General features: G+C 65.4%; 55 protein-coding genes (1 of these 55 only partly in view). 36 read left to right on the forward strand and 19 right to left on the reverse strand.

Annotated features, from left to right (window positions below):
* The 11 genes from catA to BM341_RS09405 form a co-directional block, all read left to right on the forward strand.
* Positions 1-909 (forward strand): catechol 1,2-dioxygenase (catA, locus tag BM341_RS09355; RefSeq protein WP_089795253.1); only part of this gene is annotated, 909 nt, incomplete at its 5' end.
* Between the two features lie 80 nt (positions 910-989).
* The gene (locus tag BM341_RS09360) at positions 990-2,357 is read left to right on the forward strand and encodes a Rieske 2Fe-2S domain-containing protein (protein WP_089795255.1); all 1,368 of its coding nucleotides are present in this window, start codon (positions 990-992) and stop codon (positions 2,355-2,357) included.
* Positions 2,358-2,389: 32 nt separating this feature from the next.
* Entirely contained in the window at positions 2,390-2,878 is a 489-nt protein-coding gene (gene benB / locus BM341_RS09365; RefSeq protein ID WP_089795257.1) for a benzoate 1,2-dioxygenase small subunit, read from the forward strand.
* Between the two features lie 122 nt (positions 2,879-3,000).
* On the forward strand, positions 3,001-4,170 hold the full coding sequence (locus tag BM341_RS09370) for an ABC transporter substrate-binding protein (protein ID WP_089795259.1): 1,170 nt from the start codon (positions 3,001-3,003) through the stop codon (positions 4,168-4,170).
* 65 nt (positions 4,171-4,235) lie between these two features.
* Complete coding sequence (locus tag BM341_RS09375; RefSeq protein WP_089795261.1) at positions 4,236-5,096, forward strand: branched-chain amino acid ABC transporter permease; 861 nt, start codon at positions 4,236-4,238, stop codon at positions 5,094-5,096.
* A gap of 12 nt (positions 5,097-5,108) precedes the next feature.
* On the forward strand, positions 5,109-6,179 hold the full coding sequence (locus tag BM341_RS09380; protein WP_089795263.1) for a branched-chain amino acid ABC transporter permease: 1,071 nt from the start codon (positions 5,109-5,111) through the stop codon (positions 6,177-6,179).
* Positions 6,180-6,182: 3 nt separating this feature from the next.
* Positions 6,183-6,950, forward strand: a complete 768-nt coding sequence (locus tag BM341_RS09385; protein WP_089795265.1) for an ABC transporter ATP-binding protein — start codon at positions 6,183-6,185, stop codon at positions 6,948-6,950.
* Positions 6,947-7,678, forward strand: coding sequence for an ABC transporter ATP-binding protein (locus BM341_RS09390; protein WP_089795267.1), 732 nt, complete (start codon positions 6,947-6,949; stop codon positions 7,676-7,678). The genes BM341_RS09385 and BM341_RS09390 overlap by 4 nt, the downstream gene beginning before the upstream one ends.
* A gap of 21 nt (positions 7,679-7,699) precedes the next feature.
* Positions 7,700-8,911, forward strand: a complete 1,212-nt coding sequence (locus tag BM341_RS09395) for a benzoate/H(+) symporter BenE family transporter (RefSeq protein WP_089795269.1) — start codon at positions 7,700-7,702, stop codon at positions 8,909-8,911.
* Between the two features lie 43 nt (positions 8,912-8,954).
* Positions 8,955-9,773 (forward strand): universal stress protein, encoded by an 819-nt coding sequence (locus tag BM341_RS09400; RefSeq protein WP_175507840.1) that lies wholly within the window; start codon positions 8,955-8,957, stop codon positions 9,771-9,773.
* A gap of 97 nt (positions 9,774-9,870) precedes the next feature.
* Positions 9,871-10,275 (forward strand): DUF6455 family protein, encoded by a 405-nt coding sequence (locus tag BM341_RS09405; RefSeq protein WP_089795273.1) that lies wholly within the window; start codon positions 9,871-9,873, stop codon positions 10,273-10,275.
* A gap of 75 nt (positions 10,276-10,350) precedes the next feature.
* On the opposite strand, the gene BM341_RS09410 is transcribed toward BM341_RS09405, so the two are convergent.
* From BM341_RS09410 to BM341_RS09425, 4 genes are all read right to left on the reverse strand, one after another.
* The gene (locus tag BM341_RS09410) at positions 10,351-10,806 is read right to left on the reverse strand and encodes a hypothetical protein (RefSeq protein ID WP_089795275.1); all 456 of its coding nucleotides are present in this window, start codon (positions 10,804-10,806) and stop codon (positions 10,351-10,353) included.
* A 112-nt stretch (positions 10,807-10,918) separates the two neighbouring features.
* Complete coding sequence (locus BM341_RS09415) at positions 10,919-11,227, reverse strand: AzlD family protein (protein ID WP_089795277.1); 309 nt, start codon at positions 11,225-11,227, stop codon at positions 10,919-10,921.
* Entirely contained in the window at positions 11,224-11,934 is a 711-nt protein-coding gene (locus BM341_RS09420) for an AzlC family ABC transporter permease (RefSeq protein WP_245784233.1), read from the reverse strand. Before BM341_RS09420 ends, BM341_RS09415 begins: the two co-directional genes overlap by 4 nt.
* Positions 11,931-12,926, reverse strand: coding sequence for an LLM class flavin-dependent oxidoreductase (locus BM341_RS09425; RefSeq protein WP_089795279.1), 996 nt, complete (start codon positions 12,924-12,926; stop codon positions 11,931-11,933). Before BM341_RS09425 ends, BM341_RS09420 begins: the two co-directional genes overlap by 4 nt.
* A 170-nt stretch (positions 12,927-13,096) precedes the next feature.
* Between BM341_RS09425 and BM341_RS09430 the strand changes: the two genes are divergently transcribed.
* From BM341_RS09430 to BM341_RS09450, 6 genes are all read left to right on the forward strand, one after another.
* Positions 13,097-14,719 (forward strand): BCCT family transporter, encoded by a 1,623-nt coding sequence (locus BM341_RS09430; protein WP_089795281.1) that lies wholly within the window; start codon positions 13,097-13,099, stop codon positions 14,717-14,719.
* 103 nt (positions 14,720-14,822) lie between these two features.
* Entirely contained in the window at positions 14,823-14,999 is a 177-nt protein-coding gene (locus BM341_RS19245) for a hypothetical protein (RefSeq protein WP_175507841.1), read from the forward strand.
* Positions 15,000-15,221: 222 nt separating this feature from the next.
* Positions 15,222-16,166: a cobyrinic acid a,c-diamide synthase gene (locus BM341_RS09435; RefSeq protein ID WP_089795283.1), complete on the forward strand. Its 945-nt coding sequence runs from the start codon at positions 15,222-15,224 to the stop codon at positions 16,164-16,166.
* 124 nt (positions 16,167-16,290) lie between these two features.
* Positions 16,291-17,505, forward strand: a complete 1,215-nt coding sequence (locus BM341_RS09440; RefSeq protein WP_089795609.1) for a toxic anion resistance protein — start codon at positions 16,291-16,293, stop codon at positions 17,503-17,505.
* Between the two features lie 164 nt (positions 17,506-17,669).
* Positions 17,670-18,974, forward strand: a complete 1,305-nt coding sequence (locus BM341_RS09445) for an ATP-grasp domain-containing protein (protein WP_089795285.1) — start codon at positions 17,670-17,672, stop codon at positions 18,972-18,974.
* An 11-nt stretch (positions 18,975-18,985) separates the two neighbouring features.
* Complete coding sequence (locus tag BM341_RS09450) at positions 18,986-21,022, forward strand: CocE/NonD family hydrolase (RefSeq protein ID WP_089795287.1); 2,037 nt, start codon at positions 18,986-18,988, stop codon at positions 21,020-21,022.
* A gap of 85 nt (positions 21,023-21,107) precedes the next feature.
* Here the strand turns inward: BM341_RS09450 and BM341_RS09455 are convergent, their stop codons facing one another.
* Positions 21,108-22,262: a PQQ-dependent sugar dehydrogenase gene (locus BM341_RS09455; protein ID WP_089795289.1), complete on the reverse strand. Its 1,155-nt coding sequence runs from the start codon at positions 22,260-22,262 to the stop codon at positions 21,108-21,110.
* Between the two features lie 94 nt (positions 22,263-22,356).
* On the opposite strand from BM341_RS09455, the gene BM341_RS09460 reads away from it, so the two are divergent.
* Together BM341_RS09460 and BM341_RS09465 are read left to right on the forward strand one after the other, a co-directional pair.
* Complete coding sequence (locus BM341_RS09460) at positions 22,357-23,760, forward strand: MFS transporter (RefSeq protein WP_245784234.1); 1,404 nt, start codon at positions 22,357-22,359, stop codon at positions 23,758-23,760.
* A complete protein-coding gene (locus BM341_RS09465) occupies positions 23,757-24,503 on the forward strand; it encodes a sulfite exporter TauE/SafE family protein (RefSeq protein ID WP_089795291.1) in 747 nt (248 codons plus the stop codon). The genes BM341_RS09460 and BM341_RS09465 overlap by 4 nt, the downstream gene beginning before the upstream one ends.
* A 60-nt stretch (positions 24,504-24,563) precedes the next feature.
* On the opposite strand, the gene BM341_RS09470 is transcribed toward BM341_RS09465, so the two are convergent.
* Entirely contained in the window at positions 24,564-25,778 is a 1,215-nt protein-coding gene (locus BM341_RS09470; protein WP_089795293.1) for an E22 family MetX-like putative esterase, read from the reverse strand.
* A gap of 119 nt (positions 25,779-25,897) precedes the next feature.
* On the opposite strand from BM341_RS09470, the gene BM341_RS09475 reads away from it, so the two are divergent.
* From BM341_RS09475 to BM341_RS09495, 5 genes are read left to right on the forward strand one after another with little or no spacing between them, the layout of a single operon-like run.
* The gene (locus tag BM341_RS09475; RefSeq protein WP_089795613.1) at positions 25,898-26,422 is read left to right on the forward strand and encodes a retropepsin-like aspartic protease family protein; all 525 of its coding nucleotides are present in this window, start codon (positions 25,898-25,900) and stop codon (positions 26,420-26,422) included.
* A 7-nt stretch (positions 26,423-26,429) separates the two neighbouring features.
* Positions 26,430-27,479 (forward strand): YihY/virulence factor BrkB family protein, encoded by a 1,050-nt coding sequence (locus BM341_RS09480; RefSeq protein ID WP_089795295.1) that lies wholly within the window; start codon positions 26,430-26,432, stop codon positions 27,477-27,479.
* Positions 27,476-28,525, forward strand: coding sequence for an NAD(P)H-dependent flavin oxidoreductase (locus BM341_RS09485; protein ID WP_089795297.1), 1,050 nt, complete (start codon positions 27,476-27,478; stop codon positions 28,523-28,525). The genes BM341_RS09480 and BM341_RS09485 overlap by 4 nt, the downstream gene beginning before the upstream one ends.
* Before the next feature lie 46 nt (positions 28,526-28,571).
* Complete coding sequence (locus tag BM341_RS09490; RefSeq protein WP_089795299.1) at positions 28,572-30,320, forward strand: VRR-NUC domain-containing protein; 1,749 nt, start codon at positions 28,572-28,574, stop codon at positions 30,318-30,320.
* A complete protein-coding gene (locus tag BM341_RS09495; protein ID WP_089795301.1) occupies positions 30,317-32,638 on the forward strand; it encodes an ATP-dependent DNA helicase in 2,322 nt (773 codons plus the stop codon). The genes BM341_RS09490 and BM341_RS09495 overlap by 4 nt, the downstream gene beginning before the upstream one ends.
* 10 nt (positions 32,639-32,648) lie before the next feature.
* Here the strand turns inward: BM341_RS09495 and BM341_RS09500 are convergent, their stop codons facing one another.
* Positions 32,649-34,463 carry a monovalent cation:proton antiporter-2 (CPA2) family protein gene (locus BM341_RS09500; protein WP_089795303.1) on the reverse strand — a complete coding sequence of 605 codons (1,815 nt, stop codon included), beginning with the start codon at positions 34,461-34,463 and terminating at the stop codon, positions 32,649-32,651.
* A gap of 127 nt (positions 34,464-34,590) precedes the next feature.
* On the opposite strand from BM341_RS09500, the gene BM341_RS09505 reads away from it, so the two are divergent.
* Positions 34,591-35,256, forward strand: a complete 666-nt coding sequence (locus tag BM341_RS09505; RefSeq protein ID WP_089795305.1) for a cupin domain-containing protein — start codon at positions 34,591-34,593, stop codon at positions 35,254-35,256.
* A 119-nt stretch (positions 35,257-35,375) separates the two neighbouring features.
* Complete coding sequence (locus BM341_RS09510) at positions 35,376-35,555, forward strand: PLDc N-terminal domain-containing protein (protein WP_089795307.1); 180 nt, start codon at positions 35,376-35,378, stop codon at positions 35,553-35,555.
* A gap of 91 nt (positions 35,556-35,646) precedes the next feature.
* Here the strand turns inward: BM341_RS09510 and BM341_RS09515 are convergent, their stop codons facing one another.
* A complete protein-coding gene (locus tag BM341_RS09515; RefSeq protein WP_089795309.1) occupies positions 35,647-35,853 on the reverse strand; it encodes a DUF3565 domain-containing protein in 207 nt (68 codons plus the stop codon).
* A 362-nt stretch (positions 35,854-36,215) separates the two neighbouring features.
* Here BM341_RS09515 and BM341_RS09520 point away from each other — a divergent pair, with 362 nt between their 5' ends.
* Both BM341_RS09520 and BM341_RS09525 read left to right on the forward strand, forming a co-directional pair.
* The gene (locus BM341_RS09520; protein WP_089795311.1) at positions 36,216-36,929 is read left to right on the forward strand and encodes a winged helix-turn-helix domain-containing protein; all 714 of its coding nucleotides are present in this window, start codon (positions 36,216-36,218) and stop codon (positions 36,927-36,929) included.
* A 20-nt stretch (positions 36,930-36,949) separates the two neighbouring features.
* Positions 36,950-38,551, forward strand: a complete 1,602-nt coding sequence (locus tag BM341_RS09525) for an ATP-binding protein (protein WP_342713883.1) — start codon at positions 36,950-36,952, stop codon at positions 38,549-38,551.
* Here the strand turns inward: BM341_RS09525 and BM341_RS09530 are convergent.
* Positions 38,538-39,452, reverse strand: a complete 915-nt coding sequence (locus BM341_RS09530; RefSeq protein ID WP_089795314.1) for a LysR family transcriptional regulator — start codon at positions 39,450-39,452, stop codon at positions 38,538-38,540. The genes BM341_RS09525 and BM341_RS09530 overlap by 14 nt on opposite strands.
* A 102-nt stretch (positions 39,453-39,554) precedes the next feature.
* On the opposite strand from BM341_RS09530, the gene metE reads away from it, so the two are divergent.
* On the forward strand, positions 39,555-41,867 hold the full coding sequence (gene metE, locus BM341_RS09535) for a 5-methyltetrahydropteroyltriglutamate--homocysteine S-methyltransferase (RefSeq protein WP_089795316.1): 2,313 nt from the start codon (positions 39,555-39,557) through the stop codon (positions 41,865-41,867).
* 106 nt (positions 41,868-41,973) lie between these two features.
* Positions 41,974-42,744, forward strand: a complete 771-nt coding sequence (locus BM341_RS09540; protein ID WP_175507842.1) for an MliC family protein — start codon at positions 41,974-41,976, stop codon at positions 42,742-42,744.
* A 24-nt stretch (positions 42,745-42,768) separates the two neighbouring features.
* On the opposite strand, the gene BM341_RS09545 is transcribed toward BM341_RS09540, so the two are convergent.
* Positions 42,769-43,839 (reverse strand): metal-dependent hydrolase, encoded by a 1,071-nt coding sequence (locus BM341_RS09545; RefSeq protein WP_089795318.1) that lies wholly within the window; start codon positions 43,837-43,839, stop codon positions 42,769-42,771.
* Positions 43,840-44,023: 184 nt separating this feature from the next.
* Here BM341_RS09545 and BM341_RS09550 point away from each other — a divergent pair, with 184 nt between their 5' ends.
* Together BM341_RS09550 and BM341_RS09555 are read left to right on the forward strand one after the other, a co-directional pair.
* The gene (locus tag BM341_RS09550) at positions 44,024-44,464 is read left to right on the forward strand and encodes a VOC family protein (protein ID WP_089795320.1); all 441 of its coding nucleotides are present in this window, start codon (positions 44,024-44,026) and stop codon (positions 44,462-44,464) included.
* A 41-nt stretch (positions 44,465-44,505) separates the two neighbouring features.
* Entirely contained in the window at positions 44,506-45,192 is a 687-nt protein-coding gene (locus tag BM341_RS09555; RefSeq protein WP_089795322.1) for a uracil-DNA glycosylase family protein, read from the forward strand.
* A 186-nt stretch (positions 45,193-45,378) separates the two neighbouring features.
* On the opposite strand, the gene BM341_RS09560 is transcribed toward BM341_RS09555, so the two are convergent.
* Positions 45,379-45,783 (reverse strand): DoxX family protein, encoded by a 405-nt coding sequence (locus tag BM341_RS09560; RefSeq protein WP_089795324.1) that lies wholly within the window; start codon positions 45,781-45,783, stop codon positions 45,379-45,381.
* A gap of 93 nt (positions 45,784-45,876) precedes the next feature.
* On the opposite strand from BM341_RS09560, the gene BM341_RS09565 reads away from it, so the two are divergent.
* Positions 45,877-46,326: an META domain-containing protein gene (locus tag BM341_RS09565; RefSeq protein WP_089795326.1), complete on the forward strand. Its 450-nt coding sequence runs from the start codon at positions 45,877-45,879 to the stop codon at positions 46,324-46,326.
* 358 nt (positions 46,327-46,684) lie between these two features.
* Complete coding sequence (locus BM341_RS09570; RefSeq protein WP_089795328.1) at positions 46,685-47,737, forward strand: GGDEF domain-containing protein; 1,053 nt, start codon at positions 46,685-46,687, stop codon at positions 47,735-47,737.
* Positions 47,738-47,915: 178 nt separating this feature from the next.
* Here BM341_RS09570 and BM341_RS19380 read toward each other — a convergent pair whose 3' ends face one another.
* The 3 genes from BM341_RS19380 to BM341_RS09585 form a co-directional block, all read right to left on the reverse strand.
* Entirely contained in the window at positions 47,916-48,494 is a 579-nt protein-coding gene (locus BM341_RS19380) for a hypothetical protein (RefSeq protein WP_217646204.1), read from the reverse strand.
* Positions 48,495-48,509: 15 nt separating this feature from the next.
* Entirely contained in the window at positions 48,510-49,244 is a 735-nt protein-coding gene (locus BM341_RS09580; protein ID WP_089795330.1) for a HupE/UreJ family protein, read from the reverse strand.
* A gap of 115 nt (positions 49,245-49,359) precedes the next feature.
* Positions 49,360-49,677, reverse strand: a complete 318-nt coding sequence (locus tag BM341_RS09585) for a hypothetical protein (protein ID WP_139232992.1) — start codon at positions 49,675-49,677, stop codon at positions 49,360-49,362.
* A 130-nt stretch (positions 49,678-49,807) separates the two neighbouring features.
* Between BM341_RS09585 and BM341_RS09590 the strand changes: the two genes are divergently transcribed.
* Complete coding sequence (locus tag BM341_RS09590) at positions 49,808-50,083, forward strand: metal-sensing transcriptional repressor (protein WP_089795334.1); 276 nt, start codon at positions 49,808-49,810, stop codon at positions 50,081-50,083.
* Positions 50,084-50,121: 38 nt separating this feature from the next.
* Here BM341_RS09590 and BM341_RS09595 read toward each other — a convergent pair whose 3' ends face one another.
* Together BM341_RS09595 and BM341_RS09600 are read right to left on the reverse strand one after the other, a co-directional pair.
* Positions 50,122-50,577 carry a hypothetical protein gene (locus BM341_RS09595; protein WP_139232993.1) on the reverse strand — a complete coding sequence of 152 codons (456 nt, stop codon included), beginning with the start codon at positions 50,575-50,577 and terminating at the stop codon, positions 50,122-50,124.
* A 29-nt stretch (positions 50,578-50,606) separates the two neighbouring features.
* Positions 50,607-51,806, reverse strand: a complete 1,200-nt coding sequence (locus BM341_RS09600; protein ID WP_139232994.1) for an MFS transporter — start codon at positions 51,804-51,806, stop codon at positions 50,607-50,609.
* 578 nt (positions 51,807-52,384) lie between these two features.
* Between BM341_RS09600 and BM341_RS19790 the strand changes: the two genes are divergently transcribed.
* Positions 52,385-52,924, forward strand: a complete 540-nt coding sequence (locus tag BM341_RS19790) for a winged helix-turn-helix domain-containing protein (protein ID WP_217646205.1) — start codon at positions 52,385-52,387, stop codon at positions 52,922-52,924.
* Between the two features lie 111 nt (positions 52,925-53,035).
* On the opposite strand, the gene BM341_RS09610 is transcribed toward BM341_RS19790, so the two are convergent.
* The 3 genes from BM341_RS09610 to BM341_RS09620 all read right to left on the reverse strand — a co-directional run.
* The gene (locus BM341_RS09610) at positions 53,036-54,217 is read right to left on the reverse strand and encodes an MFS transporter (RefSeq protein ID WP_089795337.1); all 1,182 of its coding nucleotides are present in this window, start codon (positions 54,215-54,217) and stop codon (positions 53,036-53,038) included.
* Positions 54,214-54,780: a TetR/AcrR family transcriptional regulator gene (locus BM341_RS09615; RefSeq protein ID WP_089795340.1), complete on the reverse strand. Its 567-nt coding sequence runs from the start codon at positions 54,778-54,780 to the stop codon at positions 54,214-54,216. The genes BM341_RS09610 and BM341_RS09615 overlap by 4 nt, the downstream gene beginning before the upstream one ends.
* A gap of 151 nt (positions 54,781-54,931) precedes the next feature.
* Positions 54,932-55,647, reverse strand: partial view of a valine--tRNA ligase gene (locus tag BM341_RS09620; RefSeq protein WP_089795342.1) — the final stretch only. Its footprint extends 2,146 nt past the window's final position; 716 of the gene's 2,862 nt are visible here — the last part of the coding sequence; its start codon lies off the right edge, out of view; it ends in the stop codon at positions 54,932-54,934.

Genomic DNA, 55,647 nt, shown 5'->3' on the forward strand with positions numbered 1-55,647 from the left:
CAGACGGGCGGCAACCCGCGCGCCAAGCAGATCATGCACCGGCTGCTGTCCGACCTGTACCGGCTGATCGACGACTTCGACGTCACCGAGGAAGAGTACTGGTCGACCGTCAGCCTGCTCAACGCGCTGGGTCACGACACCCAGTTCGGCCTGCTGTCCCCGGGGCTGGGCTTCGACCACTACCTGGACATGCGCCAGGACGCCATCGATGCCGAGGCCAAGCGCACCGGCGGCACTCCGCGCACCATCGAGGGCCCGCTCTACGTGGCCGGCGCCCCGGAAGCCGAGGGCTTCGCGCGCATGGACGACGGCAGCGACCCCGATGGCGAGGTGATGTGGCTGACCGGCCAGGTGCGTGACGTCGACGGCACGCCGATCCCCGGCGCCAAGGTCGAGATCTGGCATTGCAACTCCAAGGGCAACTACTCGTTCTTCGACCCGTCCCAGGACGAGTACAACATGCGCCGCACCATCTACGCCGACAGCGAAGGGCGCTATACCGCGCGCAGCATCATCCCCTCCGGCTACGGCGTGCCGGAAGGCGCCCCCACCGACGTGGTGCTCAAGGCCCTGGGCCGTCACGGCGAGCGCCCGGCGCACATCCACTACTTCGTCTCGGCGCCGGATCATCAGCACCTGACCACCCAGATCAACCTGGCCGGCGACCCCTATACCTTCGACGACTTCGCCTTCGCCACTCGCGAGGAACTGGTGGTGCCGGCCAAGCGTATCGAAGACCCGGCCGAGATCGCCAAGCGCGAGCTGGATGGCCCGTTTTCCGAGGTGGTGTTCGACATCGAACTGGCCAGGACCGAGGCCCCCGAGCTGCAGCACCGCCACGCCCGCCCGCGGGCCAAGGAAGACGCGCAGGACCAGCACAGCCAGCTGGCCGGCAGCGCCAAGGTCTGAGCCGACCCCTTTTTCCACGACGACCGGGCCGGCCCACGAGCGCAAGGGCCAGCCCCCTAGAACAATCGAGGACCTGGACCATGACGACCAAACTTGACCAACTCGAACAGCGTGTCCGTGGCGCCGTCGTCGACGACGCCGAGGCCGGCATCTTCCGCTGCCATCGCAGCATGTTCACCGACGAGGCCTTCTTCGAGCTGGAGATGAAGCACGTCTTCGAGGGCAACTGGCTGTTTCTGGCCCACGAGAGCCAGATCAGTGAGCCGGGTGACTACTTCACCGTGACCATGGGCCGCCAGCCGGTGGTCATCACCCGCGACAAGGCCGGCGAGCTGCATGGCCTGATCAACGCCTGCGCCCACCGTGGTGCCACCCTGTGCCGCCGCAAGCAAGGCAACAAGGGCACCTTCACCTGCCCCTTCCACGGCTGGACCTTCAAGAACGACGGCAAGCTGCTCAAGGCCAAGAACGAGAAGACCGGCGCCTACCCGGACAGCTTCAAGCAGGAAGGCTCCCACGACCTCAAGCGTCTGCCACGCTTCGCCAACTACAAGGGCTTTTTGTTCGGCAGCCTGAGCGATGACGTCCAGCCGCTCGAGGAGTACCTGGGCGAGACGATGAAGATCATCGACAACATCGTCGACCAGGCGCCGGAAGGCCTCGAGATCCTGCGCGGCACCTCCTCCTACACCTTCAACGGCAACTGGAAGCTGGGCGCCGAGAACGGGGCCGACGGCTACCACGTCAGTTCGGTGCACTGGAACTACGCCTCGACCATGGAGCGTCGCAACTACGACGCCGGCGGCACCAAGGCGGTGGACGCCGACGGCTGGTCGAAGAGCCTGGGCGGCTTCTACTCCTACAAGAACGGCCACATGCTGCTGTGGACGCGCCTGCTCAACCCCGAGGTGCGCCCGGTCTACAGCAACAAGGACTGGATCGAGCAGGAATTCGGCGAGGCGCGGGCCGACTCCATCGTCAACCAGACCCGCAACCTGTGCCTCTACCCCAACGTCTACCTGATGGACCAGTTCTCCACGCAGATCCGCGTGATCCGTCCGCTCGCCGTGGACAAGAGCGAAGTCACCATCTACTGCTTCGCGCCCAAGGGCGAGTCCGCGGAGAACCGTCGGGTGCGCATCCGCCAGTACGAGGACTTCTTCAACGTCTCGGGCATGGGCACGCCGGATGATCTGGAAGAATTCCGTGCCTGCCAGGCGGGCTACAACGGCGCGCTGGCCGAGTGGAACGACCTCTCGCGCGGCGCCAAGCAATGGATCGAGGGCGCCGACGACAACGCCCAGGCGATCGGCATGAAGCCGCTGCTCAGCGGGGCCTCCCCGGAAGACGAAGGCCTCTACGTGCTGCACCACAAGCACTGGGTCGAAGAGATGCTGCGCGCCATCGACAAGGAACGCAGCCAGTTTATCGCCACCCAGTCCGCGTAAGTCCGGCACGAACCGAGAAGGGGAGAACAGACATGAGCTTTAGCTATCACGACATCCAGGCCTTCCTGTACCGCGAGGCCCGCCTGCTCGACGACCGCCAGTGGGACGACTGGTTGGCCTGCTACCGTCAGGACGCGGTGTTCTGGATGCCGGCCTGGGACGACGACGACCAGCTGACCCGCGACCCGGAGTCGGAGATCTCGCTGATCTACTACCCGAACCGCGAGGGGCTCGAGGACCGGGTCTACCGGATCAAGACCGAGCGCAGCGGGGCCAGCATGCCCGAGCCGCGTACCACGCATCAGGTCACCAACCTGGAAATCCTGAAGGAAGCGGGCGACACGCTGGAGCTGCGCTTCAACTGGCACACCCTGAGCCACCGTTACCAGAAGACCGACAGTTACTTCGGCCATGCCTTCTACACCCTGGACGTGTCGGGCGAGACGCCGTTGATCACCAAGAAGGTCGTGCAACTCAACAACGACTACATCCACCAGGTCATCGACGTGTACCACGTCTGACCCTCGGTCTGATACCCAATGGACCCCGCGGCAGGGACGTCGCGGTGCATGACAAGGATATGCAATAACAAGGGCGTCAACGCTGCCCCATAACCACAACATAATATCCCTGGTGAAAAAGAATGAAGAAGATCGTCAAGCAAGCTGCCCTGGCCTCATTGGCTGGCATTACCCTCGTGACGTCCGGCATGACCGTTGCGGCCGAGCCGGTCAAGGTCGGCCTGATGCTGCCTTACTCGGGCACCTATACGGCCCTGGGCGAGGCCATCACCAACGGTTTGAAATTGGCCATCGAGCAGAACGGCGGCCAGCTCGGCGGTCGTGATGTCGAGTACGTGCAGCTCGATTCCGAGGCCAACCCCTCCAAGGCACCGCAGAACATGAGCCGCCTGGTCAAGGGGGATAACGTCGACTTCGTTATCGGCCCGGTCCATTCCGGTGTTGCCATGGGCATGTTGCGGGTGGCCAAGCAGAGCGGCGCCATCACCATCATCCCCAATGCCGGCCTGGAAGCCGCTACCAACCAGCTGTGCATGCCAAACGTCTTTCGTACCTCGTTCAGCATGTGGCAGAACAGTTTCCCGATGGGCAAGGTCGCCTATGACCGGGGACACCGCGAGGTCGTGACCATCACCTGGGACTACGCCGGGGGCAAGGAAGATGTGGCCGGCTTCAAGGAGGCCTTCGAGGAGGAGGGCGGTGAGATCGTCGAGGAGATCTTCGTCCCCTTCCCGGATACCGAGTTCCAGAGCTACCTTGCCCAGATCGCCAGCATCGCCCCGGACGCCGTCTACACTTTCTTTGCCGGTGGCGGGGGCGTCAGCTTCGTGCGCGACTATGCTGCCGCCGGCCTCAAGGAGAGTATCCCGCTGATGGGCTCGGGCTTCTTGACCGAGGGCAACATCGCGGCCCTGGATGGCGCCGGCGAGGGTGTACTGACCACCATGCACTATGCCGAGACCCTGGACAGCGAGGAGAACCAGGCCTTCGTGTCGGCCTACGAGGACGCCTACGGCGTGACCCCGGACACCTATTCGGTGCAGGGTTATGACACCGGCGCCATGCTGGTTCAGGCGCTCGACAAGGTCGAAGGCAATACCGAAGACCAGGACGCCCTGATCGAGGCCCTGGCCAATGTGGAGCTCGAGAGCCCGCGGGGTCTGATGAGCTTCTCTGACTCCCACCACCCGATCCAGAACGTCTACCTGCGCGAGATCCGGGATGGCAAGCATGAAGTCGTCGATATCGCCTCCGAGCAACTCGAGGTGCCGGATGACGCCTGCAAGATGTGAACCGGTAAACGCCTGACTTCTCGGGGCGAGCCTGGCTCGCCCCTTCCATCGCGGAGGAGATCTTCATGGATCTCGCATTCTTTGGTGTGCAGCTCCTCAACGGGCTGCAGTACGGACTGTTGCTGTTCCTGATCGCCAGCGGCCTGACCCTGATCTTCGGCATCATGGGCATCATCAACCTGGCCCACGGCGCCATGTACATGATCGGTGCCTACCTGGTCTATGACTTGACCCTGCGACTGGGCAACTTCTGGTTGGCTATCGCCGTAGCCATTCCCATCGCCGTGGTGCTTGGGCTGATCATCGAGCGGTTGTTCCTGGACACGCTCTACAAGCGCGACCATCTCTACCAGGTGCTGCTGACCTTCGGCCTGATTCTGGTGATCAACGAGGCGCAGCGCATCATCTGGGGCGGCGACGTGCATAGCGTGGCGGTGCCGGCGCCTTTCGACGCCAGCCTGCAGCTTACCGACAACCTGCAGTACTCGGTCTATCGGCTATTCGTGATGGGTGTCTGCCTGGCGTTGGCCGGCGTCATCTACTGGGTGATTCGCCATACCCGGCTGGGCATCATCATCCGCGCGGGGGCCGTGAACCGTGACATGGTAGAGGGGCTCGGCATCAACGTGCGCACCCTGTTCACGCTGATCTTCAGCGTCGGCGTGGCGCTGACGGCCTTCGCCGGCATGATCGCCGCCCCCTTGACCTCCATCACCCCGGGCATGGGCGACAGCATCCTGATCACCTGTTTCGTTGTCGTGGTCATCGGTGGGATCGGCTCGATCAAGGGTGCCTTCTGGGGCGCCATCCTGATCGGCATGGCCGAGACCTTCGGCTCGGTGTTGATTCCGAGCATCGCCAGCATGGTGATTTACCTGATCATGGCCGCCGTGCTGCTGGTCAAGCCACGCGGCCTGTTCGCTTGAGGAGGACGAGACATGTTGCATAGATATCCCAAGCGCGTCGCCATCATCATGCTGGTCCTGCTGGCCATCGTCGCGACTTTCCCGCTCTGGGGGCCGACGCTTTTCGGTAGCCAGTCGGATTTCATCCTGGAGAAGCTGACCTTGATGGTGATCCTGGCACTGTTCGCCATGAGCCTCGATCTGTTGGTAGGCGTCATCGGCCTGGTGAGCCTGGGTCACGCCCTGTTCTTCGGCCTCGGCGCCTATACCCTGGCACTCGCCAGCCCCGAGTTCGATGCGGCTTCGCTGTGGTGGATGCTGCCACTGGTCATGCTGGTCGCCGCGGTTGCCGCCCTGGTGGTGGGCCTGCTGGTGATCCGCACCAAGGGCATCTTCTTCATCATGACCACCCTGGCGTTCGGGCAGATGCTCTACTATCTGATCAGTACCGCGCCGTTTGCCGGTGGCACCGATGGCGTCTTCATCATGTTCCGGCCCAGCGTGACGGCAGGCGAGAGCGTGCTGCTGGACCTCGACAACCCCCAGACCTTCTTCTATCTCTGCCTGGGGATGCTGGTCGCGGGCTTCCTGTTCCTGCGCTGGCTGACCCGCTCCTACTTCGGCCAGGTACTCGATGGCATCCATGATAACGAGCACCGCATGCAGGCGCTGGGCTACGCTACCGGCGGCTACAAGCTGGTCGCCTTCGTGATCAGTGGCGTGCTTGCCGCCGTCGCCGGCATGCTGGCGGCCATGCAGTACGGCTTCGCCAACCCGGCCCAGCTCGGCTGGCACACCTCCGGCGAGGTACTGATGATGTTGATCCTCGGCGGCATGGGCACCATCTTCGGTCCAATCCTCGGTGCCTTCGCCTACGAGATCCTGCTTTACGTCTACGAGCACCTGACGGTGCATTGGCCGATCCTGATGGGCCTGACCATCATCGCGGCCGTACTGGTGCTGCCGCGCGGTATCGCCGGGCTGATTATCGCACCGCCGGGCAAGGCCGAGCTGATGAAGTCCCCGTGGCTGCGCCGGTTAGGCAGAAACCGACCCCCGGCCGACATCCCCGTGAAACCTGCCGTACCGAACAAGGAGGGGTAAGCCATGAGCGATGAACCGATCCTGGCCACTCACGGACTGACCCGTCGCTTTGGCGGCCTGGTAGCGGTCAACAATGTCGACTTCGACGTCACGCCGGGCGAGATCCACGCCATCCTCGGGCCCAACGGCGCCGGCAAGAGCACCCTGATCAACCTGCTGTCGGGGGAGATCTCGCCTTCGGAGGGGCAGGTGCTCTTTCATGGCAAGCCGATCCAGGGCAAGAGTGTTCGCCAGATTGCCCGCATGGGCATCGGCCGCAGCCATCAGAAGACCAACATCTTCCCGCGCCTCAACTGCCTGCAGAACTGCGAGCTGGCGGGGCGTATCCACATGGGTGGCGTCTTCGGCAGCTGGCGGTCCCGTCAGCGGGCCCAGAAAGTGAGCGAGCGGGCGCTCGACGTGCTCGAGACCTGCCATCTGGCCCATCGCGCCTATACCCCGGCCGCCGACATGAGCTACGGCGAGCAGCGCCAGCTGCAGATTGCCATGGTACTGGCCACAGCGCCCAGCCTGATGCTGCTCGACGAACCCATGGCCGGCATGGGTCGCGAGGAAACCGTCCAGGTCACCGAGCTGCTCGAGAGTCTGACCGACCGCTATACCCTGGTGCTGATCGAGCACGACATGGACAGCGTCTTCCGCCTGGCCGACCGCATCACCGTAATGGTGGATGGCTGCGTGCTGGAGAGCGGACCCACCGACCAGATCCGCGCGAGCGAGAAGGTGCGTGACGTCTATCTCGGGCGCCACCACGAGGAGGCGACAGCATGACGGCACAGCAACAGATCACTCCGCTGATCGATGCCCGCGGGCTGCATACTTATTATGGCGAAAGCCACATCCTGCATGGTGTCGACCTCACCCTGATGCCCGGCGAGACCCTGAGCCTGATGGGCCGCAACGGCATGGGCAAGACCACTACGCTCAAGTCGATACTGGGCTTCGTGCCTCCGCGTCGCGGCGACGTGCGCATCAAGGGGATCCCGGTGGCGAAGCGGCGTCCCTGGCAGTTGATCCGCCAAGGCATCGGCTACGTGCCGGAAGGGCGCGGGATCTTTCCCGGCATCAGCGTTCGCGAGCATCTGGTTATGGCCGCTCGGCCCAACGACCGGGGCGAGTCGCCTTGGACGCTGGAGCGCGTGCTGGACACTTTCCCCAGGCTCGGTCAGCGTATCAATCATGACGGCTCCTTTCTCTCCGGCGGTGAGCAGCAGATGCTTTCCATCGGCCGGGCCTTGACCCTCAATCCGGACCTGATGATCCTCGACGAAGCCACCGAGGGCCTCGCACCGCTGATCCGCGAAGAGATCTGGAAGATCATTCACGAGATCAAGGCCTCCGGCATCGCCACCATCATCGTCGACAAGAACATCGACAACCTGCTGGAGGTGGCCGAGACACACATCCTGCTGGTCAAGGGCGAGGTGGTCTACAGCGGCGACTCCCAGGGCCTGAAGGAAGACCCCTCCATCCTCGACACTCACCTCGGCGTCGCCTGAGGAATGCGGGAGAGACGTTTCATGCAACTTCACAAGGATTGGTCAGTACCTGCCGTCACCGCCGGCTTCGTGGCGGTGCTCGTATCCTACTCGGGCCCTCTGGCGATCTTCTTCCAGGCGGCCCAGAGTGCCGAGATATCGACGGCCATGATGACCTCCTGGGTCTGGGCGATCTCCATGGGCGCTGCTGTCTCGGGGATCGGGCTTAGCCTCTGGCTGAAGGTCCCCGTGGTCACGGCCTGGTCGGCCCCGGGCACGGCGCTGCTGGTCACGCTTTTCCCCGGCCTGTCACTGAACGAGGCGGTAGGGGCCTATCTCACGGCGGCAGCGGTGATCTTCGTGATCGGCATCACCGGCTCCTTCGACCGCATCATCCAGATGATCCCGCCGGGTATCGCCAGCGCCATGATGGCAGGGATCCTGTTCCAGTTCGGAGTCGGGGTCTTCATCTCACTTGAGTCGGTGCCGGCGCTGGCCATCGGCATGATCCTGGCGTATCTGGTCTTCAAGCGCCTGACCCCGCGCTACAGCCTGGTGCTGTTGCTGATTGTTGGTGTCGCCCTTGCCGTGGCGCTCGAAGGCGCCAGCCTGGAAGGAGTTGCGGTGCAACTGGCCCAGCCGCAGTTCATCCGCCCCGAGTGGACCTGGAACGCCACCCTGAGCCTGGCCGTCCCGCTGGTACTGGTGAGCCTGACGGGGCAATTCTTGCCGGGCATGGCGATCATGCGCAGCTCCGGCTACAACACCCCGGCGCGGCCGATCGTCACGGTGACCAGCCTGACCTCCTTCGTGACGGCTTTCTTCGGCGGTATCACCACGGTGATCGCGGCGATCACTGCGGCCATCTGCACTAGCAAGGAAGCCCACGAAGATCCCGATAAGCGCTATGTGGCCGGGGTGGCCAATGGGGTCTTCTATCTGATCGGCGGCACCTTTGCCGGCACCATCGTGCTGCTCTTCACTTCGCTGCCCGGTGAGTTCGTCGCGGTACTGGCAGGCCTGGCGCTGATCGGCGCCATCACCAGCAACCTCAGTGCTTTTGCCGCCCACAAGGATCACTTGGAGGCCTCGGTGATCACTTTCATCGCCACGGCATCCGGGATCAGCTTCCTGGGGCTGGGCTCGGCCTTCTGGGGCGTGGTGGTCGGTGGGCTCGCCTATGCCCTGCTGCACCGGCCACTGCCCGGCCTCGGGCGTAAGACCGAGCAAGCCGAAGCCCGCAAGCGATCTTGATTGTCGCGATTTCAAGAACAATGCTATCCAGAGGAGTCCAACGATGGACAAGATTCATGTGGCGATGGACGAGAGCGACGCTTCGCTGCGCGCCTTGACGCTCGGCCAGCACTTGGCTCGGCAGCTGGCGGTACCGCTGAGTATCACCTCCGTGGTGGCGGCCGAAGATCGCGTCGAGCCTCGGCGCGCGGCCCTGCAGTCGCGTCTGGTGGACCGGGAGGCGGAGGATGTGATCGTCGAGGTGGCGGTCCACGAGAGCGCCAAGGATTACCTGGGCCAACTGGCTGGCCGCGACGACGTCGGGCTGTGCATGATGGCTCATGGGCGGCGCCCGGTGCCGGAGATGCTGGTCGGCAGCGTTACCGCCGGCGTGGTGCGGCGCGCCAACCGGCCGGTCTACCTGTGCGGACCTCGCTTCGATGCCGGGTCCCATCGCCAGGTGGAGGTGCTGATGGTTTGTGTGGATGGCTCGGCGCTCTCCGAGGCGATCCTGCCTCATGCGGTGGAGCTCTCCAGGCGGCTGGTTGCCCGCCTGCAACTATTGCAGGTGATCGACACCGGTGCCGCCGCCGCGGTACCACTCGATGGCGGCCACGCCGACGTGATGGAATCCGGCTATGTGCATGGCCTGGCGCGTCGCCTGCGGGCCGACCATGCCATGGAAGTGGACTGGGAAGTGCTGCACGGTGATCCAGCCGATTCGATCGTCAGCTACCTGGCGGACTGCCAGAACACCATGCTGGCCATGACTACCCACGGTCGTAGCGGGCTCTCCCAGGTGATAGCGGGCAGCGTCAGCCACGAGGTACTGCACGAGGCGCGCTGCCCGGTGGCCGTACTGCGTCCGGCCGACATCAACTGAGCCTTTTGGTCTGGCTCTTGTCTGACGCAGGTCAAGATATCGAGGCGCGAGCTGGCCTAGTGTGACTTCATGGCTCTGACCGACAGGAGGCTTGACCATGACGACATTACGCGACGGTATTAATGCCACGGCCGAGCGCCTGGCCCATACGATGGCCGGTGCCTGGCGGCGCGGTCGCCAGCATCGAGAATGGCTGGGTCTCGATGAGGCCGGGCGTGAGTCGCGGCTGCGTGACCTGGGTCTGGCCCGGATCGATGTTCCGTTGTTCTGGTCCGAGGGGAGCTCGGCGTCCGATCTGCTGCCACGCATGATGGCGGTTTATGGCGTCGACGAGATGACGCCCCTGGTAGTCGGCAACGGGGTGAAGCGCGACCTCGAGCGGGTCTGCACCCTATGTCCTCAAAAAGCGCGCTGTGCCCGGGTACTGGACGACGCGCCGGAGCCCGAGACCTGCGGTTTCTGTCCCAATGCCAGCACCCTGGAGGCACTGGGCAGTCATTAAATACCCTCTATGCACCTGACGAGGCCTGCCGTCCAACTGTGGAGGGTCAGGCGGGCCTCTCCGTAGCGTCAGCCGTCAGGAGACGTCAGGTCCCTTGCGATTCTTGTCATTGACCTCACCGTCCTTCACTTCCTTGTCTCTCACTACATAGTCGCCTTCCAGTACCTGTTGTTTGCGATAAGACCGTTCGCGATAGGCCTCGCCGTTGCGTCGCGTTTCCCGGTAATGGGTCTCGCGATAGTGAGCCCCGCCGCCGACGCCTTGGGCCTGGTCGGCACGCATCTGCTCCATGCGCTTTTTCATGCGGTGACGCAAGAAGGGCAGCATGGCCCAGCCGACCAGCAGCAGAAACAACCCCAGCACCATCGCGACGATCATCATGGCGCCGAACAGCAGCCAGGTAAGCAGCATCTTGAGGCTGCCTGCAAGGCCGGTGGGGCGGGTCTGGCGGGCGCGTTCACGCCACTGCTGGGCGGCCTGCCAAGCGGCGTTCTGGCGAGGGTCGCGGTTTGAATTGGGTGACTCTGGCATGGAGGTCTCCTCGGCTGTGGCGGGGCGCGTCATGCTCACCCCGTGTGGCTGCCCTTTGGAGGACGCGCGAGGACAATCGTTCCTGAGGAGTAGTGCCGCGGAAGGCTGAGCGTCAGAAAAGGCGCCACAGCGCGGCGGTGAGAACCCCGGCGGTGATCGCCGGCAGCGGCTTGCGCAGGGTCAGCATCACCATCAGTGTAGCCACTAGCGCCATTCGCGCGCCCCAGTCGCCATTCACGGCCATGGGGGTTATGACCGCGACCAGCACCGAGCCGGCCATGGCATTGATGAAGCGCTCGACCCGCGGCCCGATGGGCACCCGCGACATTACGAACACCCCGCCGGCGCGGGTCAGGTAGGTCACCAGCGCCATGATCACGATGGCCAGCATCACACCGCTGCGTGTGGCATCCAGCATCATGCGCGGCTCTCCTGGCGAGACGGCAGCAGCAGCCCCACCACGCCGCCCGCCAGCGCGCCCACGATCACATGGGCATGGGGCGGCAGCCAGGCCATCGCCGCCAGCGCTGCCAGTGCCGCGGCGCCCCAGGGCAGCAACACGCTCAGGTCGCGTTTGTCGCCAACCAGCATGGCCAGCAGGAAGCAACCCATGATGGCGTCGAGCCCGAAGCTTTCTGGCTCGTTGATGCCGCTGCCGAAGACCACGCCCAGGCCGGTGCCGATCATCCAGGTAGACCACAGGGCAATGCCGCCCCCCACCAGGATGCCCAGGCGCGCGGCGTTGGAGCCGCCGGTCATGGCCATCGCCCAGTTGGCATCGCTGAGCAGGATCAGGCTGGCGTAGCGCCGGCCGGCGGGCAGCTCGCGCAGGTGAGGGTAGAAGGCCGCCCCCATCAGCAGGTGGCGGGCATTGATCGCCAGGGTGATGGCGATCAGCGGCAGTAATGGGATCGTCTCGCCCCAGAGCTCCAGCGTTGCGAACTGGGCCGCCCCGGCAAACACCAGGCCGCTCATCATCATCGTTTCAAGACCGGAAAGTCCCTGTTGCAGGGCCGCCACCCCGAAGGCCAGCCCGAAGACGATGACGAACAGCGACAACGGTGCCATGCGGCGAAAACCACTGACGAGGTGGCCCAGGGTCAGCCGCGAGTCATGCTCGAGAGTCACGAACGCCACACGTCGGCGACAATCTCGTAGCTTGCCAGCCGATCGGCGGCGTCGAAGACATCGGTGTTGAGCATCAGCTCGTCGGCACCGGTTTGCTCGAGAATATGCTCGAGCCCATCGCGAACGGTCTCGGGGCCGCCGATGATCGCGGCGCCCAGGAACTGCTGAACCTGGGCGCGCTCCCGGGGTGTCCAGTCGAGTTGCTCGACCGGCGGCAGCGACAGGGTCCGAGCGCCGCGGATCAGGTTGAGGAACTTCTGCCGGGCGGTGGAGGCCAGAAATTCCGCCCGCTCGTCACTCTCTGCGGCGATCACCGGCAGGCCGACCATGGCGTGTGGTTTGTCGAGCACCGCGGAGGGGCGGAAGTTTTCGCGGTAAAGCTTGAGCGCCTCGAACAGCTGAGCCGGGGCGAACTGGGCGGCGAAGGCGAAGGGCAGCCCCTCGCGGGCCGCCAGCCGCGCGCTGAAGTCGCTGGAGCCGAGCAGCCACAGCGGCACATGCGTGCCCTGACCGGGTACGGCGCGGACGCGTTGGTTCGGCCTGGCCTCATCGAGAAAGCCTTGCAGTTCGGCCAGCCGCTGGGGAAAGTCATCGACGCCGGCATAGGGGTCGCGGCGCATGGCGGCCATGGTTGGGCCGTCGGAGCCCGGCGCGCGGCCCAGGCCCAGGTCGATGCGGCCCGGATAGAGCGTTTCCAGGGTACCGAACTGCTCGGCAACCACCAGCGGTGGATGGTTAGGCAGCATGATGCCGCCGCTGCCGACCCGGATCTGCTCGGTCGCACCGGCGACATGGCCAATCAGCACGGCCGTGGCAGCGCTGGCAATGCCTTCGATACTGTGGTGCTCGGCAAGCCAGAAACGCGTGAAACCGAGTCGCTCGGTGAGCCGGGCGAGCGACACGCTTTCATGGAAGGTGTCAGCGACGCTGCCGCCCTGGCGAATGGGAGCCAGATCGAGCACGGAGAGTGGCGTATCGGCGAGTCTGGGCATAGGGTGTGTCCATCAAGAAGAATTGTTAGCCTGCTGGGCTTTTCATCGCCCCTACAGCATTGGGGCGGTGGGGACGGAATGCAATCCCGAGGCACCCGCCTGCCCATTCGAGGCTGAGGGAATTATTTGTTAGCATTAATCTGTACAAATCTTTGACAAGGGATGGCAGCATGGCAAACCATGGAGGTCAGCGGGTCTTTACCATTTCGGCCCTGATTATCCTGGCGCTCGTTGCGCTGGGCGCCGCGTTTCCCGAAGGGTTCGGCAATGTCGCCGGGGCGGCGCTGGAAAACGTGACCCGACTCTTCGGCTGGTTCTACCTGTTTTCGGTATTCGGGTTCGTACTCTTCATGTTCGGCCTGGCCTTCAGCAAGTATGGCAAGGTGCGCCTGGGTCCGCAGGACAGTACGCCGAGTTACAGCTTTTTTTCCTGGATCAGCATGCTGTTGGCGGCGGGTTTCGGCGTGGGCCTGGTGTTCTATGGCATGGCCGAGCCGATGACCCATTACATCGAGCCACCCTACGGTGACGTCACCGCAGAAACCACCGAGTCGGCCCGCTACGCCATTCAGTACAGCTATTTCAACTGGGGCATCCACCAGTGGGCGGCGTTTTCGGTGGTGGGGCTGATCATCGCCTACTTCCAGTTTCGCAAGGGCCAGGCCGGCCTGGTGTCATCGGTGCTCTCCTCGGTGACCGCCAAGCATCCCGGTGTTCGCCCCTATGCCCCGGCGCTGGATATCTTCGCCGTAGTGGCCACGGTGATGGGCGTGGCGACGTCGCTGGGCCTGGGCGTACTGCAGATGAACGGTGGCCTCAACGCCGTCTTTGGCCTGCCCGAGAACACGCTCTGGCAGTTCATCATTCTCTTCGTGATGTTCCTGGCCTACATGGCCTCGACCTGGTCGGGCCTCGACAAGGGCATCAAGCGCCTGTCCAACCTCAACATGATCCTGTGCATCGGCCTGATGCTCTACGTGCTGGTCACCGGTCCCACCATCGCGATCCTCGAGACCATCACCCTGGGGCTGGGCGACTACCTGCAGAACTTTATCGGCATGAGCCTGCGCATCTCGCCCTACAACGACAACAGCTGGGCGAGCAACTGGACGATCTTCTACTGGGCCTGGGTAATCGCCTGGTCGCCCTTCGTGGGCACTTTCGTGGCGCGGGTGTCGCGCGGGCGGACGATCAAGGAGTATGTCCTGGGGGTGCTGCTGGTGCCGCCGCTGCTGGCCTGCCTGTGGATCGGCGTGTTCGGCGGTGCGGCGATCAACATGGAGCTCGCCGGCGATGTGGGCCTGGCGGCGGCCACCCAGGACAATATCACTGTGGCGCTGTTCGAGATGTTCGAGCTGATGCCCTTCAGCGGCCTGCTGTCGGTGGTGGCGATGCTGCTGATCTTCATCTTCCTGGTGACCTCCGCCGACTCGGCCTCCTACATCGTGGCGCAGATGACCGACGCCGGCTCCATCAACCCGCCGCTGTTCAAGCGGGTGGCCTGGGGCGTGTTGATCGCCGCCATTTGCCTGACGCTGATTGCCGCGGGCGGGTTGTCCGGCCTGCAGTCGGCCTCGGTACTCTCGGCGCTGCCGTTCACCTTCATCCTCTACGGCATGGTGATCGTGCTGGTGCGCGAGCTGCGAGCCGACCGTCGGGCGATGCTCACCCAGCTGTATCGACGCCATGGTGAGACACCGGTGGGGGCCGATGCCTTCGAGGCCGAGCAGATGGGCGAGGAGGAACGCCTGCGGCGCGCTCCCAATGTCGTCAATCGCCGCATCAATCATTGATACCGCTGTCAAAGTTCACGAGGCAGGGTTGACGAAGATGCTGGCCAGGCACTAGTCAGACCCCGTAAGCTCCAGCAAAACAGGGATGGATCGGACTTCTCTAATGCCTCGTGACAGCGCTTCCCGCGGTCCACCGCGGCGGGGTGCCACTCGCCGCCGCCCGCCACGCCGCCTGAGCCAGATGGATATCGACCGCTGGCTGGATTGTCTGGTCGATATCGCCGTGATCACCGCCCTGCTGGTGGGGGCTGTGGCCTTGATGCTCCATTTGCTGCTCTAAGACGAGAACACGCTCGGCGCCACCCTCGTCAGCGTCGAACATTACCCTAGCCAAAGCTGTCGCAATATCTACAGACGTGAGTCCGAGCGAGCCTCCACTGCCGAGGCGCAGCGTTCGAGCTGGCCTATCGCCGGCGCATCACGGCGATGCCAGCGCTTATCCTGCCGACACGCTTACTCTACACTTGAGACTGCTTGCCCGAGGTAAAGGACCACAACGCCTATGTTGGGATTTCTGCAGGGGTTTTCCTATGGACTGTTCATGACCTGCCTGCCCTGGCTGCTGGTGGGGCTGGTCAACCCGCGCCTGGCCTTGCCAAGCGAGCCTTTCGGCCGCTTGCAGGTGATCGTGCGTTATTGCCTGCTGGTGCCTTTCATCAGCATGGTGCTGTGGCTGACCTCGCTGTGGGGCGGCTTCGGGCCGAGCCTGCTCGGCTGGATCGCGGGGCTCGTTGCGATTCCCGCGGCGCTGCCGCTGGAACGGCACCTGCGAGGCTGGCTGGGCCGTCGGCGGGAACGTCGCCGGCAGGCCAGGCTGGCGACCGAGGCCGACCGCCTGCGCGCGCAGCAAGAGCGCGAGGCCCAGGAGGCGGGTGTCGCCGTGCTCGATCCGGCCCAGCCACCGGTCGGCGCCGATGACTTGGTGCTGGCCATGTGCCGGGCCAAGCAGGCGCTGCTCGACGTGCGTCGCCCCGACCTGGCCATCCAGGCCGACCGCCTGTACAGCCGTTATCGGCATGTGATGGAGGTGCTCGGCGGGCGCTTCGACCGCGGCGAACTGGCCTTCGAGCGCTCGCGCAGCCTGGTCGGCGAAGTCTGCCTGGGCGCGGTGGATACCCTCAACTCCATGGCCTCCCAGGCCAGTGGCGTGGTGAGCGTGGACGGCGACTTCGTGCGGCGTCGCCTGGCCAAGGAAAGCAAGCGCTTGAGCGAGGAGGAGCGTGTTGCGCTGACACGTCGACTGGAACTGCTCGCCGAGACCGAGCGGCGCTTGGGCGAGTTGGCGGCGCGCAACGAGTCGGCCCTCACGGTACTCGACGACACGGCCGTGGCCATGGCGCGTATCGAGACCGGACGTCCCCAGGCCTCGGTCACCACCGACCGGGCGCTGAGCGAGTTGCGCCACTTCGTCGAGCGCGCCGATCGCTACGGGCGCAGCGAGCGTTGAGGCCTGGTGAAAGGAGGGGGGCCTGATGAAAGGATAAGGTCTAGTGAAAGGTGTGCGAGAGCATGGACTGCCCGCCCGTCATGCCGGCCATCGGCATGACGGTTTCACGTCGCAAGAGGTGTTTATGAGTCAGGAGTTCGAAGGCAAGTCCCGCCTGTCGTTGCCGCCGGTGGAGGAGATATCGCGTCAGTTGGACGATGGATCCGACATCGTACGCGACGGCGACGAAGACCCGGCGCTGGCGGCCCAGGCCGATGCCTTCGTCGATGAGGTGATCGCCGGAGGCGATGCCGGGTCGCTGGCACGCCAGCGCCGTGCCGTCGACGAGATGGGCCTCGAGCTGCAACAGCAGGCCGCCCACAAGAGCGCGATGCTGCAGACGCCGCTGCGCAAGCTGGCCCATCAGGGCGACGAGGGGGGGCCGGTGGCCAAGGCGTTGGTCGACCTGCGCGGTCGGATGCAGACCCTGGACCCCGCCAAGCATCGCCTCTCGCCGAGCCCGCTGGATCGCGTACTGGCGTTGATCCCCGGCGCCGGCAGCCGCCTGCAGCGCTACTTTCGCAAGTTCGAGAATGCCCAGCAGGCGCTGGATGCGATCATCGCCGACCTCGAGGGCGGGCGCGACATGCTGTATCGCGACAACCTGACGCTGAGCGACGACCAGCAGGCCCTGCGCGACAGCCTTGCCCAGTTGAATCGGCAGGTGACGTTGGGACGCATGATCGACGAGCGTCTCCAGGCCGCCGTCATGCGCCGTGATGAGAATGACCCGCAGCGCGCCTTTCTCGAGGAGGAGTTGCTGTTTCCGCTGCGTCAGCGCGTCGTCGACCTTCAGCAGCAGCTCGCGGTCAGCCAGCAGGGCGTGCTGGCGCTGGAAGTGATCATCCGCAACAACCGCGAACTGATGCGCGGCGTGGATCGCGCCATCAACGTCACCGTCTCGGCACTGACCGTGGCGGTCACCGTGGCGCTGGCCCTCGCCAACCAACGGCTGGTGCTGGACCGTGTCGAGGCGATCAATACCACCACCTCGGAGATGATCAGCGGCACCGCCAAGGCGCTGCGCCAGCAGGGCGTGGACATCCAGAAGCGTGCCTCATCGTCGATGCTCGACATGCAGGCGCTCGAGCAGGCCTTCGGCGATGTGATGGGGGCCATCGACGACCTGTCGCGCTATCGCCAGGAGGCGCTACCCAGGCTCGACGATCAGATCGACCGCCTGGCGGCGCTGGCGAGCCAGGGCAGCAGCGCCATCGACCGGTTACAGCGTGGCAATGACGCGAGGCCGACCCGAGCCATCGGGCCAGAGAACGTGACAAGAGATAGCCATCGACGCTGAGGCGACAGGGCGGCTTGCCGAGGTCAACGTACCGATCATCGTATTCCCGTTGACGATCATTCGGTGGCGCCAGGTTCCTCGCCATCCCGGCTAGGCTATGCTGGTTCGTGGAAGCCAGTCCCTGGCCTGCCGAGTTTGTCGGGGGTCGACTTGAGATGAATGTAATGGATGACACCAAGAATATCTTCGTCATAGGGCTCAATGACTTCAACCGACAGCGCCTCGAGACGCTACGTGGGGTGGAGCACTACCGCTTTCACGGCGTGATCGCCCCAGAGGCCGTCTACGATACCGAAGAATTCGATATCGCCGCCATGCTGGAAGAGGCCACGGCGCAGCTGGAGGCGTTCGAGGGGTCCATCGATGCCATCGTCGGCTACATGGATTTTCCGGTCTCGACCATGCTGCCGATCCTCTGCGAGCGCTTCGGCACGCGCAGCACCTCGCTGGAAAGCCTGCTCAAGTGCGAGCACAAGTACTGGAGCCGCCGCGTACAGCGCGAGGTGATTCCCGAGTTTATCCCGGCGTTCACCGCCTTTGACCCCTTCGATGACGAGGCGCTGACCCAGATTGGTGCGGCCGGGCTCTACTTTCCCTTCTTCGTCAAGCCGATCAAGTCGTCGGGGTCGCGGCTGGGCTTTCGCATCGACACGCCGGAAGACTTCTACCAGGCCATCGAGCAGTTGCGCGGCTCGATCGGCATGATCGCCGACCCCTTCAACACGGTGCTCGAGCACGCTCGGTTGCCGCCGGAGGTGGCGGCGGTGGACGGCCACTTCTGCATGGCCGAGGAGATCATCGGCGGCTGGCAGTGCACCATCGAAGGCTATGTCCACAACGGCCAGGTGGTCAGCTACGGGATCGTCGACTCGCTGCGCTATCCCCAGGTGCTGAGCTTCTTCCACTACCGCTATCCCTCGGGGCTACCCGATCCGATACAGGACAAGATGGTCGAGCTGACGGACACGGTGATGCGCCACATCGGCTATGACAACGCAGCCTTCAATGTCGAATACTTCTGGGACGAAGTGCAGGACCGCATCTGGCTGCTCGAGATCAATACACGCATCTCACAGTCGCACTGCGACCTGTTCGAGAAGGTCGATGGCGTCAGCAATCAGCAGGTGACCATCGATCTGGGCCTGGGCCACCGCCCGGACATGCCCTCTCGCCAGGGCGATTTTCCCATGGCGGCCAAGTTCTTCTATCGAGTATTCTTCAGCGACGCCGTGGTGACGCGAATCCCCAGCCCCGAGGAGGTCGCCGAGCTCGAGTCGGCCTTCCCCGGCACGGTGATCGCCATCCAGGTCGAGGTCGGTCAGCAATTGTCGACCCTGCCCGAGCAGGACAGCTACAGCTACGCCCTGGCCTATATCTGGATGGGCGCCGAGGACAGCGACACGCTGCTGGCCAATTACGAGCGTCTGGTCGCCCAACTGCAGTTTGAGTTCGCCGATATCGTCAGTTAAGGAGTGCGTGAATGCGCATCGTCAACGAGTTTCCCCGCCGGGTCATGGAGGAGGAGACGTGGATTCCTCTGGCCGATGGCACCCGCCTGGCGGCGCGCATCTGGCGACCGGTGGATGCCGAACGACATCCGGTTCCGGCGATCCTCGAGTATCTGCCCTATCGCAAGCGCGACCTGACGGCCGAGCGCGACGTCCAGAGCCACCTTTACTGGGCGGGCCACGGCTACGCCGGGGTGCGGGTGGATATCCGCGGCACCGGCGATTCCGATGGCGTGCTCACCGACGAATACCTGCCGCAGGAACTCGAAGACGGCCTGGCGATTCTGGCCTGGCTCGAGGCGCAGCCTTGGTGCACCGGCGATGTCGGGATGGTCGGCATCTCCTGGGGCGGCTTCAACGGCCTGCAGATCGCCGCCCTGCAGCCCCCGCAGCTCAAGGCGGTGATCACGCTCTGCTTCACCGACGACCGCTACGCCGATGACATTCATCACATGGGGGGCTGCCTGCTGGGCGACAACCTTTCCTGGGCCTCGACCATGTTCGACGGCAATGCCTGCCCGCCGGACCCGGAGCTGGTCGGCGAGCGCTGGCGCGACATGTGGCTCGAGCGCCTCGACGGCAGTGGACTGTGGTTGGCCCAGTGGCTCGCCCACCAGCGCCGCGACGCCTACTGGAAACACGGCTCGGTCTGCGAGGACTACTCGGCCATCCAGTGCCCGGTCTACGCCGTCAGTGGCTGGGCCGACGGCTACTGCAATGCCGTGTTCCGATTGCTGGAAGGCATCGACGTACCGCGCAAGGGGCTGGTCGGCCCCTGGGCACACAAGTATCCGCATCTGGGGGTGCCGGGGCCTGCCATCGGCTTCCTGCAGGAGTCGCTGCGCTGGTGGGACCAGTGGCTCAAGGGCGTCGATACCGGGATCATGGATGAGCCCATGCTCCGCCTGTGGATGCAGGAGTCTGTGCCGCCCTCGGCGCGTTACGATGAGCGCCCCGGGCGCTGGGTGGCCGAACCCGACTGGCCCTCGCCGAATATCCAGCCGAGCGCGTTTCGTCTCACCGTTGGCCACGACCTGCTGCTCGAGGGCAGCGAAGTGGAAGACGACGACGATGATGCCTGCCTGGATATCCGCTCGCCGCTCTCGGTAGGGCTCTACGCCGGCAAGTGGTGCTCCTACAACGCTCCGCCGGACCTGCCCCATGACCAGCGTGACGAAGATGGCGGGTCGTTGATCTTTCAGTCCGCCAGGCTCGGGGCGCCGCTGGAAATCTGCGGCGGGCCGGTGGTCGAGCTCGAGCTCGCCGCCGACCAGCCGGTGGCCATGGTGGCGTTGCGGATTTCTGATGTCGCCGAAGACGACAAGGCCACCCGGGTGTCCTATGGGCTCCTCAACCTGACGCACCGCGACAGTAACGAGCACCCCGAGCCGCTTGAACCCGGCAAGCGCTACCGGGTCCGCATCGCGCTCAAGCATATTGCCCAGCAGTTTGCCGCCGGGCACGCTCTTCGGCTCTCGCTTTCGACCAGTTACTGGCCGCTGGCCTGGCCTGCGCCGCAGCCGGCGCGCTTGACGGTCTGGCCGGGGCGCAGCCGTTTGATCTTGCCACTACGCGAGCCGCGTCCTGCCGAAGAAGCGGCACTGCCGGCCTTCGCCGACCCCGAGGGTGCACCGCCACTGGCCAAGACGCTACTGCAGCCGACGCAGGAAAGCTGGTGCGTGATCCGCGATCTCGCCAACGACAAGACCACCCTCGAGGTGGTCAACGACGAGGGCCGTTACCGCATCGACGAGATCAATCTGGAGATCGCCGCTCGGGTCACCGAGCGCTACAGCTATTCGTACGGTAACTACGACAGCCTCAGCGGCTGGACGGAGTGGAATCGCAGCTTCAAGCGCGGCGACTGGGAGGTGCATACCCTCACGCGTACCCTGTTGACCAGCGACGCTGACAACTTCCGCATTCGCGCCACCCTTGACGCCTGGGAAGGTGAGACCCGCGTCTATGCGCGCACTTGGGACGAGACGATTCCCCGCGACCTGGTCTGAGAGAGGCCCTCGGCGGACGCCGGGGCCTAGGGTTCAGACGCGGGGGCTCAGCCGGGGGCGTCTGCCAATTGCCTATCAACCTCTGTCAGCGGCTCTCGTCGGCGGGCTCGAGTCGGTAGAGCGCACCGTTCTCGCCGTTGCTCAGTACATACAGATAGCCATCGGGGCCTTGCTGGATATCGCGTATCCCCTCCACCTGGTCAAGCGATAGCGTTTCTGCCTGCGCCACATCGCTGCCCTCGACCGTGAGGCGGTAGGCATTGCCGGAAGTCGCGTCGCCGACAATCAGGTTGCCCTGCCAGTGTGGATAATGGTCGCTGGTGACCAGGGCCAGCCCGCTGGGAACGGCGGGAGGCGCGAACGTATGCGCCGGCGCGACGATATCGTCATTGAAAAGGGCGCTTTCGACGGCGTCCATGACGGGTTCGTCGTTGCCGTTGGGGCGGCCCTGGATGACCTCGGGCCAGCCATAGTTGTTCCCTGCCTGAATGCGGTTGAGCTCGCCGCCCTCATGAGGGCTGGGCTCGGTAGCCCAGACGGTGCCGTCCTGCGGGTCGACAGCGATCCCGCGGATCATGCGGTGTCCCCAGGAATACAGCGCCGGAAGGTAGCCTACCTCTTCGAAATACGGATTACCTTCTAGCGCCAGGCCGTCTTCACCCAGGCGGAGAATCGAACCGGCATGGTCGCTGGTGTCCTGGGCACGTTCGGGTTCGCCCCGATCGCCGATGGTCATCAGCAGGCTACCGTCGGGCAGCCAGGCCAGCTCTGAGCCGTAGTGGCGACTGGGGTGGGAGCGTCGATTCTGCTCGAACAGTTCCTGATGCTCGACCAGCGCCTCGCCACCCAGCCGGGCACGTCCTAACGCCGTGGCAGTGGCGTCGCTGTCGCCCTGCGAATAGGCGAAGTAGAGCCAACGGTTCTCGTCGTAGTCCGGGTGAGGCACCACTTCGAGAAGGCCGCCCTGGATCTGGGCATGGACCTCGGGGACGCCGGCGACCTCGATCGTTCGGCCCTGTTCCACCCGCTGCAGGCGGCCGGAACGTTCGGTCACCAGATAGCCGTCGTTCGGGATGATGGCCACGCTCAAGGGATGCTCGAGGCCGTCGACGATCCTGACCAACTGCAGCGTCTGGTGTTCGGTGTCCAGCGTTTCCTGCACATTGTCTTGGGCAAACAGAGCCTGGCCGGGAACCACGACCCACACCAGAAGGGGAAGACCGCTCATGAATCCTTTCATCGTGAACCTCCTCGCCGTGAACCCTACCAGTGTAGCGAATGATCACCATCGGGCTTTGCGATAGGCTAGCCGGGTCCCCGCAAGGAACGTCCCCATGAGTGAGAGCCAACCGGCCGTGTCGGACATGCCCCGGCCGCGTGCCTCGAAGAAGGAGATCGTCGGCTGGGCGATGTTCGACTTCGCCAACCAGGCTTATACCCTGCTGATCATCACCGTGGTGTTCGGTGAGCTTTTCACCACGGTGATTGTCGGCGACCGCGGCGATGGCTACCGGCTGGCCAACCTGCTGTGGAGCCTGGCGTTGGCCACCAGCTACCTGCTGGTGGTGATCACCGGGCCGCTTTTCGGGGCGGTAATGGACTACCAGGCCGCCAAGAAGCGTTTCCTGTTCGTCAGTTATCTCGCCACGGTGGCGACCACCGCCATGCTCTACTTCGTGGCGCCGGGCTATGTACTGCTGGGCCTTGCGTTGATCGTGGTGTCCAATTACGCCTACTCGATGGGCGAGTCCTTCATCGCCGCCTTCCTGCCCGACCTGGGGCCGCCCGAGGATCTGGGCAAGATCTCCGGCTTCGGCTGGGCGCTCGGGTATGTGGGCGGGCTCTTTGCTGCCGGGTTCACGCTGGTGGTGCTCGGCGAGGCGACGGCGGAAAACTTCGAGCGCGTTCGCTGGGTCGGACCGTTTGCCGCCGGTTTCTTCCTGATTACCGCGATACCCACCTTCCTGTGGGTGAAGGAGCGCGGCATGCCGCAGCCGCCCGGCAAGCCCTATCGGCAGATCGCCATCGAGCGCGTCGCCACGACCCTGCACGAGCTCAAGCGCTTTCGCGATCTGGGCCTCTTTTTGGTCTCGCTGCTGTTCTCCATGGCCGGGGTTTACATCATCATCGCCTTCGCCTTCATCTACGGCGCCCAGGTGATCGGCTGGGACGCCGCGACGCGCAATATCATGTTCATCGTCGTGCAGGTCACGGCGGCGGCGGGCGCGCTGGGGTTCGGCTTTCTGCAGGATCGCATCGGCACCCGCGTCACCTACCTGTTCACCCTGGTGCTATGGGTGGCGGCGATCGTCGCCATCTGGGCCACGCCCGAGGTCACGACCTTCCTGAATGCTCACCTGGGGCTCGACTGGCAGGCCCAGCATCTCTTTCTGGTGGTGGGCTGCCTGGCGGGGCTCTCCCTGGGTTCCAGTCAGTCGGCCAGTCGCGCCCTGGTGGGGCTGTTCTCGCCCACGCGCAAGGCCGCCGAATTCTTCGGCTTCTGGGGCCTGGCCAACAAGCTCGCCGGGGTAATCGGCATCATTGGCCTGGGGCTTCTCCAGTCGGTAGTGGGGCTGCAGGCATCGATCCTGCTCTGTGCGGCGCTGTTCATCCTGGCGATCGTCATTTGCCTGGGCGTCGACCAGGCCCGGGGTCAGCAGGCCGCGCGGGACTGGGAGGCGCGCGACCGTGAAGCGTCAGCAGAGCGCACCGGCTCCGAGGCGGGCCTCGCCCAATGAGCGATCCAGTGCTGTTGATGCTGGTCGCCGCGACCTTCCTGGTCGCCGGCAGCGTCAAGGGAGTGATCGGCATGGGCATGCCCACGGTGTCGCTGGCGCTGCTCACCGCGACCCTGGGGCTGCAGCCCGCCATGGCGCTGTTGCTGGTGCCGACGCTGGTGACCAATGTCTGGCAGGCGCTGGTCGGGGGCCGTTTCGCGGCGATCGCACGCCGCCTCTGGCCGTTCCTGCTGGCGTCGGTGGTGGCTGTCTGGCCCGGCGTGATGGTGCTGGCACGGGCCGACCCGCGCTGGCTGTCGCTGCTGCTTGGCCTGCTGATCGTCGGTTATGCATTGATGAACCTGGGGGCTGCCCGGCTGTCCTTGCCGGTGCGCCATGAGCGCCGCGCCGGGCTGGTGTCGGGGCTCGTCAATGGCCTGTTCACCGGCATGACGGGGTCGTCGGTATTTCCGGGCGTGGCCTACCTGCAGGCGCTGGGGCTACCGCGTGACACCCTGATCCAGGCGATGGGTATGCTGTTCACGGGCTCGACGCTGGCACTGGGACTGGCCATGGGTGGCCAGCACCTGCTGAGCGGTCAACTGCTCGGGCTCTCCACGCTGGCCCTGGTGCCGGCCTTGGTTGGCATGCAGCTGGGGCAGCGGTTGCGCCACCGGCTGTCCGAGGTCGTCTTTCGCCGCGTCTTCTTTGCCGGCTTGCTGGCCATGGGCGGCTATCTCACGATGCGCTCGCTGGCAGGGTGAGCAAGCTTGGCCTGGCCGGCGCCTGCTTGGCAGGCCGAGCCCCTCAGGTGCTGCGCTCTCTTACTTGGACAAGAAGTCGCTCAGCGCCTCGCCAGCCTGGTCGATGGAAACGACGCCGTCCAGGTGGCCACGGTTACCCGCCAGAGGGATCAGCTCCACCGGGGTGCCGTCGGCGGCGATCAGGTCGGCGGTGCGGCGCACACTCGGGGGGACGAAAACCAGGTCGTCCTCGCTGTAGAGGATCAGCGTCGGGGCCTCGATGTCGGTCAGCCCTGCTTCCAGGCTCTCGCCGTGGCCCGCCGTGAAGGCTTGGTTGGCTCGCACCAGGTAGAGCAGGTGGTTGGCATCGGCGAGTTTGGCGCGGGCCGCGGCGATGTCGTCCAGAGTCTGCTCAATGGCGTAGCGGGCGTGGAGGTCTCGAGTGGGGTCGGCATCCTCGTCGGCCCAGCTTCGATCGAAGGTCTCGTTGGCCCACTGCCAGTGGTTGGCGTTGAGGGTGACGAGCTTGAGCGCCTCGCGCAGGCCGTCCATGGGTGGTTCACCAGCGTAGTAGTCGCCGTCGTTCCAGTTGGCGTCCACGCGGATCGGTGCGGCCCAGGCGCCGAGCGTAGCTAACAGCCAGGGGTCGGTTTCGCCGGCGCCGATCACCGGGATCAGCCGCTCGACCCGGTCGGGATAGCTGCTGGCCCACTCGTAGGCCTGCTGCGCCCCCATGGAGGCGCCCATCACGGCGTGCAGTTGCTCGATGCCCTGGCTCTCGAGCAGAGCCTTCTGGACGTCGACGAAGTCGCCGATGGTCACCACCGGGAAGTCCATGCCCCAGGGTTCGCCGGTTTCGGGGCGAATCGATGCCGGGCCGGTGGTGATCACGTTCGGGTCATGGGCATTGAGGTTAACCAGGGTGTCCGAAGCGATGATGTAATACTCGTCGGTGTTCAGCGGCTTGCCGGGCCCGATGATACTGTCCCAGTAGCCGACCGGCCCGTCCTCTGCGTAGCGCCCGGCGGCCTGGCTGGTGCCTGAGAAGAAATGAGTAATCAGGATAGCGTTGTCACGGGCCTCGTTGAGGGTGCCGTAGGCCTCCCAGCCCACCGTCAGCGGGGCAATGGTCTCGCCGCCACGGGTGGTGTATTCGTCCATCTCGAAGACCTGCTTCTCGACCAGGCCTTCCCAGGCGTGGGCGCCGCCGGCCAGCAGCGCGGCGCACAGGCAGACGCCGGCAACAAGGGAATGATGGACGCTTGCGGGGGTCGAAAGCCGGGTGCTGTCCTGCATGGGGCGTTATCCTTGTGTTTGACCTTGGGGGCGAGCGGACGGCGTTCAGTACAGACAGGAGGGTGCCGGATGTCAACGCACGGATACCCATGTTCATCAACGGCCCGGGAGGGTCTGTCATGAGCGAAGAGCGTTCTACCCGGCGTACCGGGCTCGGCATGATGTTGCTGTTCTGGATGCTGTTTCTGGGCACCGGAAGCTGGTGGTTCCATGATTATCTGGAGAATCAGCGCAATCCCAATGCCCATCTGGTCAATGCCGTGAGTGGCGAGGGTGAACCGGTAGTGCTGGAGCGCAACCGCTCGGGCCATTTCGTGGCCACCGGGCGCATCAATGGTGAGCCTGTGGATTTTCTGCTCGATACCGGGGCGACCTACGTGGCTGTGCCCGGCGACCTGGCTGAGCGGCTGGGTCTCGCCTCCAACGGCAGCGCCTGGTTCAATACCGCCAATGGGCGGGTACGCGGTGAGCTCACTACACTTGATGAGGTGAGCCTGGGCGGCTTCTCCGCCAGCCAGGTGCGAGGGTCGATCAGCCCGGGGATGGATGGTGATACGGCGCTGCTGGGAATGAGCTTTCTCAACCGTTTCGATATCGAGATTCGTGACTCGCAGATGATGCTCCTTCCCCCGCAACGCAACTGAGGTGCTTATGGCGAAGCCCAAACGCGGTCGCTGCGCCGGCAAGCCCGGTCAGATCCCCGCCGCTGGATGGCTGGATATTCTATGGCGTGTCAAGCAGGAGGCCCTTCAGGACCTCGTCGCCATGATGGCCGCCGGCATCGCCTTCAATGCCATGCTGGCGCTCTTTCCGACCATCGCCGCGATCATCTCGATCTGGGCGCTGGTGATGAACCCCCAGGACCTGGCGAACCAGATCGTCGAGCTTAGCCGCTATCTGCCGCCCGAGGCGTCGAGCCTGATCAACGACCAGGCCCGCAAGATTAGCGAGAGCACCAGCACCGGCCTCAGCCTGACGGCCTTGGGTAGCGTGGTAGTGGCGATGTTCGTTGCCTCCAAGGGTGTGCTGTGGATGGTGGTGGGGCTGAATGTGGTATATGGCGAAGCGGACCGCCGGGGGTCGCTGCAGCGCGGCTTGATCGTCGCGGTGCTGACGCTGGGGCTGATCCTGGTGCTGCTCATCGCCATCACCTTCGTCGCCTTCTTCCCGCTGGCTATCGGCATGCTGGGCCTCGATACACAGCTGGTCACGGTGATCGTGTGGCTACGCTGGCCGGTGCTGCTGTTGATAATGATGTTGGTCATCGCCGTCTTCTACCGCTTCGGGCCCTATCGGCGGCCGCCGCGCTGGCGCTGGCTCAGTGTCGGCTCCATCATCGCCACGCTGATGTGGCTGGTCGGCTCCGGCGGGCTGTCGTTCTACTTCGGCCGCGTGGTCAATCTGAGCGAGGTCTATGGCTCGCTGGGCGCGGTGGTGATGCTGATGCTGTGGTTCTGGCTCTCGGCGTTCGTCGTGTTGCTGGGCGCGGAGATCAATGCGGAAATGGAGCGCCAGACCTTTCGCGATACCACCGTCGGCGAGCCCCGCCCCCCGGGTGAGCGCGACGCCTACGCCGCCGATACCCTGGGCCGCAAATGGCCCTGGCGACGAGTCGGTCGCAAGCGCAACGCTTCCGGAAATAACGACGCCCATCATAACGCCGCCGGTCAAGACACCGCCGACCAAGGAGATACTTCATGACACTGACCGACCGACTGGGCATCGACCTGCCGATTCTCCAGGCGCCCATGGCGGGCGTGCAGGGCAGCGCACTGGCCGCCGCCGTCTCGGCGAGCGGTGCGTTGGGCGCCTTGCCCTGTGCGATGCTCGGCCCTGACGCCATGGCCGACGAGCTCGCACTGATCCGACAGCGCACCGACCGACCGCTTAACGTCAACTTTTTCTGTCACACCCCGCCGGAGCCTGACGACGAGCGTGAGGCCCAGTGGCACACCGCGCTGGCGCCGTACTACGCCGAATTCGGCCTGGATATCGGCAGCGTGACCTCGGGGCCCGGGCGCCGGCCCTTCGACCACGAGGCCTGCGATGCGCTCGAGGCGTTTCGTCCCCAGGTCGTGAGCTTTCATTTTGGCCTGCCGGCGCCAGAGCTGCTGGCGCGCGTCAAGAGCTGGGGCGCGATCGTCCTGTCGTCGGCGACCACGGTGGAAGAGGCGCGGTGGCTGGAGGCACGAGGTGTCGATGCGGTGATCGCCCAGGGTCTGGAGGCCGGCGGCCATCGCGGCATGTTCCTGAGTGATGCGCTCACCACCCAGGTCGGCATCTTCGCGCTGCTGCCGCAGATCGTCGCCGCCGTCGAGGTGCCGGTCATCGCCGCCGGTGGCATCGCCGATGCCCATGGCGTGACTGCGGCGCTGACGCTGGGCGCCTCGGCGGTACAGGTCGGCACCGCGTTCCTGTGCTGCCCCGAGGCGACCACCTCGACGCTGCATCGTCAGGCACTGCAAAGCGACGCGGCGCGTCATACGGCGCTGACCAACCTCTATAGCGGTCGCCCGGCCCGCGGCATCGTCACCCGGCTGATGCGCGAACTCGGCCCGATCGGCGAAGCCGCTCCCGCCTTCCCGCTGGCTACGGCCGCCATCGCCCCGCTGCGCGCCGCCGCCGAGGCGCAGGGCAGCGGCGATTTCTCGCCGCTATGGGCCGGGCAGAATGCCAGCGGCTGTCGCGAGGTGCCGGCGGCCGAGGTCGTAAAGGCATTGGCGAAGGGGCTGTCTCCACCGCGATAGGCAACGCCTGCTGTCACCGCCCCGGCGAGCTTGATATCATGGATGCATGAACAGTGCTTTCCCTTCTGCTGCGGTGACCGCGTCGCTGGACGACCCCTTCTATTATCTGGCGAATTTCCGCTTCGTACTGGATTGGGTCGCCAAGCGTCATGGGGATCTGCTGAACGAGGCCGAGCGCGACTTCATCACCGGCTTCATGATACTGCCGCGGCCTTCCCAGGCGCTGCTGGTGCGCATGGTGATGCGCAAGGGTGAGCATTTTCGCCTGGCGAAACTCGCCTATGCCGAGATCGGTGATACGTCCGCGGCGCTCGCGCCGCTGGTCGAAGCCGGCTGGGTCGATCCCGACCCGACATTGCCGTTTGAAGTTCTCTTTCGTCAGCTGCGCCTGGCGGAGCTGCGCGACGCGCTGGCCGGCGAAATCGCGGCGGCAGGATTGACGAGCACCGCGGGCAAGGCGCACCTGTACGAGGCGCTGTCTCCGCGGCTTACCGAGCCTCACCGGCTTGCTGACTGGTGGCCTGAGGCGCCGGACCGAGTGGTGCGCCTCGCCGTGATGGCGACCTGCGATCGGCTGCGGCTGATGTTCTTCGGCAACCTGCGTCAGGACTGGTCGGAGTTTGTGCTTGCCGAGCTGGGTCTCCAGCGCTTTGAGCGGGTCCCCTTCACATCGTCGTCCCGCGCGTTCCAGTACCGCCATGAGGTCGATGCCTATCTCGCCCTGCATCGGCTGCGCGAGCGCCTTGAGGAGGGCGAGGTACCGACCTCGCTGTACACCGAACTGCCCGATATCCCCCCGGACAATGCCTGGCTGCGCGGCCGGCGCAATCGCTTGCTCTTCCAGCTGGGGCGCGAGGCCGAGCGGACAGGTCAGCTCGATGCGGCCGTGTCGCTGTATGCCGAGGCGGGGCAGGTAGAGAAAGGGCACGGCGAGACCGGCGAGCGCGAGGCACGCATCCGCCATTTACGCCTGTTGGAGCGGTGCGGCGAACACGCGCGCGCCCATGCCCTCGCCGAGCGGGCCCTGGGCAGGCTGGCTGGCGGCCTGGGCGATGGCGCCGAGGCTCAGGCGCTTGAGCGCCTGCTGCCGCGGCTCCGCCGTCGCCTGGGGCGGCCCGCGCTGCCGCGTGCGGCCGAGCCCGACACCGAACGCTGGTCGCTGAATCTATCGCCGCTCGGCCTTGATGGTGCGACGCGCTGTGTGGAAATTGCCGTGCGCGATCATCTGTCTCGCAACCTGACGCCGGTGCACTACGTGGAAAATACCCTGCTGACCGGGCTCTTCGGCCTGCTCTGCTGGGAGGCGCTGTTCGCGCCGTTGCCCGGCGCCTTCTTCCACCCCTTTCACAATGGCCCGGCCGATCTCTACCGCGAGGATTTCGTTGCGCGTCGCCGCGAGCGTTTCGCTGCCTGCCTGGGCAAGCTTGCCGATGGCAGCTACCGAGAGGCGATCCGCGCGACCTGGCAAGACAAGCACGGGCTGGCCAATCCCTTCGTACACTGGGGCGTGCTCGACGAGCGCCTGATCGACCAGGCGCTGGCCTGCCTTCCGGCCGAGCATCTGCGGCTGTGCTTCGAGCGGTTGCTCGGGGATCTCAAGGCCAATCGCGCCGGCCTGCCGGACCTGGTCCAGTTCCTTCCCGAGGCCTCGGGCGGCGAGCCGCGCTACCGGTTCATCGAGGTCAAGGGACCGGGCGATCGCCTCCAGGACAACCAGCGCCGCTGGCTGGCGTTCTTCCACCGCCACGCCATGCCCGCCGTCGTCTGCCATGTGACCTGGCAGGCGGAGCCATGAGCCCGCCGGAGGACTACCGCGTTGCCGTCCGCGCATTGTGCGACTTTACCGCACGAAGCGGCGATCTCGACCACCGCTTCACGCCCTCGCCCAGCGCCCGGGAAGGCATCGCCGGTCATGCGCTGGTCGCGGGGCGCCGTGGCGATGCCTATGAGGCCGAACTGACGCTTTCCGGCCGCGTCGAGGGGCTGACCGTGACCGGCCGCGCCGACGGCTACAATCCGACGGCGAATCGCCTGGAGGAGGTCAAGACCCACCGCGGGCGGCTGGATCGCATGGCCGAGAATCAGCGCGCCCTGCATTGGGCGCAGGTGAGAGTCTACGGGGCGCTGCTGTGCGCCGAGCGGGGCCTCGGTTCGGTGACCCTGGCGCTGGTCTATCTTGAGGTGGCGACCGGGCGCGAGACAGTGCTGACCGAGACCGCCACGGTCGAGGAGTTGCAGGCATTCTTCACCACCCAGTGTCGCCGCTTTCTCGCCTGGGCTCGGCAGGAGGCCGCGCATCGCGTTCGCCGCGACGCCGCTCTACGTCGGCTGCGCTTTCCGCACGCGTCGTTTCGCACCGGCCAGCGCGAACTCGCCGAGGGCGTCTACAAGGCGGCGGCCACTGGACGCTGCCTGCTCACCCAGGCGCCCACCGGGATCGGCAAGACCCTGGGCACGCTCTTCCCGCTGCTCACAGCCATGCCGCGTCAGTCGCTCGACCGCATCGCCTTCCTGACCATGAAGACCCCGGGACGACGGTTAGCGCTGGACGCGCTGGTCAGCCTGGGTGTTAACGCGCGGACGGATGACGATGGGGAGGGAGGTGCGAGGGGTGTTAACGACGCCTTGCCGCTGCGGGTGCTGGAACTGGTGGCCCGCGACAAGGCCTGCGAGTATCCCGACCGCGCCTGCCACGGCGAGTCCTGCCCGCTGGCGGCGGGCTTCTACGACCGGCTGCCGGCGGCGCGCGAGGCCGCGGTCACGCAGGGCTGGCTCGATGGCGAGGGCCTGCGCGAGGTGGCCCTGGCGCATGGGGTCTGCCCCTACTATCTAGGCCAGGAGCTGGCGCGCTGGTGCGATGTCATCGTCGGTGACGTCAATCACTACTTCGATGCCAACGCCTTGCTGCATGGCCTGGCCCAGGCCAACGGCTGGCGGTTCGGGCTGCTGGTGGACGAGGCGCACAACCTGGTGGCGCGGGCCCGCGGCATGTACAGCACCGAACTGGACCAGCAACGCCTCAACCGCCTGCGCCGCTTCGCACCCGAGGCGCTGTCCCGGCCACTGGCGCGTGCGTCGCGGCAGTGGCAGGCCCTCGTGCGCGAGTCGGTGTGCCAGGAGCAGGGCGCGTCGAACTATCGCCTCCTCGAGGCGCTTCCCGCCAAGCTGGTCGCCGCGATGCAGCAGCTGGCCAGCGCGATCACCGAGCACCTCGGCGAGCACCCGGAGCAGGCCGGCGCCGAGCTGCAGGAGGTGCTGTTCGAGGCGCTCGCCTTCTGTCGGCTCGCCGAGTCCTTCGGTGACCATTCGCTCTGCGACCTGTCCTGCCCCGCGCGCGGCCGCGCGGTGCTGGGGCTGCGCAACCTGGTGCCGGCGGACTTCCTGACGCCGCGCTTCACCGCGGCGCAAACGGTGGTGCTGTTCTCGGCGACGCTGAGTCCCGCCGACTATCATCGCGACCTGCTGGGACTGCCGGCCGGTAGCGTCTGGCAGGAGGTCGACTCGCCCTTCGTCGCCGATCAGCTCGAGGTGCGTATCCGCTCGGACATTTCCACCCGGATGCGCGACCGCGACGCCTCAATCGCGCCCATCGTCGACGAACTCGTCCGCCAGTATCATCAGCGCCCCGGGCATTATCTGGCGTTCTTCAGCAGTTTCGCCTATCTCGACGCGGTGATGACGCGGCTACATGAAGCGGCGCCAGCGATTCCGGTGCGCGCCCAGCGACGCGGCATGCCGGAAGCCGAGCGCGACGCCTTCCTGGCCGGATTCGCCAGCGGCGGTCGGAGCATCGGCTTTGCGGTCTTGGGGGGCGCCTTCGCCGAGGGCATCGACCTGCCCGGCGAGCGGTTGATTGGCGCCTTCATTGCCACCCTGGGGCTCCCACCCTTCGATGATTTCAATGAGGCGCTCAAGGCGCGGCTCGAGGCGCGTTTCGGCCGCGGCGACGACTATGCCTACCGGGTACCGGGGCTGATCAAGGTGGTGCAGGCGGCGGGGCGGGTGATTCGCGGCCCCGAGGATCGCGGTGTGCTGGTGCTGATGGATGATCGCTTCGCGCGCGACGAGGTGCGTTCGCGGCTACCGGCGTGGTGGCGTTTACCCGCCGGCTGACGAGTCACCGCTACTTGATGCGGTTAATGGCAGGGCTGGTCATGGCGATATCCTCGTCGGCCTCGTAGAGTGTCTCCAGTTCCAGCGCGGCCTCCTGGATGGTCTGGATGAGCTTCTTCTCGTTACCAAACACCTCGAGCTGGCGCATCAGGGCCTGCTCGTCGTGCGCGCGGAAGGTGTCGACGGTGTGCTGGGCCTGATCAACAGGTATCCCCAGTCCGATCAGCGTGTCACGCGTCAGCTCGAGGCTGGCGGGCAACAGCTCGCGCACGATATGCGTGACCCCGGCGCGCATCAGCAGGTGGGCGTGATACCGGTTTCGGGCCCGGGCATAGAGCTTGAGGTGAGGAAAATGGCGCCTGACCTGCTCGACGATACGCATCGAGGCCTGAGGTTCGCCGACGGCCACCACCAGAAGCCTGGCCCGTCTGGCACCCGAGGCCTCGAGCAGGTCGATGCGCGAGGCGTCGCCGAAATACACCTTGTTGCCGTAGCGGCGCACAAATTCCACCTGGTCGGCATTGATGTCGAGCACGGTATAGGGAATCTTCAACCCCTGCAGGGCGCGGCCCATGATCTGTCCGAAACGGCCGAAGCCGGCGATCAGGATTTCCGGCGACTCATCGGCCGGGCTGTCGTAGCTCGTCTTCTCGCGGCGCTTGCGGAACAGCTTGCGCACGCCATGAACGTGCACCTGGAAGAGCAGCGGCGTGGTCGCCATGGATAGCGTGATTACCAGAATCAGCAGGCCGACCAGGTCGGCGTCGAGCAGGGCCACGGCGGCTGCGGCGGAGAGCAGCACGAAGCCGAATTCACCGCCCTGGGAGAGCAGCACGCCGAGGGTGATCGACTCCTTCCAGCCGCGGCCGTAGAGACGCGCGGCCAGGCCCATCGAGACGCCCTTGAGCAGCACCAGGCCCAGCGTCAGCGCGAGAATCGTCAGTGGCATCTCGGCCAGCAGAGCGATCTGGGCGGTCATGCCCACGGCCATGAAGAACAACCCCAGCAGCAGCCCGCGGAAGGGCTCGATATCGGCCTCGATGCTGTGGCGGTATTCGGAGTCGGCGAGCAGCACGCCGGCCACGAAGGCGCCCAGCGCCATGGACAGCCCAGCCAGCTCCATAAGCAGGGCGGCGCCGATCACCACCAGCAGGGCGGTGCCGGCGAACACCTCGCGGCTGCGGGTGGCGGCGGCATAGTGAAACAGCGGGCGCAGCAGGAAGTGGCCACCGATGATCAGGCCCGCGAAGGCGCCCGCGGCGACCACCACTTCACGCAGCAGCGGCAGGGCCCCGTCGGCCATCAAGCTGTCGGCGGCCAGCATGGGAATTGCCGCCAGCACCGGAATGGCCGCGAGATCCTGAAACAACAGCAGGGCAAAGGCATTACGACCGTGGCGAGTCTGCAGCTCCTTGCGCTCGCCGAGCAGGTGCAGCACCAGCGGCGTGGAGCAGAGCCCCAGGCTGAATCCCACCACCAGCGCCGCCGCAGGCGACAGGCCCAGCCACCAGGCGGCCACAGAAAGCAGCGTGGTGGTCACCGCCACCTGGAGGCTGCCGAAGCCGAACACCGACTTGCGCATTACCTTCAGGCGCGACGGCTTGAGTTCCAGGCCGATCACGAACAGCAGGAAGACGATGCCCACCTGAGAGAACTGCAGCACTCCTTCGGCGTCGGGGACCAACGCCAGTACCGAGGGACCGATTACCACCCCGGCGGCCAGGTAGCCCAGCACCTCGCCAAGCCCCAGCCGCTTGAAGATCGGCACGATCATCACCGCAGCGGCGAGGAAGATGAGGATATTGAGCAACAATCCGATGGCCAAGGGTGCCTCCTTGCAAACGGGGGTGGGGAGACCCATTCTACCCGATGGTAACTACGTCGTGGTTAGGCAAACGCCGGGCCAGATTGGCGGGCTTGGCACCGAGAGGCCTAGTCAGAAGGAGAGCATCATGCGACTCAATGCCGATTTCAGTCGCCGCGCGGTAGTGACCCCCGACCAGTATCGCTGGGTGGCGTCTCCCACCTCTGGTGTGGAGCGGATGATGCTCGACCGGGTCGGGGATGAAGTGGCCCGCGCCACCTCCCTGGTGCGCTATGCGCCCAACAGCACCTTCCCGACCCATGAGCACGGCGGGGGCGAAGAGATCCTGGTGCTGGAGGGTGAGTTCGCCGACGAGCACGGCCGCTACCCCGCGGGCCACTACCTGCGTAACCCCATCGGCACCGCTCACGCCCCGCGGGTGGGCGGGCAGGGGGCGCTGATCTTCGTCAAGCTGCACCAGTTCTCCTCGGACGACACTGTTCAGAAGGCTATCGACACCCGCGCCGAGCCTTGGCGGCCCGGTCTCGTCGACGGGCTGGAGGTACTCCCGCTTCACGACTTCGAGGGTGAGCATGTGGCGCTGGTACGCTGGGCGCCGAACACCCGCTTCCAGCCCCATGCCCACTGGGGCGGAGAGGAAATCCTGGTCCTCGAGGGCACCTTCCATGACGAGCATGGAGCTTATCCCGCCGGCAGCTGGCTGCGCAGTCCCCATCGCAGTCAGCACACGCCTTTCACGCAGGAAGATGGCGCGCTGATCTACGTCAAGGTTGGGCACTTAGCGCCGGAGTGAGCGGCGACCCCGTTACCCGTGCTGACAAATCGCTACTGGCCTCGATTGGCGTTTCGCGGCTACTGTGCTACTCATAGGGACGGCAATTCGCCGAATGGAAACCGACAAGGAGACGTCGAATGGGTATCGAAGTAGGCGGCCTGCTGGGCCTTATCTGGCTGATCATCGTGATCTGGGCGATCGTAAAGGTTGCCAAGAGTACGGCGGGTGGCCTCGCCAAGGTGTTGTGGATCCTCGTTCTGCTCTTCTTCCCCTTGGTCGGGTTGATCGTCTGGTTCCTGTTCGGGCCCAAGGGATAGCGACCTTGACCCGCGTCAGCGGTAGGATCGGGCAGGCATATCGCTTGCCCGTTCTCGTTCGTGGCTGATGGAACAGCAGGGTAGGTCGGTATCAAACGAAGTCGCGGGGGTCGCCTCGGTCGCATTTCACGCAATCGAGTGGCATGCCCAGCCGCGAGCGGCGGCCGGCAAGCGTCGTCACCCAGGGGCGTTCGACCCAAGGTGGCTGATGACGCACATGCTGATGATGGCCGCACGCCAGCTCCGCCACCCAGTGGCGCTCGTCGTCGCGATGAAAACCGATGATGGGTCGCTGCATTAGATAGGCGGCAGTGGGGTGCGTCAATTCTTGGGAGGCTTGTAATGGCCGGGCACTCGGACCCGTTCGCCGTTGGGCAGGTCACGGACATGGGCGGGAACGAAAACCCGTTTGATCACGCTCTTGGGTTCGCTCATGGCGAAGTCTCCTGGTTGGCCTGTTTGACATACTCCATTACGTTAGTCCTCGCGGGTGCAGCAAGCAATGTGCCCTCGCAATTTCTCGGAGGATTGGGTGTCGTTGTTTGTCTACGTGAAGGCGACATGGCCTTTTTCGGGTATCCTTCAGCCATTGACGGCTGCCGCCCGGCGATGGGGGCGCGTCACGACCCGATTACCTGCCTGCCAGGATGGATATAGAGGATGGAAGACAGCTTGGAACATCCGGAACAAGATCATGTGCTGATCATCGAGGACGATGAGCGGCTTGCCGGCCTGACGCGTGACTATCTGGAGGCCAACGGGTTTCGTGTCACGGTCGAGCCCGATGGCGCTCACGGGGTCGAGAGGATACTGACCCTGCATCCCGATCTGGTAATTCTCGATCTGATGCTGCCCGGCGAGGATGGCCTGTCGATCTGCCGCCGAGTGCGCGGCGAGTATCAAGGCCCGATCCTCATGCTCACCGCCCGCACCGATGACATGGATCAGGTGCTGGGGCTGGAGATGGGGGCCGATGACTACGTGCCCAAACCGGTTCAGCCCCGCGTCCTGCTGGCGCGCATGCGGGCTCTGCTGCGGCGTACCGATATCAGCGACGTGAGCGGTGAGCCGCGCCTTGTCTTCGGCAATCTGGACGTCGACAGCGCGACGCGGGAGGCCTGGCTTGCCGGCGAGCGCATTGACCTGACCAGCGCCGAGTTCGACCTGCTCTGGCTGTTGGCCAGCAATGCGGGCCGGGTCCTGACGCGGGAGGAGATCTTTTCTCAGCTGCGCGGCATCAAGTATGACGGCCAGGATCGCTCGATTGACGTGCGAGTCTCACGGATTCGCCCCAAGATCGGTGACGATCCGAATCAGCCTCACCGTATCAAGACAGTGCGCAGCAAGGGCTACCTCTTCGTCAGGGATGGCTGAGCACGATGTCGAGGTCGTCCTTGTCCATCGGTTCCTTCCAGCGGTTCTATCTCATCCTGGCCGTGATCCTGGTCGTGGCGGGTGCCATGGCCATGACGGGTCGCGTGGTCATCGAGCAGGTACGCCTCGAGCAGTACCGCGAGGATCTCGCCCAGGCGCCGATGCGCTGGCTGAGCGAGCGTCTCGCCGACCTCGAGCCGGCGCAGCGGGATGAGTGGCTGGCGGGAATGGCCCGCGAACTCGATATCGAGATACGTCTGTCGCCGCTCAGAGAGAGGGATTATGGCTTCTTTGACCGGCAGCGGCTGCAAAGCGGGAGAGTGCTGGTCAGTCGCGTCGCGGGGGGCTGGCGGCTCACTCAGGGGCTAGTCGATGAGTCGCGGGTGATTGAGGCCTGGTTCAACGGTTTTGACGAGCGCCAACTGGGCCGGGTGATCCATCACATGGGCAGCTGGCTCGCCGATGGCGATGCGGGGCAGCGACCGCAGCGGGTGGCACGGCTTCAGGCGGCGAACCTGCCGGTCACGCTGACCAGCCAGCCGCCAGCGGGGTTGGAAGAAAGCCAGCTGACCGAGCTGGCATCGGGCGAGCCGCTGATTCAGTTGATCAGTCGCCAGGGCGGTCTTACCGTCTATCAACAGGTGATTACTCCGGCCGGATTGCCACGGTGGCTGTTGGTTGGCCCGTTCGCCTCTTTCGAGCCGATGCCGTGGTCGCTGCATCTGCTGCTGATGCTGTTCATCCTGGGGATATCGGCCTTCCCGATCTATCTGGTGATGAGTGCCCTCGAGGCGCGGATGGCCAGGCTGGAGCTGGCGGCCTCGCGAATCGCCGCGGGACGCCTGGATACCCGCGTCAAGGTCGAGAGCGGCGACTTCCTGGGGCGTCTGGGCATGGCGTTCAACGGCATGGCGGCGCAGGTTCAGTCTTTGCTACGCGCGCAGCAGGACATGATTCGTGCGGTATCCCACGAGCTTCGTACGCCGGTCGCGCGCATTCGCTTCGCCATGCAGATGGTCGAGGACATGACCGACGACCCGGCCGTTAGGCGGCAGCTGGAAGGCATCGACGGTGATATCGAGGAGCTCGACGGCCTGATCGATGAGATCCTGACCTACGCCCGACTGGGCAGCGAAGCGATCAATGGGCAGGAAATGTCGGCCTCACTGGTCGATTGCCAGGCCATGGCACAGAGGGTCATCGAGGCATTGCGGCCCCTGCATGGTCATCTGTCGATCGAGCTGGCCGATGGGGGTGAGGTGGAAGTGGACGCCGAGCCGCGCTACCTCCAGCGGGCGCTGCAGAACCTGGTGGCCAATGCCTGCCGACATGCGAAGAGCCGGGTCGTGATTCGCCTGTACGGCGAGCCGCGGCTGGTGCGCATGGACGTGGAGGATGACGGCCCCGGCGTGCCGGTCGGCGAGCGCCTGGAGGTCTTCAAGCCCTTCGCCCGGCTCGATGACAGCCGCGCCCGTCGTTCGGGCGGCTACGGCCTAGGGCTTTCCATCGTGCAGAAGGTCATGACCTGGCATGGCGGCAGTGTGGCGGTGGACGACAGCCCGGAACTGGGTGGCGCCCGCTTCACACTCCTGCTGCCGCGCCGGCCGGTCATGCCGGCTTGATGCCTTCCAGCACCGCGAACGAGGTCTCGCGTGCGGTGCGCAGGAAGTCTTCCATCCATGGTGCGCCGCGGCTCTCGTCGCGGATCGCCGCGAACAGCGTGCTCCATACGCCCTGCTCGCCGAGCGCCACGGCGCTCACGTAGCGACGCTCCAGGTATTCGGTCAGTGCCCAGTTAGGTAATGCGCAGACCCCCCGACCGCTGGCCACTAATTGCATCATCATGATGGTCAGCTCCGCGGTGCGCACCTCACGGGGCCGCAGACCAGCGGGGTCAAGAAACTGGGTGAAGACGTCCAGCCTGGCATGCTCGACCGGGTAGGTGATCAGCGTCTCGGCGGCAAGTTCCTCGGGCGTAACGTAGGCCTTGCCGGCCAGGGGGTGCTGGCGGGCCACCGCGAGCAGCCCCTCGTAGCGGAACAGCGGCTCGTAGCTGATCCCGGCCAGCGCCTGAGGGTCGGCGGTGATCACCAGGTCGAGCTGTTCGCGGGCGAGCGCCGGCAGCGGGTCGAAATGATGGCCCCCGGGAATGTCGATCTCTACCTCCGGCCAGTGGTTGCGAAAGTGATCGATGGTCGGCATCAACCACTGGAAGCAGCTGTGGCACTCGATGGCCATGTGCAGGCGCCCCTGCTCGCTACCAGCCAGGCGCGCCAGGTCGCGCTCGGCCATGCGCACCTGGGGCAGGATCTGCTCGGCAAGGTTCAGCAAGCGCTGGCCGGCGCGGGTGAACTCCACGGGGCGTGTCTTGCGCACGAATAGCGGGCCGTCCAGCCGCTCCTCCAGATCCTTTATCTGGTGCGAGAGCGCCGACTGGGTGAGGTGCACGCGTTCGGCGGCCTCGACCAGCGAGCCGGCATCGCGCAGGGCGAGCAAGGTGCGCAGGTGGCGTAGCTCGAGCATGTCAATGAACTCATTTCATAATGAAGATGTAAAAGTTTAGTTTGATTCACTTCTGCGTGCCAGCAAGACTGTACGGAATTGCTCATGCAGAGAGGAACCAACATGACATTGGCTCATATTGCCGGATATCCGCGGATCGGCGCCGGCCGCGAACTGAAGAGGGCAACCGAAGCCTACTGGCAGGGCGGGCTCGATCGAGTCTCGCTCGAGGCCACTGGCGCCGAGCTTCGCCAGCGCCATTGGGCGCAGCAGCGCGAGGCGGGACTCGATTGGGTGACGGTGGGTGATTTCGCCTTCTACGATCAGGTGCTCGACCTCTCGGTGATGCTCGGCGCGGTGCCGGGGCGTTTCCAGGCCGACCAGGAAATAGCCGACGGCCAGGTGGACCTGGATACCGCCTTTCGCATGGCGCGTGGTCGGGCGCCCTCCGGCGAGCCGGCCGCCGCCTGCGAGATGACCAAGTATTTTGATACCAACTACCACTATCTGGTGCCCGAACTGCACGCGGGGCAGAGCTTTCGCCTGGCCAGTTCGGCGCTGTTTGACCAGGTCGACGAGGCGCTGGCGGCGGGCCATCCGGTCAAGGTGACCCTGCTCGGGCCGCTGACCTGGCTCTGGCTGGGGAAGATCAGAGATGAGCCGCCGGCAGGCGAGGAATTCGACCGCCTGGCACTGCTGGAGGCGCTGTTGCCGGTCTACGGTGAAATTCTCACTCGTCTTGCCGAGCAGGGCGTGGAGTGGGTGCAGCTCGACGAGCCGGCGCTGGTGCAGGACCTGCCCCGCGCCTGGCAGCAGGCTTATGAGCGTGCCTATCACGTACTTGGCGGCGCCCCGGTCAAGCTGCTGCTGGCCAGTGTTTACGGCGGTCTGGGCGACAACCTCGGCCTCGCCGTGAACCTCCCGGTGGCGGGGTTGCACATCGACGCGGTGCGCGCGCCCGAGCAGCTCGAGGCGGTGCTCGACCGCCTGCCCGCCTACAAGGTGCTCTCCGCGGGCGCCATCGACGGGCGCAATGTCTGGCGAGCCGACCTTGCCCGGCTACGCGACAGCTTGATGGAAGCACGCCGGCGCCTGGGCGAGCGGTTATGGCTGTCGGCGTCCTGCTCCTTGCTGCATGTGCCGGTGGATCTCGACAACGAGCGCGAACTTGCCCCTGACCTGAAACGCTGGCTGGCCTTCGCGCGCCAGAAGCTCGACGAGATCGTGACCCTTGCCCGGCTGCTCGAGGGTCGCGACACGCCGCGCGATCGCGAGCGGCTCGAGGCCGCCAGCCTGGCGCTGCAGGCCCGCCGCGAGGCCGTGCAGCTGCACCGCCCCGCAGTAGCCGAACGCCTCGGAGGGGTCAGGCCGGAAGATACGCAAAGGGCGAGCGCCTATCCGCAGCGCGCCGTGGCGCAGCGGCGAGCCCTCAACCTGCCGCTGTTTCCCACCACCACCATCGGCTCCTTTCCCCAGACGACCGAGATTCGCGCCACGCGGCGCGATTTCAAGCACGGCGCGCTATCGGTGGAGGCCTACGAGGCACGGATGCGCGAGGAGATTGCCGAGACCGTGGTGCGTCAGGAGTCGCTGGGGCTCGACATGCTGGTCCACGGCGAGGCCGAGCGTAACGACATGGTCGAGTACTTTGGCGAACAGCTCGAGGGCTACGTCTTTACCGCCAACGGCTGGGTGCAGAGCTATGGCTCGCGCTGCGTCAAGCCACCGGTGATCGTTGGCGATGTCAGCCGGCCCGGCCCCATGACGGTGCGCTGGAGCAAGCATGCCCAGTCGCTCACCGACCGGCCCATGAAAGGCATGCTGACCGGCCCGGTGACCATGCTGCAATGGGCCTTCGTCCGCGACGACCAGCCCCGCGAGGTCACTTGTCGTCAGATCGCCCTGGCGCTGCGCGACGAAGTGCTCGACCTGGAGGCGGCGGGCATCCGCGCCATCCAGATCGACGAGCCGGCGCTACGCGAGGGCCTGCCGCTGCGCCGCGCCGAGTGGCCGGGGTATCTTGCCTGGGCGGTGGAATGCTTTCGGCTCGCCGCTTCGGGAGTGAGCGATGCAACCCAGATCCACACCCACATGTGCTACGCGGAATTCAACGATATCATCGACGCGATCGCCGCCCTCGATGCCGACGTGATCACCATCGAGACTTCGCGCTCGGCCATGGAGTTGCTCGACGCCTTTCGCGACTTCGCCTACCCAAACGAGATTGGCCCGGGGGTCTATGACATTCACTCGCCCAATATCCCCGAGGTCGCCTGGATGATCGCCCTGATGGGAAAAGCCGCCGAGCGCATCCCCGTCGAGCGGCTGTGGGTCAACCCTGATTGCGGTCTTAAGACGCGAGGCTGGGCGGAAGTCGCCCCGGCGCTGGCCAATATGGTCGAGGCTGCCAGAACGCTCAGGCAGCGGCATGGCTGACAGCGTGACGTATCAGGCTGGCGTTGAGTCGGTAGCACACACCTAATCTTGTGGTGACTGGTATCATGCTTTCCTTATGGATATTCGTCGCACCCAAGGAGTTGCCATGCTGCTTTCCGTTTCGCTTGCCGCCCGTGGTCTCACGCCGCTTTTCATGCCGCTCGTTGTCGGCCTGCTGTTGGCCGGTTGCGCCGTATCGCCAAGCGAGCCGGCCTCGCCGCCCGAGGTGACCGATCGCAGCGGCGCTTCAAGCGACAAGGTTGTCAAACCCACGGCGCCGCTGATGCCCTCGAGTTTCTTTGCCGGCGGAGCGGAGACCTTCGTCGCCTGGCGTTGTATCCCTGACCAGGATCTGGTCACCGCGAATGGCGATGACGAACTGCGGCTCTGGTCGGCACACGGCGCCTGGCGGCTGGCGCCGGCCGTGGTGGCCAGTGGCGCGCGGTATCAACAGGGTGAGCTGAGCCTCTGGGACAAGGGCGAGCAGGCCGTAGTGGAAGGCCCTCGCGGGCGACTCGACTGCACTCGCGACATGACGCGCGAGGCGATGACCCGACAAGACCGCCCCGGCGTGATGTTCCACGGTCGGGGCCAGGAACCGGGCTGGACGCTCAGCCTGCCAAGCGACCTGCCGGAACTCGACCTGCTGCTCGATTACGGCGAACGCCAGCTGACCCTGCCCTATCGGGTGACGGCGCTGGACAACGCCGCGGGGCGGATGCAGCTGGCCAGCGGCCGGGCCGACACGCCCTTCGAGCTGCGCCTGGAGGCCGGCGCCTGCTTCGACAGCATGAGCGGCGAGCCTTACCCGACCCGCGTGACCCTGACCCTCGATGGCGAGACCTATCGCGGTTGCGGGCAGGGCATTGCGCCCTGACAGGCACAGCCCTGATCGACGATCTCAGCCGCATGCCGCCGGGGCCGAGACCCGCCACTGAGGCGGCACGAAGTCGCTGGTACACAGCATCGGCTGCGGTCTCAGGATTCGCGAACCCAGCCGGGCCAGCGCCTCGCGGTTGCCCCGCGCCGCCGATGGCAGCTGGGTGGTGACCGCCACCGGCTGCCAGGCGTCGTCCTGGCGGGTCGCCAGGGTGAAGGCGAAGGGGTGAAAGCCTGGAAAGCCCAGCCGTATGTCGGTGGCCACCAGCGTCTCGCGGCCACCGAGCTCGCGGGTCTCGTAGCGCAGGAAGGGACCGGCGAACCAGTCGAGCTGCCGGCCATGCGGGGTTGCCAGCGCGACCGGCTCGAGGTCGGCGCCTCGCGAGAATGTCTCCAAGGCCGGGACCTCGTCGCCGTCGAACAGGCCCACCAGGGTTTCGTGGTAAACGTCACCATCGGCCACCGTGACCCGCCACAACAGGGTGTTGAACGGAGTGGGCTGCACCAGCCGCGGCGCCTGCTCCAGGCCCTGTTCGGCAAGCACCGGCGCCAGACGTTGCTCCACCACTACCTTGGCGCCGAACGCGAACACCAGATACCCGCACGACAGCGCCAGGCCCCAGGCGGGGCCGCGCCGACCGTTACCGGTGATCAGCGCCACCAAGATGCCGATCAGCAGCGGCAGGGTATACAGCGGATCGATGATGAAAAAGATCGGCCAGGCGGTGGGGCGCACGTCCAGCGGCCACCAAATCTGAGTGCCGTAGGTGGTCAGCGCATCGAGCAGCGGGTGGGTCAAGAGAATCAGCCCGAAGAATACCCCCCAGTGGCGCAGGCCGATATCGCGGGCCGGCGCGAAGCGCGAGGCCAGCAGGGTCAGCGACGTTGCCAGCCCCGCGAGCACGAACAGCGAATGGCTGAAGCCGCGGTGCTCGGTGACGTTGGCCACGGCGTCGCCATAATCGATGACCACGTCGAGGTCGGGCAGGGTGCCGAGGACCGCGCCGATCAGCACCGCCTTGCGGCCCAGTCGTCGGCCCAGCACGGTGCCACCGATCGCCGCGCCCAAGGCGGCCTGGGTAATCGAATCCATCGCGTAGGTCCTTGGTTAAATGCGTGTCCAGGCCGGGCCAGCGGCCAGAACGCGCGCTTGCACCGGCGCGAGATGGCAATAGTCGCTCATCGGAAGGCTCTCGTTGTCGTCCGCCGGGATTGGCAGGGGCGGCCAGGCTTGTCAGGATAGCGTGATCGATCAGTGAACCCGGAGACCCCCTGCCATGCAATACCTTCATACCATGATTCGCGTCAGCGACCTCGACGCCACGCTGCATTTCTTCTGCGACCTGCTCGGCCTCAAGGAAGTGCGTCGCAAGGAGAACGACAAGGGCCGCTTTACCCTGGTGTTCCTCGCTGCCCCCGAGGATGAGCCGCGCTCCGCCGAGCTCAAGGCGCCGGAACTCGAGCTGACCTACAACTGGGACCCCGAGGAATACACGGGCGGCCGCAACTTCGGCCACCTGGCCTATCGCGTCGACGATATCTATGCGCTTTGCGAGCATCTGCAGGCCAATGGTGTGACCATCAACCGGCCGCCGCGTGACGGGCACATGGCCTTCGTGCGCAGCCCGGACAACATTTCCGTGGAACTGTTGCAGAAGGGGGAACCCCTGCCGTCCCAGGAGCCCTGGGCGTCGATGGCGAACAGCGGTAGTTGGTAATCGACTTCAGCCACATGTGGCAATGCTCAAGGAGGAGCGCGATGTCACTTGACGATACGCTGCGCGAGGCGTTCCGGCGCGAGGCGCAGCACCTCGAAGGGATCGACCTTCCGACCTACCGGGAGTTCGGTAAGGATCCTTTCGAGCCGATCATTGGCTTGGGTCCTAGCGATGCGCCAGTGGGATTTTTGGGTCGCGACCCGGGCAAGCAGGAGGTCAAGTGGGGTGAGCCGTTCATCGGCAGCGGCGGCCAGAAGGTGCGCCAGGGGCTTCATCTGGCCATGCATGGCGAGCCGCTGCCCGATTTCGAGGCCTCGCGGGAAGTCGGGCGGCGCGTCTTCTGGGCCAACACCGTGCCCTACAAGCCGACCGGCAACAAGGCCTGGTCGATGTCCGTCAAAAAGCGCTTTCAGCCCCTGATGGCGGAGCTGCTTATCACACACTGGCAGGGCCGCGAAGTGATCACCTTGGGGCGCGAGGCCTTTCTGTGGTTCGGCATCAACCAGCCGCGTGAGGTGCGCCAGGCGCTGGATGCGTTCTGGCGCCGTGAGGACTGCTTCGAGGCGATACACACCACTACGCTTGTACTCGAGGATGGCCGTGACGCGACCTTCGAACTGGCGCCGCTGCCTCACCCCTCGCCCCTTAACCAGACCTGGTTCAAGCGTTTTCCCGAGCTGCTCGAGTCGCGCCTGGAACAGCTTGGCGTGGCCCAGCGCCTGATTTAAACCAGAAGTACTGGGCGGCGCTGTCCTCCTCGTCCGTATTTTCATCCGGCGCACTGGTACCGGGCTCCCTTCCGTTGGCCGCCTGGGCATCAAAGCGCGATGCGCTGTTTCCCGTTGACCTCGCGCACGGCGTCGACGTGCCCTTAATTGCCGCTACGTAGGCATCCTGATGATGCAATGCAATATTCAGTCGGGGAGGTAGGCCATGCGTCCACTTCCCAGGAACATGATCGCCAGTGCGCCGAACAGGAACATGCCTTGTAGCTCCAGCGCCCAGCCGCCTCCCGTGCCGAGCGCAAGCAGCTCATGACCGTGGACAAGGTAGATGGCCACGACCATGTTGCCCGCCATCAGCGCGCCGGCCACCCGCGTCTGCCAGCCGATCAGCGCCATGGCCGGTGCCACGAGCTCGCCGACCAGCACGCCGTAGGTAAGAAAGGTTGGTAGGCCCTGGCCGGCCAGGGTGTCACCAATCCAGGTCAGGCTGCCCGGGTTCAGCAGCTTGGTCAGGCCGTGGGGCAGCAGCAGGCCGGCCACGGCCAGGCGCAGGATCAGCTTGCCGAGGGCGTCGTTGTGAAGTGCGTGCAACATGCGAGGACCTCGTCGAAGGCGGGAATTGTCTCGGTGCCCCGATTGGGGCAAGCTTGGCGCTTTCGCTCACGCCGTGTGCTTCAGGAAGATACCATGAAGATCAATTGTTTAAGCAAATCGTTGACCGTGCTGATCGGCATGCTGGTGCTTGCCGCGTGCAGCAGTCAGCCCGCGCTACAGGAGCCGAGCCCCACCGACGAGCTTTCGGGGCCGATCGTCGGGCCGCGCTGGAACTTGCTGCTGGTGGGGACTAATGAGCGACTCTCGCTGCCGGAGAGCGCGCACTTCGTGATCGCTCGCGACGGCAGCGTCAGTGGCAGCGATGGCTGCAACCAGTTGCGCGGCCAGGTGCGCCTGGGTGAGCGCCAGCGTATCGAATTTCAGGACTTCGCCACCACCCGTCGGAGCTGCCCCGAGGCGGAGGACGCCGAGCGCGTCAGGGAGATGCTCGAGACCGCCTATCGCTTCCTGATCGACCACGACCGCCTGGTGTTCTTCGGCCCGGACCAGCGAGTATTGGGTGGCTTTCGCCGCGCCAGCTGACCGGGATGGGGTTCGAGTTACCCTTTGTTGGTTGGACACCACCACAACTGGCCGCGGGCGGTCGAGGAGGTGACCTTCTTCGCCACCTCCAGACCCTAGAGGCGGGAGCAGCCAGGAGGCGCCCATCAGTTCCACGGCCCCGCCGCTATTGGCCTGACAGGCAAGTGCACAGGCCAGGTTCTGCTTGCTCATCCCATGACGCTCATTCACTATCTTTAATGTTTGTCGGGAACCGATCCGAGCAGAACATCACGCAGGGAGGGGAAATGCTCAACAAGTTCGCCTTGATGAAGGTGCAGCAGGAGGTGGCTGTGGCGCCCACGGCCGCCTATTGCCTTGCCGGAACACCTTCGCGCTAATGCCCAGCAACCTCGATGTCTGCTCAGCCGAGTATGAAGAGCAGCGCTTACAGGCGCTGGCCGACTACCAGATCCTCGATACGCCAGAAGAGTCAGCGTTTGATGATATCGTCGAAGTGGCCTCGCTCATCTGCGAGGCGCCCATTGCCGTCGTCACCTTTGTTGACCGCGATCGACAGTGGTTCAAGTCGGAAAAGGGGCTCGGGGTGCGCGAGACCCTACTCGATGTCTCGATCTGTGCGCATGCCATCCTGCAGCCGGGTCTGTTCATCGTACCCGATACTACCCAGGATCCGCGTTTCGCCAACAACCCTCTGGTGACCGGCGAGCCTCACCTGCGCTTCTATGCCGGAGCACTATTGGAAAGCCATGATGGCTATCCGCTGGGGACACTGTGTGTCCTCGATTATCAGCCCCGCGAGCTGACCGAACGCCAACGCTTCGCGCTTCAGGCCCTTGCCAACCAGGTGGTGGCGCACATGGAACTGATGCAGGCCCACCGCGAACAGGCCGAGCTGATACGCGAACTGGAAGCGACGCGGCACGAACTGGCCAAGCGCGCCGCCACCGACCCGCTTACCGGCCTGCTCAATCGTCGGGCCTTCGAGCAGCGCCTCAACCAGGAGGTAGCACTGATACAGCGCGGCGCTCCCCCTGCTGCCCTGATGCTGATCGACCTGGACCACTTCAAGAGGGTCAACGACGCCCTGGGCCACCAGGCCGGGGACGAGGTCCTTGTGCGTTTCACCGATTTGTGCCGGGAGGCATTTCGACAGGCCGATGTGATTGGCCGCTGGGGCGGCGAGGAATTTGTGGTTATGCTGCCAAGGGCCACCGTGGCGGAAGCACGGCATGCCGCTGACCGGCTTCACCAGCTCCTGGCCACCACGCCAATGCGGGATGACATCTCCTCTCCGCTCTTCATTACTGCCAGCATCGGCGTCTGCTCACTGACCGGCTCCAGTGACCTGGATGGATGCTTGCAGAAAACCGACGAGCTTCTCTATCGGGCCAAGGCGCAGGGCCGCAACCGCACGGTCTGCGAGTCATAGGGAACGTTGCCTCGCCATCGGCTCGGGAAGCTCGGCTTGCCCTTGCCCTTGGGGGCCTCCGCCGTAACTTATTCCAGCTCGCCCTCGTCCTTGGGCACGCCTCGGCCCTTCTCGTAGCTGATCGAGTTCCCGCTCCCGTCGCCATAGGTGTCGAAGTTGGTCTGCCCTCCATGGACAACTAGGCGAACGTCGCGACGGCACCTTCCTCCATGGTCAGTTTGTACTCGGTGCCCTCGCCCGGGGTTAGGGTGAAGCTCACCTCATCACGCCAGGTGGCCGCTTCCTCGGTCGCTTCCGAGGTCTCTTCCTGGGACGAGGAGACTTCAGCCACCGTCTGGCTGGCCTCGGGTTGCGGTTCATCCTGGGCGGGCGCGGAAGCGGCCGTCGGGTCAGCCTCGTCGCTCGAGGTTGAGGCGGTCGCTGGTTGCTCTGGGGTTGCCTGGGGCGAGGTGTCGGCGGTGGCTTGGCTACCTGCCGAGGCCTGGGGCGCCGGCGCTGTGACGACCGGCGACGCCTCGTCGGCGGCCTGTGAAACCTCCCGGTCGAGTTCGGCCTCCTCGGCCAGCTGCTGCTTGATTTCCCCCATCTCGGTCAGGCCCAGCAGGCGCCCGGCGCCGGTGGGGTCGATGGCGTACTCCGCGGGCAGCACCACGGTCACCAGCAAGGCGGCGACCACCACGGCGGCCACCAGGGTGGAACGGATCAGCTTGCCGGTCGAGGGCAGCTCGGCCCGGGTGGGAAGATCAGTGTTGTACATCGTGGAGTCCCTAGATCAGGCGACGAAATAGCCGGCGAGCTGGTAACCGACCAGCATGAAACCGGCGCACATCATGGCGACGTTGGCGGTATAGGCGTGGCGCAGGAATCCGGCGGTACGCCGCCAGAAGCCCATGACGATCAGGATGGTACTCAGGGCTAGCAGCTGGCCGATCTCCACCCCGACGTTGAACGCCAGCAGGTTGGGGACCAGGCCGGCCGAGGCGATTTCGTGCTCGATGATCTTGCTCGACAGCCCGAAGCCGTGGAAGAAGCCGAAGACCAGCGTCGCCGCCTTGGTATTGGGCTGAACGCCAAACCAGCGCTGGTAGGCGCCGAGGTTGTCCAGCGCCTTGTAGACGACGGAGAGGCCGATGATGGCATCAATGAGATAGCTGTTGATGCCGATGTTGAAGACCACCCCCAGCAGCATGGTCGTGGAGTGACCGATGGCGAAGAGGCTGACGTAGAGGGCGATGTGCTGCATCCGGTAGAGGAAGAAGATCACCCCCAGCAGAAACAGGATGTGGTCGTACCCCGGCACCATATGCTTGGCGCCGAGGTAAACGAACGAGATCAAGTGAACGTCATAGATCTCCTGGATGTAGCCTTTGTCGCCTTCGGCGACGGCATGGGCAAGGGCATCACCGCTGGCTCCCAGGAGCATCACCAGCAGCATGAGCAGTGTCAGGGCATGGCGTCGGGCCTTGTCAGGCACGCCGAACGCCTCCCCCATTCGGGATGGGAACATGAAACCTCCACGGGTCTGCCTTGGGTGTCGACCGTCCGGTGGACGGCCCCGGTCATCAAGCGATGACCGGCCGTGGAGGGCGCTCCAGGCGATAGACACGGCGCAGCGGAACGCCTTACCGGCCGCCGATCCGCAGGGCGTCACGGAAGCGCGGTGCCAGACTCACGCCTGCCGCGAGACAGTCCGCCGTCTCGTGGAAGTGGCTGCCAATCTCGTGATGCAGATGGCGACCGTCCCCTTGCTCCCTGTCGTCCACGTGGTCATGGGCATGACCATGGCGGTCGACCTCTGACTCCTGGTGTGCCGCCTCGCTCGCTGCCGCGCTCAGCGTCCCATGGGCACGCGACTCCCCGGCACTGGTCAGCACCAGGCCGGGCAGGAACAGCAGCAGAAGAAGCAGGTAGCCAAGGAGATGGCGCAGCCGGAGAAGCATGAATACCCAACCAGGATGGCAGGGAAAACCGGGGCGCAGGTACCGGGCCGCAACGGGCGGCATTGGCAGGCTGTCGGCAAGAGCCTAACATCCTCCCGAGGGGGTAGGAACAACGACAGGGAGCCTAAACATGCCACCACATACTCACGAGAGCCACCCCGAGATCATCAAGCGGCTCAACCGCGCCGGAGGCCACCTGCAAAGCGTCACCCGGATGATCGAGGAAGGGCGCCCCTGCCTGGACATCGCCCAGCAGCTGCATGCCGTGGAGAGGGCCATCCAGCAGGCCAAGCGGACTCTGGTGCAGGATCACATCGACCACTGCCTGGACGAGGCTATCGGCGACAGCACCCAGGCCCAGCAGGCCCATATCGAGGAGTTCAAGGCCATCGTCCGCTATCTGTAGTACCCCTGTATCTTAGTGGCGTGGGTTGACCGTTGCCGCTACTTCACCTTGTCCTTCCACATGGCATGACAGCTGACACAGGCGGTATTCAGCTCCTGCAGGGCCTGGCTGGCGGCGGGCCAATCCCTCTCCGAGGCGGCGGCGGCGGTGCTCTCGGAATACTCATCCAGCAGCTTGTCGAAGGCGACCAGGCTGGACTTGAAGCCGGCCTGGTCCTCCTCGGCCATGATGGCCCAGGGATCGTGGCTCGGTGCCGGGTGGGTGAGAATGATATTGGCCCCGCTCTTCACCATCTGAGGGTTCTGCCGCAGGATACCTTCGTGCATCAGGCCGGAGGCGCCGCCCATGACCTCCATCAGCTCGCGATAGGTCATGTCGGCCCGCTCCATACCCGCCACCAGGCCTTCAGCGGTACCCTCCTGGGCCTGGGCACTGCCCGCCAGCAGGGCCAGGGTGGCAACGATCAGCGTCGTTTTCATGACAAAGGGTGTCATCGGTTTCTCTCCTCGGTATGACGGCATGCTCAGGCGCATGCTTCTGTCGTTTCCGCCGGCCACAGGCGTGCGGCCAGCAGGGTGGCGGCCAGGGCCAGGATGGCCAGGACCGTGAAGGCGGTCATCATGCCCAGAGCGCTGCCCAGCCAGCCGGCCAGCGGATAGGCCACCAGCCAGCAGGCGTGGGAGAGCGAGAACTGGGCGGCGAACAGCGCCGGGCGCTCCTCTGCCTCGCAGGACTGCTTGAGCAGCCGGCCGGTGGGGGTCATCACCATCGAGGCCCCGGCGCCCAGCATGAACCACAGCAGCAACAACGCCACGAAGCCGGGCGCCATCAGCCCCGCCAACAGGCTGGCACTCATCAGCAGGCCACCCGCCAGCATCACCGGGCGCTGGTCCAGGCGCTCCAGCAGCTTGGGCAGGGTGAGGGCGACGACCATCGAGCCGCCGCCCGCCGCCGCGAAGGCGATGGCCACCTGAGTCTCCCCCATGCCTAGCGCGTGACGCACATAGACCACGGTATTGACGATCTGCATGGCGCCGGCCGCGGCCACCGCCATGTTGAGAGCCAGCAGGCCGCGCAGCCGCGCGGTGCCCAAATAGTGATTGATGCCCCGGGTCAGCCTGGCCCAGACCCCGCCGCCGGTCGGCTGCGGATGCGGCGAAGGCAGCGACACGCTGACCACAAGCAGCGCCGAGAGCAGGAAGGCCGTCGCATTCAGCACGAACAGCAGGTTGAAGGAGATCACCAGCAGCAGCAGCAGCGCGGCGAGCAATGGGCTCAGCAGGTTCTCCAGGTCATAGGCCAGGCGTGACAGGGAGAGCGCCCGGGTGTAGCGCCGCTCATCCTCGAAGATATCGGGAATCGTGGCCTGGAAGACCGGCGTGAAGCCCGCCGAGCAGGCGTTGAGCAGGAAGATCAGCAGGTAGATCTGCCACACCTCTGTCACGAACGGCAGGCTCACCACCACCGCGGCGCGCAGCAGGTCGAGGGTGACCAGCAAGGCGCGCCGCGGCAGCCGGGTGGCATAGGCGCCGACCACCGGCGCGAGGCCCACATAGGCGACCATCTTGATGGCCAGCGCAGTACCCAGCACTACACCGGCGCGCTCCCCGGCCAGTTCGCTGGCCAGCAGCGCCAGGCCGACCGTGGTCAGGCCGGTGCCGATCAGGGCGATGACCTGTGCGGAAAACAGATGGCGATAGCGCCGATCCCGAAACAGTTCCATACAGTCCCTCTTGAGGCGCAGTGACCCGTGGCCACCAGGTATGTAGACTCATATCCTCCCAGGGGGGATATAAATAGCCTAGAACCTACCAGCTAAGAGGACAATTGACGTAGGGCAAGTCGGGGCGACTTCGCGCATCATGCCGGGAGCGTTAGAGTCCTATCGGGCACGTCACTAAGGAGAGGGGTATGAAGTTCCTGTGCCGGGCGGCCGCCTCCCGGCGAATGCCGGATCTGGTACCCGGATCGGCCGGAAGGTCAGCAGCCACCGCCCGGTGACTGTGTCGAGCTCGGGTGGCCATGTTGATCGCTGCTTTAGAGCAGATTTACGCTGACTGAATAACTGGAAGCGCCCAAGATCCGCTGCCAAGCTCATCAATGAAGTCCCTTGTGGCAAGGCTCACTTGAGGATGCAACGATGCGCTGGCGGTGCGGACAAGCGTATGGGCAAGATTTGCGTGATCGGGTCATGGCGGCGGAGGGCTTACTCCATGAGGTGGCTACCCGCTATGGCGTGAGTGTCTCCTACGTGGCCCGGGTGCGGGCCCGACAGCGTCGGGGCGTGACGGCCGGTGCCCAGTGCAACCATGTTCCCCTCCGGCTCCAGGGGCAGGAAAGCGCTTTGGCGGGGCAAGTGGCCGCCGTCCCCGACAGACCCTGGCCCAGCTCTGCCAGTGGGTCGAGAGGGAGCATGGTCGTCGGGTGAGCGTGACGACCCTGTGGAAGACGTTGGGCCGACTCGGCCTCACCTGGAAAAAAACGCTCCACGCAGCCGAGCAGCAAAGCGCCGACGTCGCTCAGGCGAGGCACGTCTGGGCGGCTGAGCAACCTCACCTTGATACCCCGCGGCGGGTCTTTCTCGATGAGACGTGGGCCACGACGCAGATGAGCCACCATCGGGGGCGTTCGCCGCGGGGACAACGCTGTGTCGCGGCCCTTCCGTATGGCCATGGGAAGACCACCACATTTCTTTGCGTTATCTACCGGCGTATAGCCCGACGACAACCCCATCGAGCAAGTCTTTGCGAAGCTGAAGGCGCTGTTGCGCCAGACGGCTGCCCGCACCATCGACACGCTGTGGGCGGCGACTGGCGTATGCCTCGAGCAGTTTCCAACTGACGAGTGTGAGCGCTACATCCGTCACTGCGGCTATGGCCGGTCAGAGTGAAACAGCTCTAATCGCTGTGGCCGCCTTGGAGGCCAGCGCACGAGCGTAAAGAAACGCACCTATCAACGGGCGTGCCAATCGACGGTGCCTCGCGCTCTCAGTAACCACGCTCCCAGCCCCGCGACCGCGAGGCCCGAGGCGGCGAAGAACATGAAGGCGGTGACATGGCCTTCGGCCCCGACCAGCCAGCCGGCCAGTGGAGAGCCGGCAATCTGGCCGACCGAGGTGGCGAGCAGCGGGAGCACCGGGGCGAAGGAGGGCGCCTCGGTCATGATCTGGGTACTCCTGACCAGGTAGAAGCCGCTGAGCGTCATGTACCCGGCGCCGAACAGGGCCGCCGACACCAGCGCGAGGGCAAAGTTTCCCGGATCGAGCGCCAGCAGCGCGAGGCTGAAAGACATCACCACCAGGCCGACCACATGGCTGGGGGACGGCCCGAGGCGCGTGATGAGGTCACCGGCGCCGGCGCCCGCCAGCCCCCCGACGCCGACGGCCAGCCACATCCAGGCGGTCTGGCGCGGCGCGAGTTCCCCGGCATTGATCACCGCATCGGGGGCGAACACCCAGTAGGCCGCACTCACGCCCCCCATGCCGACGGCCAGGCCGCTCAGTCGGGCGATCCCGAACCACTGCGCCCGGCTCGCCGCCAGGGCAGCCGGGCGAGGCTGTGAGGAGGAGCGTTGGCCATCCCGCGGCAGATAGCAGAAGGCCGCCAGGGCGCCCAGGGCCGCCAGGGCGGCGAACCCGAGGTAGGCGCTGCGCCAGGCCTCCGCCCAGATCAGCACCGCCGGCATGGCGATCGCGATCCCCAGGCTGGTGCCCGCATTGATGGTGGCGTTGACCCGCCCGCGCATCACCCAGGTCGGCACGACCCGGTGGACCGCCTCCGCCATGACCGGCGAGGACAGCCCGGTGCTGATGCCGCAGATCAGCACGCCGAGGGCCAGCAGCCACGACGAGGGTGCCAGGGCAATCGTCACTAGCCCGATCACGGCCAGGCCGGCGGCCGCGACTCCCGTGCGACGCACCCCGAGGCGGCGTATCACCCAGGTGGCGGCGAGGATCGCGAAGACGAAACTCAGGAACGGCAGGGCGCCGATCACCCCCGCCATGGTCGGGGTGATCGTCAGCTCGTCGCGCATCGCAGGCAAGAAGAGTCCGAACACGAAGCGGGCCAGGCCGTAGGTGATGGCAATGACCCCGCTGCCGAGGGCCGCCATGCCGAGGGGGGAGAGCGGCTTCATCGGGTCTCGCTCCGGGCGGTGGCGAGCAGGGTGTCGACTACCGCACGCGTGTCGGCCAGGGCCGTTTGCGCGCCCATCAGAGCCACTGCCGTATTGCTGCCTTCCAGCACCATGAAGACGCGTCGCGCCAGACCGGCGGGCTGGCCCAGCCCGTCGCGTGCCACGGCGGCTTCCAGGCGCGCCAGCAGGTCGGTCTTGGCCGCCGCCGCCAGGGCGTGGATCTCGGGGCTATGCTCTTCGAACTCTCCCATCGCCTTGGCCATGATGCAGCCATGCTGGCTGTAGCGTTCCAGCCAATCGCCGTGCGCATCGACCAGAGCGCGGGTCGCCTGGCCCGGCGATGCCGCGGCGACTGCCGCCTCCAGGCTGGCGATGAAGCGCTCATGGCGGGCCGCCAGGACTGCCGCCACCAGGGCCTCCTTGGAGGCGAAGTGGTTGTAGAGCGTCATGCGCACCACCCCGGCAGCCGCCACGATGCGGTCGATGCCGGTGGCGTGAAAACCCTGTTCATAAAAGAGCCGCTCGGCCGTGGCGAGCAGCTGGTCGCGCTTGGAGGCTGGCATGGGTGATTATTCCTATATAGACCGTTCTATATAAATACGAGACACCAACGATGTCAAGCGCGATGCCATTCTGGCCAGCACGAAACGCCAACGGCCCGCATCGGCGGGCCGTTGGCATCGAGGACGGCAGGAAAGAGCCGTAGGCTGCTGGCTACAGTGCGGCGATCTTGTCGCGCTGCTCGACGAGCAGCGTGCGCGCGGCATGGAAATCCGCCAGCTTGCCGCGTTCCTTCTCGACCACGGCTTCGGGGGCCTTGGCGACGAAGCTCTCGTTGCCGAGCTTCTTCTCGATACCGCCGATCAGCCTGTCCTGCTTGTCGATCTCCTTGGCGAGGCGGGCGAGTTCGGCGTCCTTGTCGATCAGGTCGGCCATGGGCACCAGCACTTCCATCTCGCCGACCAGCTGCGTGGCCGAGAGCGGCGCCTGTTCGGGGTCCTCGAGCCACTCGATGCGCTCCAGCTTGGCCAGCTTGGCGACGAACGGCCGGTTGGCCTCGAGGCGTTCGCGATCGCCCGGGCTGCCCTTGGTCAGCAGCACATCCAGCGGCTTGCCCGGGGCGAGGTTCATCTCGGCGCGAATATTGCGCACCGCGACGATGACGTCTTTCACCCACTCAATATCGCGCGTGGCCGCCGCGTCGACCTTCGCCTCCTCGGCCAGCGGCCAGGGTTGATTCATGATCGATTCGCTGCCTTCGCCTGTCGCCTTGCCGGCCAGGGGGGCGACGCGCTGCCAGATCTCCTCGGAGATGAACGGCATCATCGGGTGGGCCAGGCGCAGGATCGCCTCGAGCACGCGCACCAAGGTACGGCGGGTGCCGCGCTTGGCGGCGGGGCTGGCCTCGTCGTCCCACATCACCGGCTTGG

The sequence above is a fragment of the Halomonas korlensis genome (assembly GCF_900116705.1).
GTDB lineage: Bacteria > Pseudomonadota > Gammaproteobacteria > Pseudomonadales > Halomonadaceae > Halomonas > Halomonas korlensis.

What these genes read in the sequence shown, in the direction of transcription:
- BM341_RS09360 (WP_089795255.1), top strand. Translation starts at nt 990, where the DNA reads ATGACGACCAAACTTGACCAACTCGAACAGCGTGTCCGTGGCGCCGTC.
- benB (WP_089795257.1), top strand. Translation starts at nt 2,390, where the DNA reads ATGAGCTTTAGCTATCACGACATCCAGGCCTTCCTGTACCGCGAGGCC.
- BM341_RS09370 (WP_089795259.1), top strand. Translation starts at nt 3,001, where the DNA reads ATGAAGAAGATCGTCAAGCAAGCTGCCCTGGCCTCATTGGCTGGCATT.
- BM341_RS09375 (WP_089795261.1), top strand. Translation starts at nt 4,236, where the DNA reads ATGGATCTCGCATTCTTTGGTGTGCAGCTCCTCAACGGGCTGCAGTAC.
- BM341_RS09380 (WP_089795263.1), top strand. Translation starts at nt 5,109, where the DNA reads ATGTTGCATAGATATCCCAAGCGCGTCGCCATCATCATGCTGGTCCTG.
- BM341_RS09385 (WP_089795265.1), top strand. Translation starts at nt 6,183, where the DNA reads ATGAGCGATGAACCGATCCTGGCCACTCACGGACTGACCCGTCGCTTT.
- BM341_RS09390 (WP_089795267.1), top strand. Translation starts at nt 6,947, where the DNA reads ATGACGGCACAGCAACAGATCACTCCGCTGATCGATGCCCGCGGGCTG.
- BM341_RS09395 (WP_089795269.1), top strand. Translation starts at nt 7,700, where the DNA reads ATGCAACTTCACAAGGATTGGTCAGTACCTGCCGTCACCGCCGGCTTC.
- BM341_RS09400 (WP_175507840.1), top strand. Translation starts at nt 8,955, where the DNA reads ATGGACAAGATTCATGTGGCGATGGACGAGAGCGACGCTTCGCTGCGC.
- BM341_RS09405 (WP_089795273.1), top strand. Translation starts at nt 9,871, where the DNA reads ATGACGACATTACGCGACGGTATTAATGCCACGGCCGAGCGCCTGGCC.
- BM341_RS09410 (WP_089795275.1), bottom strand. Translation starts at nt 10,806, where the DNA reads ATGCCAGAGTCACCCAATTCAAACCGCGACCCTCGCCAGAACGCCGCT.
- BM341_RS09415 (WP_089795277.1), bottom strand. Translation starts at nt 11,227, where the DNA reads ATGATGCTGGATGCCACACGCAGCGGTGTGATGCTGGCCATCGTGATC.
- BM341_RS09425 (WP_089795279.1), bottom strand. Translation starts at nt 12,926, where the DNA reads ATGCCCAGACTCGCCGATACGCCACTCTCCGTGCTCGATCTGGCTCCC.
- BM341_RS09430 (WP_089795281.1), top strand. Translation starts at nt 13,097, where the DNA reads ATGGCAAACCATGGAGGTCAGCGGGTCTTTACCATTTCGGCCCTGATT.
- BM341_RS19245 (WP_175507841.1), top strand. Translation starts at nt 14,823, where the DNA reads ATGCCTCGTGACAGCGCTTCCCGCGGTCCACCGCGGCGGGGTGCCACT.
- BM341_RS09435 (WP_089795283.1), top strand. Translation starts at nt 15,222, where the DNA reads ATGTTGGGATTTCTGCAGGGGTTTTCCTATGGACTGTTCATGACCTGC.
- BM341_RS09440 (WP_089795609.1), top strand. Translation starts at nt 16,291, where the DNA reads ATGAGTCAGGAGTTCGAAGGCAAGTCCCGCCTGTCGTTGCCGCCGGTG.
- BM341_RS09445 (WP_089795285.1), top strand. Translation starts at nt 17,670, where the DNA reads ATGGATGACACCAAGAATATCTTCGTCATAGGGCTCAATGACTTCAAC.
- BM341_RS09450 (WP_089795287.1), top strand. Translation starts at nt 18,986, where the DNA reads ATGCGCATCGTCAACGAGTTTCCCCGCCGGGTCATGGAGGAGGAGACG.
- BM341_RS09455 (WP_089795289.1), bottom strand. Translation starts at nt 22,262, where the DNA reads ATGAAAGGATTCATGAGCGGTCTTCCCCTTCTGGTGTGGGTCGTGGTT.
- BM341_RS09460 (WP_245784234.1), top strand. Translation starts at nt 22,357, where the DNA reads ATGAGTGAGAGCCAACCGGCCGTGTCGGACATGCCCCGGCCGCGTGCC.
- BM341_RS09465 (WP_089795291.1), top strand. Translation starts at nt 23,757, where the DNA reads ATGAGCGATCCAGTGCTGTTGATGCTGGTCGCCGCGACCTTCCTGGTC.
- BM341_RS09470 (WP_089795293.1), bottom strand. Translation starts at nt 25,778, where the DNA reads ATGCAGGACAGCACCCGGCTTTCGACCCCCGCAAGCGTCCATCATTCC.
- BM341_RS09475 (WP_089795613.1), top strand. Translation starts at nt 25,898, where the DNA reads ATGAGCGAAGAGCGTTCTACCCGGCGTACCGGGCTCGGCATGATGTTG.
- BM341_RS09480 (WP_089795295.1), top strand. Translation starts at nt 26,430, where the DNA reads ATGGCGAAGCCCAAACGCGGTCGCTGCGCCGGCAAGCCCGGTCAGATC.
- BM341_RS09485 (WP_089795297.1), top strand. Translation starts at nt 27,476, where the DNA reads ATGACACTGACCGACCGACTGGGCATCGACCTGCCGATTCTCCAGGCG.
- BM341_RS09490 (WP_089795299.1), top strand. Translation starts at nt 28,572, where the DNA reads ATGAACAGTGCTTTCCCTTCTGCTGCGGTGACCGCGTCGCTGGACGAC.
- BM341_RS09495 (WP_089795301.1), top strand. Translation starts at nt 30,317, where the DNA reads ATGAGCCCGCCGGAGGACTACCGCGTTGCCGTCCGCGCATTGTGCGAC.
- BM341_RS09505 (WP_089795305.1), top strand. Translation starts at nt 34,591, where the DNA reads ATGCGACTCAATGCCGATTTCAGTCGCCGCGCGGTAGTGACCCCCGAC.
- BM341_RS09510 (WP_089795307.1), top strand. Translation starts at nt 35,376, where the DNA reads ATGGGTATCGAAGTAGGCGGCCTGCTGGGCCTTATCTGGCTGATCATC.
- BM341_RS09515 (WP_089795309.1), bottom strand. Translation starts at nt 35,853, where the DNA reads ATGCAGCGACCCATCATCGGTTTTCATCGCGACGACGAGCGCCACTGG.
- BM341_RS09520 (WP_089795311.1), top strand. Translation starts at nt 36,216, where the DNA reads ATGGAAGACAGCTTGGAACATCCGGAACAAGATCATGTGCTGATCATC.
- BM341_RS09530 (WP_089795314.1), bottom strand. Translation starts at nt 39,452, where the DNA reads ATGCTCGAGCTACGCCACCTGCGCACCTTGCTCGCCCTGCGCGATGCC.
- metE (WP_089795316.1), top strand. Translation starts at nt 39,555, where the DNA reads ATGACATTGGCTCATATTGCCGGATATCCGCGGATCGGCGCCGGCCGC.
- BM341_RS09540 (WP_175507842.1), top strand. Translation starts at nt 41,974, where the DNA reads ATGCTGCTTTCCGTTTCGCTTGCCGCCCGTGGTCTCACGCCGCTTTTC.
- BM341_RS09545 (WP_089795318.1), bottom strand. Translation starts at nt 43,839, where the DNA reads ATGGATTCGATTACCCAGGCCGCCTTGGGCGCGGCGATCGGTGGCACC.
- BM341_RS09550 (WP_089795320.1), top strand. Translation starts at nt 44,024, where the DNA reads ATGCAATACCTTCATACCATGATTCGCGTCAGCGACCTCGACGCCACG.
- BM341_RS09555 (WP_089795322.1), top strand. Translation starts at nt 44,506, where the DNA reads ATGTCACTTGACGATACGCTGCGCGAGGCGTTCCGGCGCGAGGCGCAG.
- BM341_RS09560 (WP_089795324.1), bottom strand. Translation starts at nt 45,783, where the DNA reads ATGTTGCACGCACTTCACAACGACGCCCTCGGCAAGCTGATCCTGCGC.
- BM341_RS09565 (WP_089795326.1), top strand. Translation starts at nt 45,877, where the DNA reads ATGAAGATCAATTGTTTAAGCAAATCGTTGACCGTGCTGATCGGCATG.
- BM341_RS09570 (WP_089795328.1), top strand. Translation starts at nt 46,685, where the DNA reads ATGCCCAGCAACCTCGATGTCTGCTCAGCCGAGTATGAAGAGCAGCGC.
- BM341_RS19380 (WP_217646204.1), bottom strand. Translation starts at nt 48,494, where the DNA reads ATGTACAACACTGATCTTCCCACCCGGGCCGAGCTGCCCTCGACCGGC.
- BM341_RS09580 (WP_089795330.1), bottom strand. Translation starts at nt 49,244, where the DNA reads ATGTTCCCATCCCGAATGGGGGAGGCGTTCGGCGTGCCTGACAAGGCC.
- BM341_RS09585 (WP_139232992.1), bottom strand. Translation starts at nt 49,677, where the DNA reads ATGCTTCTCCGGCTGCGCCATCTCCTTGGCTACCTGCTTCTTCTGCTG.
- BM341_RS09590 (WP_089795334.1), top strand. Translation starts at nt 49,808, where the DNA reads ATGCCACCACATACTCACGAGAGCCACCCCGAGATCATCAAGCGGCTC.
- BM341_RS09595 (WP_139232993.1), bottom strand. Translation starts at nt 50,577, where the DNA reads ATGACACCCTTTGTCATGAAAACGACGCTGATCGTTGCCACCCTGGCC.
- BM341_RS09600 (WP_139232994.1), bottom strand. Translation starts at nt 51,806, where the DNA reads ATGGAACTGTTTCGGGATCGGCGCTATCGCCATCTGTTTTCCGCACAG.
- BM341_RS09610 (WP_089795337.1), bottom strand. Translation starts at nt 54,217, where the DNA reads ATGAAGCCGCTCTCCCCCCTCGGCATGGCGGCCCTCGGCAGCGGGGTC.
- BM341_RS09615 (WP_089795340.1), bottom strand. Translation starts at nt 54,780, where the DNA reads ATGCCAGCCTCCAAGCGCGACCAGCTGCTCGCCACGGCCGAGCGGCTC.